The sequence below is a fragment of the Bradyrhizobium sp. I1.14.4 genome, from assembly GCF_050435825.1.
GTDB lineage: Bacteria > Pseudomonadota > Alphaproteobacteria > Rhizobiales > Xanthobacteraceae > Bradyrhizobium.
The window spans coordinates 152,501-209,526 of record NZ_JBNDLA010000001.1; the positions used below are offsets into that span (position 1 = coordinate 152,501).

50 protein-coding genes, 1 tRNA gene and 1 pseudogene (2 of these 52 running past the window's edge) are annotated in these 57,026 nt (G+C 64.5%); 27 read left to right on the plus strand and 25 right to left on the minus strand.

The window, feature by feature from the left end; all coding sequences use genetic code 11:
- Positions 1–280: the final stretch of a hypothetical protein gene (locus ABIB78_RS00690; RefSeq protein WP_429020311.1), read on the plus strand. 356 nt of this gene lie to the left of the window's left edge; only the last 280 of its 636 coding nucleotides appear in the window; the start codon falls outside the window, past its left edge; its stop codon occupies positions 278–280.
- A gap of 84 nt (positions 281–364) precedes the next feature.
- On the opposite strand, the gene ABIB78_RS00695 is transcribed toward ABIB78_RS00690, so the two are convergent.
- The gene (locus ABIB78_RS00695) at positions 365–1,453 is read right to left on the minus strand and encodes a TRAP transporter substrate-binding protein (RefSeq protein ID WP_429020313.1); all 1,089 of its coding nucleotides are present in this window, start codon (positions 1,451–1,453) and stop codon (positions 365–367) included.
- Positions 1,454–1,667: 214 nt separating this feature from the next.
- Here ABIB78_RS00695 and ABIB78_RS00700 point away from each other — a divergent pair, with 214 nt between their 5' ends.
- Complete coding sequence (locus ABIB78_RS00700; RefSeq protein WP_429020315.1) at positions 1,668–2,849, plus strand: NAD-dependent epimerase/dehydratase family protein; 1,182 nt, start codon at positions 1,668–1,670, stop codon at positions 2,847–2,849.
- An 85-nt stretch (positions 2,850–2,934) separates the two neighbouring features.
- Here the strand turns inward: ABIB78_RS00700 and ABIB78_RS00705 are convergent, their stop codons facing one another.
- The 6 genes from ABIB78_RS00705 to ABIB78_RS00730 all read right to left on the minus strand — a co-directional run bounded on the left by ABIB78_RS00705 (position 2,935) and on the right by ABIB78_RS00730 (position 9,990).
- Positions 2,935–4,263 (minus strand): hypothetical protein, encoded by a 1,329-nt coding sequence (locus ABIB78_RS00705; protein WP_429020317.1) that lies wholly within the window; start codon positions 4,261–4,263, stop codon positions 2,935–2,937.
- A 199-nt stretch (positions 4,264–4,462) separates the two neighbouring features.
- Complete coding sequence (locus ABIB78_RS00710) at positions 4,463–5,770, minus strand: NAD(P)H-dependent oxidoreductase (protein WP_429020319.1); 1,308 nt, start codon at positions 5,768–5,770, stop codon at positions 4,463–4,465.
- A gap of 147 nt (positions 5,771–5,917) precedes the next feature.
- On the minus strand, positions 5,918–6,718 hold the full coding sequence (locus ABIB78_RS00715; RefSeq protein ID WP_429020321.1) for a phytanoyl-CoA dioxygenase family protein: 801 nt from the start codon (positions 6,716–6,718) through the stop codon (positions 5,918–5,920).
- A gap of 105 nt (positions 6,719–6,823) precedes the next feature.
- The gene (locus ABIB78_RS00720) at positions 6,824–7,498 is read right to left on the minus strand and encodes a GntR family transcriptional regulator (protein WP_429020322.1); all 675 of its coding nucleotides are present in this window, start codon (positions 7,496–7,498) and stop codon (positions 6,824–6,826) included.
- Positions 7,499–7,807: 309 nt separating this feature from the next.
- Entirely contained in the window at positions 7,808–9,058 is a 1,251-nt protein-coding gene (locus ABIB78_RS00725; protein ID WP_429020324.1) for a M20/M25/M40 family metallo-hydrolase, read from the minus strand.
- 65 nt (positions 9,059–9,123) lie between these two features.
- Positions 9,124–9,990 (minus strand): sigma-70 family RNA polymerase sigma factor, encoded by an 867-nt coding sequence (locus tag ABIB78_RS00730; protein WP_429020326.1) that lies wholly within the window; start codon positions 9,988–9,990, stop codon positions 9,124–9,126.
- A 110-nt stretch (positions 9,991–10,100) separates the two neighbouring features.
- Here ABIB78_RS00730 and ABIB78_RS00735 point away from each other — a divergent pair, with 110 nt between their 5' ends.
- A complete protein-coding gene (locus ABIB78_RS00735; protein ID WP_429021487.1) occupies positions 10,101–10,556 on the plus strand; it encodes a carboxymuconolactone decarboxylase family protein in 456 nt (151 codons plus the stop codon).
- A gap of 41 nt (positions 10,557–10,597) precedes the next feature.
- Here the strand turns inward: ABIB78_RS00735 and ABIB78_RS00740 are convergent, their stop codons facing one another.
- Entirely contained in the window at positions 10,598–11,407 is an 810-nt protein-coding gene (locus ABIB78_RS00740; RefSeq protein ID WP_429020327.1) for an alpha/beta fold hydrolase, read from the minus strand.
- Positions 11,408–11,551: 144 nt separating this feature from the next.
- On the opposite strand from ABIB78_RS00740, the gene ABIB78_RS00745 reads away from it, so the two are divergent.
- Entirely contained in the window at positions 11,552–12,094 is a 543-nt protein-coding gene (locus ABIB78_RS00745) for a methylated-DNA--[protein]-cysteine S-methyltransferase (RefSeq protein WP_429020329.1), read from the plus strand.
- 205 nt (positions 12,095–12,299) lie between these two features.
- Here ABIB78_RS00745 and ABIB78_RS00750 read toward each other — a convergent pair whose 3' ends face one another.
- The 5 genes from ABIB78_RS00750 to ABIB78_RS00770 form a co-directional block, all read right to left on the minus strand.
- Positions 12,300–13,169: an MBL fold metallo-hydrolase gene (locus tag ABIB78_RS00750; RefSeq protein ID WP_429020330.1), complete on the minus strand. Its 870-nt coding sequence runs from the start codon at positions 13,167–13,169 to the stop codon at positions 12,300–12,302.
- A gap of 19 nt (positions 13,170–13,188) precedes the next feature.
- Positions 13,189–14,382 carry a serine hydrolase domain-containing protein gene (locus ABIB78_RS00755; RefSeq protein WP_429020332.1) on the minus strand — a complete coding sequence of 398 codons (1,194 nt, stop codon included), beginning with the start codon at positions 14,380–14,382 and terminating at the stop codon, positions 13,189–13,191.
- Between the two features lie 20 nt (positions 14,383–14,402).
- Positions 14,403–15,017: a glutathione S-transferase family protein gene (locus ABIB78_RS00760; protein WP_429020334.1), complete on the minus strand. Its 615-nt coding sequence runs from the start codon at positions 15,015–15,017 to the stop codon at positions 14,403–14,405.
- 147 nt (positions 15,018–15,164) lie between these two features.
- Positions 15,165–16,007 carry a fumarylacetoacetate hydrolase family protein gene (locus ABIB78_RS00765; RefSeq protein WP_429020336.1) on the minus strand — a complete coding sequence of 281 codons (843 nt, stop codon included), beginning with the start codon at positions 16,005–16,007 and terminating at the stop codon, positions 15,165–15,167.
- Between the two features lie 140 nt (positions 16,008–16,147).
- Complete coding sequence (locus ABIB78_RS00770) at positions 16,148–16,996, minus strand: MBL fold metallo-hydrolase (protein ID WP_429020338.1); 849 nt, start codon at positions 16,994–16,996, stop codon at positions 16,148–16,150.
- 118 nt (positions 16,997–17,114) lie between these two features.
- On the opposite strand from ABIB78_RS00770, the gene ABIB78_RS00775 reads away from it, so the two are divergent.
- Positions 17,115–17,528 (plus strand): DUF3775 domain-containing protein, encoded by a 414-nt coding sequence (locus tag ABIB78_RS00775; RefSeq protein WP_429020340.1) that lies wholly within the window; start codon positions 17,115–17,117, stop codon positions 17,526–17,528.
- A gap of 37 nt (positions 17,529–17,565) precedes the next feature.
- Here the strand turns inward: ABIB78_RS00775 and ABIB78_RS00780 are convergent, their stop codons facing one another.
- The 5 genes from ABIB78_RS00780 to ABIB78_RS00800 form a co-directional block, all read right to left on the minus strand.
- Positions 17,566–18,555, minus strand: a complete 990-nt coding sequence (locus tag ABIB78_RS00780; RefSeq protein WP_429020341.1) for an NADPH:quinone reductase — start codon at positions 18,553–18,555, stop codon at positions 17,566–17,568.
- Between the two features lie 145 nt (positions 18,556–18,700).
- Complete coding sequence (locus ABIB78_RS00785; protein ID WP_429020343.1) at positions 18,701–19,483, minus strand: SDR family oxidoreductase; 783 nt, start codon at positions 19,481–19,483, stop codon at positions 18,701–18,703.
- A gap of 136 nt (positions 19,484–19,619) precedes the next feature.
- Positions 19,620–20,135, minus strand: coding sequence for a CvpA family protein (locus ABIB78_RS00790; RefSeq protein WP_429020345.1), 516 nt, complete (start codon positions 20,133–20,135; stop codon positions 19,620–19,622).
- Positions 20,136–20,428: 293 nt separating this feature from the next.
- The gene (locus tag ABIB78_RS00795; RefSeq protein WP_429020347.1) at positions 20,429–22,036 is read right to left on the minus strand and encodes a GMC family oxidoreductase; all 1,608 of its coding nucleotides are present in this window, start codon (positions 22,034–22,036) and stop codon (positions 20,429–20,431) included.
- Positions 22,037–22,195: 159 nt separating this feature from the next.
- Positions 22,196–23,629 (minus strand): coniferyl aldehyde dehydrogenase, encoded by a 1,434-nt coding sequence (locus tag ABIB78_RS00800; RefSeq protein WP_429020349.1) that lies wholly within the window; start codon positions 23,627–23,629, stop codon positions 22,196–22,198.
- A 315-nt stretch (positions 23,630–23,944) separates the two neighbouring features.
- On the opposite strand from ABIB78_RS00800, the gene ABIB78_RS00805 reads away from it, so the two are divergent.
- Positions 23,945–24,021: transfer RNA gene (locus ABIB78_RS00805), tRNA-Met, on the plus strand.
- Between the two features lie 100 nt (positions 24,022–24,121).
- On the opposite strand, the gene ABIB78_RS00810 is transcribed toward ABIB78_RS00805, so the two are convergent.
- Positions 24,122–25,636: a helicase HerA domain-containing protein gene (locus ABIB78_RS00810; RefSeq protein WP_429020351.1), complete on the minus strand. Its 1,515-nt coding sequence runs from the start codon at positions 25,634–25,636 to the stop codon at positions 24,122–24,124.
- A 251-nt stretch (positions 25,637–25,887) separates the two neighbouring features.
- On the opposite strand from ABIB78_RS00810, the gene ABIB78_RS00815 reads away from it, so the two are divergent.
- Positions 25,888–27,177 carry an MFS transporter gene (locus tag ABIB78_RS00815; protein ID WP_429020353.1) on the plus strand — a complete coding sequence of 430 codons (1,290 nt, stop codon included), beginning with the start codon at positions 25,888–25,890 and terminating at the stop codon, positions 27,175–27,177.
- A 52-nt stretch (positions 27,178–27,229) separates the two neighbouring features.
- Here the strand turns inward: ABIB78_RS00815 and ABIB78_RS00820 are convergent, their stop codons facing one another.
- The 3 genes from ABIB78_RS00820 to ABIB78_RS00830 form a co-directional block, all read right to left on the minus strand.
- Positions 27,230–28,384, minus strand: coding sequence for an OpgC domain-containing protein (locus ABIB78_RS00820; RefSeq protein WP_429020355.1), 1,155 nt, complete (start codon positions 28,382–28,384; stop codon positions 27,230–27,232).
- 267 nt (positions 28,385–28,651) lie between these two features.
- Positions 28,652–29,266 (minus strand): TetR/AcrR family transcriptional regulator, encoded by a 615-nt coding sequence (locus ABIB78_RS00825; RefSeq protein WP_429020356.1) that lies wholly within the window; start codon positions 29,264–29,266, stop codon positions 28,652–28,654.
- Between the two features lie 89 nt (positions 29,267–29,355).
- Positions 29,356–30,528, minus strand: coding sequence for an acyl-CoA dehydrogenase family protein (locus tag ABIB78_RS00830; RefSeq protein ID WP_429020358.1), 1,173 nt, complete (start codon positions 30,526–30,528; stop codon positions 29,356–29,358).
- 227 nt (positions 30,529–30,755) lie between these two features.
- Between ABIB78_RS00830 and ABIB78_RS00835 the strand changes: the two genes are divergently transcribed.
- The 10 genes from ABIB78_RS00835 to ABIB78_RS00880 all read left to right on the plus strand — a co-directional run bounded on the left by ABIB78_RS00835 (position 30,756) and on the right by ABIB78_RS00880 (position 42,977).
- Positions 30,756–31,859: an asparaginase gene (locus ABIB78_RS00835; protein ID WP_429020360.1), complete on the plus strand. Its 1,104-nt coding sequence runs from the start codon at positions 30,756–30,758 to the stop codon at positions 31,857–31,859.
- Positions 31,860–32,038: 179 nt separating this feature from the next.
- The gene (xylB, locus tag ABIB78_RS00840; protein ID WP_429020362.1) at positions 32,039–33,484 is read left to right on the plus strand and encodes a xylulokinase; all 1,446 of its coding nucleotides are present in this window, start codon (positions 32,039–32,041) and stop codon (positions 33,482–33,484) included.
- A gap of 182 nt (positions 33,485–33,666) precedes the next feature.
- A complete protein-coding gene (locus ABIB78_RS00845; RefSeq protein WP_429020364.1) occupies positions 33,667–35,202 on the plus strand; it encodes a sugar ABC transporter ATP-binding protein in 1,536 nt (511 codons plus the stop codon).
- Positions 35,195–36,232: an ABC transporter permease subunit gene (locus ABIB78_RS00850; protein ID WP_429020365.1), complete on the plus strand. Its 1,038-nt coding sequence runs from the start codon at positions 35,195–35,197 to the stop codon at positions 36,230–36,232. Before ABIB78_RS00845 ends, ABIB78_RS00850 begins: the two co-directional genes overlap by 8 nt.
- Before the next feature lie 119 nt (positions 36,233–36,351).
- On the plus strand, positions 36,352–37,296 hold the full coding sequence (locus tag ABIB78_RS00855) for an ABC transporter substrate-binding protein (RefSeq protein ID WP_429020367.1): 945 nt from the start codon (positions 36,352–36,354) through the stop codon (positions 37,294–37,296).
- An 80-nt stretch (positions 37,297–37,376) separates the two neighbouring features.
- On the plus strand, positions 37,377–37,508 hold the full coding sequence (locus ABIB78_RS00860; RefSeq protein ID WP_429021488.1) for an AraC family transcriptional regulator: 132 nt from the start codon (positions 37,377–37,379) through the stop codon (positions 37,506–37,508).
- A 38-nt stretch (positions 37,509–37,546) separates the two neighbouring features.
- Positions 37,547–38,353, plus strand: a complete 807-nt coding sequence (locus ABIB78_RS00865) for an MBL fold metallo-hydrolase (protein WP_429020369.1) — start codon at positions 37,547–37,549, stop codon at positions 38,351–38,353.
- 86 nt (positions 38,354–38,439) lie between these two features.
- The gene (gene htpG, locus ABIB78_RS00870; protein WP_429020371.1) at positions 38,440–40,302 is read left to right on the plus strand and encodes a molecular chaperone HtpG; all 1,863 of its coding nucleotides are present in this window, start codon (positions 38,440–38,442) and stop codon (positions 40,300–40,302) included.
- A 241-nt stretch (positions 40,303–40,543) separates the two neighbouring features.
- A complete protein-coding gene (gene zigA / locus ABIB78_RS00875; RefSeq protein WP_429020373.1) occupies positions 40,544–41,749 on the plus strand; it encodes a zinc metallochaperone GTPase ZigA in 1,206 nt (401 codons plus the stop codon).
- 76 nt (positions 41,750–41,825) lie between these two features.
- Positions 41,826–42,977, plus strand: a complete 1,152-nt coding sequence (locus ABIB78_RS00880) for a DUF3095 domain-containing protein (RefSeq protein ID WP_429020375.1) — start codon at positions 41,826–41,828, stop codon at positions 42,975–42,977.
- Between the two features lie 168 nt (positions 42,978–43,145).
- Here the strand turns inward: ABIB78_RS00880 and ABIB78_RS00885 are convergent.
- The 3 genes and pseudogenes from ABIB78_RS00885 to ABIB78_RS00895 form a co-directional block, all read right to left on the minus strand.
- Positions 43,146–43,581: pseudogene (locus ABIB78_RS00885) on the minus strand (DUF2147 domain-containing protein).
- Positions 43,582–43,738: 157 nt separating this feature from the next.
- Positions 43,739–45,124: an MATE family efflux transporter gene (locus ABIB78_RS00890; RefSeq protein ID WP_429020377.1), complete on the minus strand. Its 1,386-nt coding sequence runs from the start codon at positions 45,122–45,124 to the stop codon at positions 43,739–43,741.
- A gap of 293 nt (positions 45,125–45,417) precedes the next feature.
- Positions 45,418–45,960 carry a GNAT family N-acetyltransferase gene (locus ABIB78_RS00895; protein WP_429020379.1) on the minus strand — a complete coding sequence of 181 codons (543 nt, stop codon included), beginning with the start codon at positions 45,958–45,960 and terminating at the stop codon, positions 45,418–45,420.
- Positions 45,961–46,125: 165 nt separating this feature from the next.
- Between ABIB78_RS00895 and ABIB78_RS00900 the strand changes: the two genes are divergently transcribed.
- From ABIB78_RS00900 to ybgF, 10 genes are all read left to right on the plus strand, one after another.
- A complete protein-coding gene (locus ABIB78_RS00900) occupies positions 46,126–46,725 on the plus strand; it encodes a superoxide dismutase (RefSeq protein WP_021078629.1) in 600 nt (199 codons plus the stop codon).
- A 96-nt stretch (positions 46,726–46,821) separates the two neighbouring features.
- Positions 46,822–47,208: a fluoride efflux transporter CrcB gene (gene crcB, locus ABIB78_RS00905; RefSeq protein ID WP_429021491.1), complete on the plus strand. Its 387-nt coding sequence runs from the start codon at positions 46,822–46,824 to the stop codon at positions 47,206–47,208.
- Between the two features lie 1,050 nt (positions 47,209–48,258).
- Positions 48,259–48,972 (plus strand): protein TolQ, encoded by a 714-nt coding sequence (gene tolQ, locus ABIB78_RS00910; protein WP_353702349.1) that lies wholly within the window; start codon positions 48,259–48,261, stop codon positions 48,970–48,972.
- 43 nt (positions 48,973–49,015) lie between these two features.
- Positions 49,016–49,483 carry a biopolymer transporter ExbD gene (locus ABIB78_RS00915; protein ID WP_429020382.1) on the plus strand — a complete coding sequence of 156 codons (468 nt, stop codon included), beginning with the start codon at positions 49,016–49,018 and terminating at the stop codon, positions 49,481–49,483.
- A gap of 34 nt (positions 49,484–49,517) precedes the next feature.
- The gene (locus ABIB78_RS00920; RefSeq protein ID WP_429020384.1) at positions 49,518–50,453 is read left to right on the plus strand and encodes a cell envelope integrity protein TolA; all 936 of its coding nucleotides are present in this window, start codon (positions 49,518–49,520) and stop codon (positions 50,451–50,453) included.
- A 72-nt stretch (positions 50,454–50,525) separates the two neighbouring features.
- A complete protein-coding gene (gene tolB, locus ABIB78_RS00925) occupies positions 50,526–51,869 on the plus strand; it encodes a Tol-Pal system beta propeller repeat protein TolB (protein WP_429021493.1) in 1,344 nt (447 codons plus the stop codon).
- Between the two features lie 186 nt (positions 51,870–52,055).
- Entirely contained in the window at positions 52,056–54,380 is a 2,325-nt protein-coding gene (locus ABIB78_RS00930) for a putative bifunctional diguanylate cyclase/phosphodiesterase (RefSeq protein ID WP_429020386.1), read from the plus strand.
- Between the two features lie 168 nt (positions 54,381–54,548).
- Positions 54,549–55,283 (plus strand): N-acyl amino acid synthase FeeM domain-containing protein, encoded by a 735-nt coding sequence (locus tag ABIB78_RS00935; RefSeq protein WP_429020388.1) that lies wholly within the window; start codon positions 54,549–54,551, stop codon positions 55,281–55,283.
- Positions 55,284–55,553: 270 nt separating this feature from the next.
- Complete coding sequence (pal, locus tag ABIB78_RS00940; RefSeq protein ID WP_429020390.1) at positions 55,554–56,048, plus strand: peptidoglycan-associated lipoprotein Pal; 495 nt, start codon at positions 55,554–55,556, stop codon at positions 56,046–56,048.
- Between the two features lie 253 nt (positions 56,049–56,301).
- Positions 56,302–57,026, plus strand: partial view of a tol-pal system protein YbgF gene (gene ybgF / locus ABIB78_RS00945; RefSeq protein WP_429020391.1) — the 5' portion only. The gene runs 301 nt beyond the window's last position; 725 of the gene's 1,026 nt are visible here — the first part of the coding sequence; the start codon lies at positions 56,302–56,304; its stop codon lies beyond the right edge, outside the window.

The window sequence follows — 57,026 nt, forward strand, 5'->3', positions numbered from 1 at the left end:
CGAGTACAACAGCGTCGTCGACAACATCTCGCTGGTGCTCGGCGGCTTCGATCCGCAGACCAAGAAGTATGTCGGTCCCGAGGCGGTGCTGAAGGCGCAGATCGCCGAGGTGCAGGCCGACAAGAAGATGTCGGCCAAGGACAAGAAGGACGCGCTCGCCGAGCTCAACGAAGCCCTGAAGTCGCCGCCGCCGGCGGTCGAGAACAAGGGCAATATCGATCTCGTGACCAAGAGCTACGACAAGCTGATGGAAGAGTTCGGCGGCAGCGACGACAACTGATCCGTCAGCCGAATCAGAGCCGAGTAAAAAATGAGCCCCGGAGAATTTCTCCGGGGCTTTTTTGCGCCTGACCTCGCGTTGGGCTCAGGTGCGCGTGCGCATCCGCATCATGAAGCTGTCGAACGAGAGCTCGGCGACCTGCATCCAGGCCAGCGATTCGTTGCGATAGGCGGCAAGGCTCGCATACATCTTGCCGAAATGCGGGTTGGTCTTGGCGAGATCGGCATAGATCTCGTTGGCAGCGCCGTAACAGGCTTCCAGCACTTCCTGCGGGAACGGGCGTAGCTGCGCGCCGGCCACGATCAGGCGTTTCAGCGCCGGCGGATTGACCGCGTCATATTTGCCGGTCACCCAGGTGAAGGTGTCTTCGGACGCGGCCTGGATTGCCGCCTGATAGTGCTTCGGCAGCGTGCTCCACTTGTCCTTGTTCATCACATTGTGGCCCTGGCCGGTGCCTTCCCACCAGCCGGGGTAGTAGTAGAACTTCGCAACCTTGACGAAGCCGAGCTTCTCATCGTCATACGGCCCGACCCATTCGGCGGCGTCGATCGTACCTTTTTCCAGCGCCGGATAGATGTCGCCGCCGGCGATCTGCTGCGGCACGCCGCCAACCTTGGCGATGATGGTGCCGGCGAAGCCGCCGACCCGGAATTTCAGCCCCTGGAAATCCGCCATCGACTTGATCTCTTTCCGGAACCAGCCGCCCATCTGGGCGCCGGTCGAGCCGGTTGGAATGCCGACGCAGTTGTATTCCTTGAGCAGGTCGTTGAGCAGATCGGTGCCGCCGCCCCATTGCAGCCAGGAAATATGCTGGCGGGTGTTGAGGCCGAACGGCAGCGCCGTTCCGAAGGTGAAGGCGGGATTCTTGCCCCAGTAGTAATACAGCGCGGTGTTGCCCATCTCCACCGTGCCGTTGGCGACGGCGTCGAGCACCTGCAGGCCGGGCACGATCTCGCCCGCGGCGAACGACTGGATCTGGAAGCGGTTGTCGGTGATCTCGGCGACGCGCTTGCAGAAGAATTCACAACCGCCATAGAGCGTATCGAGTGCCTTCGGCCAGCTTGCCGCGAGCCGCCATTTGACCTCGGGCATCGACTGCGCGACGGCGGGGGCAGCGACCGCTGTCGCCGCCAGCCCGACGCCGCCTGCTTTCAAGAAATCACGCCGCTTCATGCGTATCCCTCCTGTTTGCCGATACCTCGACAAGGGAACGGTCTTGGTGCCGTCTTTCTTCGCCGATCGATCGACGTTGCTGTGGTGATGCGTCCGGTGGCCCTCGACGGGCTCTTGTCAGTGGAAATCCGAGCTTTTGGTTCCATCGTCAGGATGATCGTTTGCCGGAGGAAATCAAGCGCCTGCCTTCATTGCAGGTGCGAAGGAAAATTGGGTGCAGCTGGATTTCGTCGGGCGCGCCGACACGGACGCTGCCGGCTCCGCCGCGATCTGCTACGCAGGGCGGTGGGTGCGACGGGAGTTCAACGATATGGCCAGCAAGAAAATCGTGGTCGCCGGCGCGACCGGCCTCGTGGGCAACGCCGCCTTGCGACACTTCGGTGTATCCGACGATTGCGATCGCATCGCGCTGTCGCGCCGCAAGCCGCGCGATCTCTACGGTGCGCGGCATGTGCCGATCGACCTCGCGAATGCCGAGGATTGCCGCCGCGCCGTGGCCGAGCTCGGCGGCGCAACGCACCTGATCTATGCCGCGCTCTACGAAGCACCCAGCCTGGTCGCTGGCTGGCGCGATGCCGGGCAGATCGAAACCAACGACCGGATGCTGCGCAACCTGATGGGCGTGCTCGAACCCGTCGCGCCTGACCTCAGGCATGTCGCACTGTTGCAGGGCACCAAGGCCTATGGCGTGCATGTCCGGCCGCTCACGGTGCCGGCGCGCGAGGGCCGCTCCGAAATGTACGAGCAGCCGAATTTCTATTGGGCGCAGGAGAATTTCCTGCGCGAGCTGCAGCGCGGCAAAGGCTGGCACTGGAGCATCTTGCGTCCGGTGCTGATCATCGGCGAGGCCATGGGCGGCGCGATGGATCTTATCCCGCCGCTCGGCGTCTATGCGGCGGTGCTGCGCGAGCAGGGAAGGCCGCTCGACTACCCTGGCGGCGCACCGCGCGTCGCGCAGGCGGTCGACGTCGATCTCCTGGCGCGCGCGATCGCCTGGTCGGGCGACGCCGAGGCCGCGCGCAACGAAGCGTTCAATGTCACCAATGGCGACGTCTTCACCTGGGAGAATATCTGGCCAGCGGTGTCAGATGCGCTCGAGATGGTGCCGGGCCGGCACGTGCCGCTGTCGCTGGCGCAGGAGTATCCGAAATGGATCGCGCCGTGGGACGAGCTGCGCAAGAAGCACGATCTGATCGCGCCCGGCCTGGCAGAGTTCGTCGGCCTGTCCTTCCAATATGCCGACTACAGCATGCGCTACGGCCAGACAGAGCCCGGGCCGCCTTCGATCGTCTCGACGGTGAAGATCAACCAGGCCGGCTTCACCGAGATGATGGATACGGAAGCTATGTTCCGCAAATGGTTCGGGCTGGCGAAGGCACGTCGGTTGTTGCCGTGACTGCCCGGGCATCGCTCTGACCGCTCCCTCTCCCTGCTCTTGCAGGGAGAGGGCTGGGGGCCTGCATCCGCCGAGCCGGCGGTTGCTAGGGATGGGGCACGGGCACGTAGTCGACGGAATAGAGCCCCCTGATCTCGTAGGCGAACTCGTTGTTGTCGTCGTCGGGATTTACGTTTTCGGCAGGTATCGTGAAGCGCACACCTTCGAAGGTCTCTACGTCCGCGCCGATTCGAAATTCAAGGAAGGCCTGAAGCGAGAGCACGTCCGGCGCTGCTGTTCCAACCGCGCCTAGCTCAGCATCGATGTTTCCGGATTTGCCGTCGATGTCCGTGGCGTGCTTGACGATGGCCCGGGTCAGGATGCAGCAGCGATTATATTTGTTCTCTGTGACGCTATACGGTCCGAGCACAAGTGGCGTGTCTTGTTCGGGGATGTAGGTGCTGAGCGCAACGTGCTCCTTCCATTCCTCGCCGGGACTTGGTCGATCACTGATTGGAATGGTGCCGGTCCGATAGAATCTCGCAATCAGGTCTTGATCGACGACCCACCAGTGGAAATACGCACGTCCGTCTCCATCGCACCCGTCATCCGTGATCGAGATTTCCCTGAAGGTAATCTCGACCCTTCGATGGTGCATGGTAAGCTGCTTCTTCTTGACCTGCCACTCGCCATCCTCGGTGTAGACGAGCAGAAGGGCCCAATAGGGCTGGCCGGGCAGAAAGTAGCGCGATGCGATGGCGATCGGAAGGTGGTCGAGCGCCAGGGCGTCGTAAGCCGTAGGCTGAGGCGGCGTCAGCGGAACAACGTAGTCCGGAGAATTTGGGTCGAGTGCCACGAAATCCGACCAGCCTGGCGGATATGGTTGACCGTCCAACAGATCATCCGGATGTTGCGGCTCCCATGTATCGACCCGAAGAACCGCATAGGTCTGTTTCCCGCCGCCTGGGATCGGGTGCCCGTCCGAGTTCTGGGCGGGGATGCCGTGCGCAAACGCATCGATCTGGGTGCCGGTATTACCCCAGTCTTCCAGATCTTGAAGCAGGGTTGCACTGTCCCGAAGAACGGCCAGTTCGGCTCGGACCAGAGGTTCGGGATCTGTCAGCGTCGGGTCGCTGTTAGGGTTCATGGTTGCGTCCAAATACCCCAGAAAAACATAGCGGCCGACGCCTAGGTCCCGACCCTCCGTTGTGCCGTGTATACCGAGGTAGGATGAGCCTGTGGCATTACTGAATGTACGTGGGGTATTGGGGTCATCGGTATCAAAGATGGCGGGACGCCACTTCCCCTTGTTGTTCGCCTTGTACCAGAAGCAAACAGAGCCTTGACCTCTAACATCCCATTCCAAGACGGGCTGAATGGTGTTTTGACGTGAGGAGAGAAAAGCGATCGGAGGAGTAATCTTTAATGAAAGCATTTGCGCGCTCCGTGAAATATCAACTGGTGCCGCCGTTGAGTTCTGTTTCAACCACCTCCGATTGTAATTCTTTGTTTCTTGGACCGCTGTTAACTAGGTCACAACTCGGCGCTCGCTCGCGGCTTCTGAGGAAGCGCGGCAAGCTGGCTGTGCTGGGATTGGAAAGACGCCGCCTGATTCGAGCAAACAGCAAGGCGCACTAGCGCGAGAACGCCTGCTCCATCGCCTTGCGCGTCTTGATCGTGTCGTTGCTCTCGTCGACTTCGACATCGCTCCAGCGCACCACGGCGCCATGGGCGACGTCGTTCTTCAGCTTGACGCGATGTGCAAGCCCGATCGGCAGCGCGCCGGCGGCGAGGCTGGTGGAGGCCGGCATCAGTCTGCCCCACACCGTGTAGCCGCCTTCGCCGTCGAGCGTCTCGCCGGCGCGTAGATTGCGTTTTGCCACCGCTGCGACGTCGCCGCGGAAGCCGCGCGGCTGCCCGGTTGGTTCGTTGCGCAGTGCCGCCGACAGGACCGAAATGTTCAGTTCGAGCCCGATCAGGTGATAGGGCTTGTACATCGCCGCATAGCGGCCGGACGCGTCGGTCTTGAGGCCATACTGCTTGAAGCAATCGGCGGCATAATCGTTCGGCGCCTCCAGCACGACATAGACGCCCCAGCGCAAATCGCGAAACACCGGACGGCCGTCGCGCTCCAGCGACGACACCACCTCGACGATGCCGGATTTCTCCAGCACGCCGCCGGCCTCGCGCGGGCGCATCACATGCGGCAGGTCGTCGACGCCGCAGGGCGGAAACAGCAAGCCCTCCGACGGCACGTCGAGCGCGCAGGCGTTGGCGATCGCCGCCATCTCGATCGCGGATTTGGTGCCGTCGAGGAAGGAGTTGAACATCTGCGGGTTCATGCCGGCGCATTGCGCCTCGCCGGCGGTGAGCCCGTAATGCTGCCACACGCCCTCCGGCGTCACGTCGTGATAGGCCGGCAGGTATTTCGTGCCCTTGCCGGCGGCGACGACGCGAAAGCCTGTCGCGCGCGCCCAGTCGACCATCTCCGCGGTCAGCGCCGGCTGGTCGCCATAGGCGAGCGAATAGACCACGCCGGCCTTGCGCGCCTCTTCGGCGAGCAGCGGCCCCGCCAGCACATCGGCCTCGACATTGACCATCACCACATGCCTGCCGGCGGCGATTGCCGCGCGAGCATGGCGGATGCCGACGGCTGGATTGCCGGTCGCTTCCACCACGACATCGAACGCGCCGCCGGCGATCGCGCGTGCGCCATCATCGGTGAAACTGGTTGCGCCGATCCGTGCGTCGTCCCAGCCGACCGTCCGGCACGCCTCGCGCGCGCGGTCGCGATCGAGGTCGACGATCACTGGTACCTCAAGCCCCGGCGTGTGCGGCACCTGCGACAGGAACATCGAGCCGAATTTGCCGGCGCCGATCAGGGCGACGCGAACCGGCTTGCCGGCGGCGGTGCGGGTTGTGAGGAGGTGATGCAGGTTCATGATGGGTGTCCGACGTGTAGCGCTGCTGCTTGGATTCCGTCATGGCCGGGCTTGTCCCGGCCATCCACGTCTTCGGTGCAGCGAGCGTGTGAGACATGGATGCCCGGGACAAGCCCGGCCATGACGACGTTGAGGGTAGGCGTCAGTCTACTCCGCCGCCTGCCGCGGCGCACGCGCGAGCCGCAGCAGCGCGTCGTCGGCCACCCTCTCGATCGGTGTGAAGTCGCGGTGCGCGATGTAGTCGGGCCGCGTCGGGGTGCGGATATGGTTCGAGACCGCGTTCAGCGTCAGGTAGACGATCTTGCGCGGGTAGGGCGTGATGTTGCCGCTCGATCCGTGCACCAGATTGCCGTGGAACATCAGCATGCCGCCGGGCTTGCCGGTCGGCGCGACGATGCCGCCCTGCTTGACGAGGCGGGTCACCGTGTCTTCGTCCAGCGTCCATAGCGGATAGGACGTGGTTTCGAGGTCGTGCGAGGCCTTGAGGTCGCCCGCGGTCTGGCTCTGCGGCACCAGCATCAGCGGGCCGTTGATCGGCATCACTTCGTCGAGGAAGATCGCGATGTTCATCGCGCGCGGCTCCGGCATGCCGTCGTCGCGCTTCCAGGTGCCGTAATCCTGGTGCCACTGCCAGACGTCGCCGGTGAAGGCCGCCTTCGCGTTGATCTTGAACTGATGCATGTAGACCTTTTCACCGAACAACTGCTCGACGGGGTCGATCATGCGCGGATGAGCGCCGAGGACACCGAACGCTTCGTTGTAGAGGTGTGCGGCAAAGGCGGTGCGCGGGGCGCCGCTCTTCTCGCGCCACACCTCGGGGCGGTTGGCGTCATAGATCGAGACCGCCTCGCGGGCGAGAAAGTCGACCTCTTCCTGGCTGAACAGCTCGGGCAGGAACAGCCAGCCTTCGCGATGGAAAAATTCGACCTGCTCTGGGGTCAGTTTCATGGTGCTTTCCTCCTGTTGTTTTCTTCTGTTCTCGCTTCGTCATGGCCGGGCATAGCCGTCAAAAGGACGGCGTCGCTTCCGCTCGCCTATGACGGCTTTGTTCGCTCACGCCGCCTTGTCGATTGCCTTCAGCTTCTGTTCCGTCATCCGCCCCGCCGTCTGCGCATGCGCCAGCGCTGCAGCCTCCGCGGCGGCGGCGTTGCCGGAGAAAATGTGCGCAGCGATGGTTTCGTGTTCGGTCCAGGCGCTGCCGCGGTAATCGAGCTCGGCGAGCACGGTCGCCATCGAGCGGCGCATATGCGGCCATTGCGGCGCGATCAATTCCTCGATCGCGGAATTGCCGGCGAGCCGATAGATCGCGCTGTGGTAGTCGACATCGAGCGCGATCAGACGCGCCAGCGGCGCGCCATCGTCGATCGCACGTCCGGCGTCGAGCGCGGCCTCGAGCTGCGCACGGGCCGAGGAATCTTGCTTTACACGACCGGCCGCGAGACGCGCCGCCAGCGCATCGATTGCGCCGCGCACTTCATAGAGCTCGCGGATGCGCTGTGGATCGAGCTGCGTCACCTCGAAGCCGCGCTTGCCGCTTTCCGCGACGAGGCCCTGGCGATGCAAAAGATGCAGCGCGTGCGAGATCGGCTGGCGCGAGACGCCGAGCCGTTCGGCAAGCTCGTTCTGGGTGATGCGCTGGCCGGGCAGCAGCGAGCGGTCGATGATCGCCTCGAGCAATCGCCCATAAACCTGGTCGATGAGGTTCGGAAGCGGGTCCAACGGGATCATGCCGACTATCCAATTTGGAATACGGAATTCCGTGTTCAGACATGAAGCTACTGCGGGTTGCATGGGCGGTCAAGGCTCCAATTCGATGTGAAACTAAGCAATTGATATTATGTAAGTTACGTCAGAGGCCCAGCGTGGCTGTGATCGCGTCGGTTGTGGCGCTCCGTCCGTCTCAATCGCTCGGCGGAGCAGCTGCCGATCCCTCATCTTGGGGAAGCTGAGGAGAGGGATGGCTCCGCGTGCCGGCGCGACGATGAGGCCGGTGTGTCAACAGAAGCAGCAGTCGCGTCTGCTGATCCCGGCTCCCCGCTACTTCGCCTTGCCCAGCTCCATCAGCGTCCGCGTCATCAGATAGAGCCGCGGCACGATTGAGTTGGTGTCGATATATTCGTCGCGCGCATGGTAGCCCCAGCCGGCGAGGCCGAAGCTTTCGACCACGATCGCCTTGCCGCTGCGCGCGGCGTAGCCGGCATCGGTCGCGCCGCCGGTCATTTCCGCGATATCCAGCGTGCGGCCGAGCTCGGCATAGATCGCCTGTCCCTGCTTGGCGAGCGCGCGGCCGCGATCGTTCGCGACGAAGGGCGGACGGCCCGCGACGACCTTCACACTCACTTCGGTGTCGGGGATCAGCTTGTTCTTCACCTTCTCGTCGAGCGCCGCTTGCAGCTTTTGCACGCCGTCCGGAATGGTGAGGCGGATGTCGGCGCCGGCCGTGGCGTGATCGGGGATCTGGTTGCGCACGGTGCCGGCCTTCGCGGTGGTCCAGTTCAGCTGCGTGCCCGGAATGGATTTCGCGACGTCCTGGGTCTGCAGCAATTGATGCGCGAGCTCGAGCAGCGCGTTGCGGCCGAGCTGCGGCGCCGCGCCGGCATGTGAGGCCTTGCCCTTCACCTCCAGCGTGCCGGTGGCGGTGCCGCTGGCCCCGAGCAGCAGGCTTTCGTTCTTGGCCACCGGCGGCGCAACCGTCGGCTCGCAGGACAGCACCACATCGTGCTGATCGGCAAGCTCGGCGATGATCTCGCCGGAGCCGATCGAGCCGACCTCTTCATCCGGATTGAACGACACGGTGAGCTTTGCGTAGTCGCGCCAGCCCGCATCGCTCAGGATCTTGAGCGAATGCAGGATGACGGCGATGCCGCCCTTGTCGTCAGCAATGCCGGGTCCATAGATCCTGGTGCCGTCGATCTTGTAGGGCTGGGTGTCGAGGATGCCGTGCTCATAGACCGTATCCATATGCGCGATCAGCATCAGCTTCTTGCTGCCGGTGCCTTCGAAGGTGCTGATCACCATGTCGGCGCCGGCGCCGCGCGTGGTCTTGTGGCGTTCGGTCCGGGCGCCGAGCGCCTTCAGCCGCGCTTCGGTGTAGTCGGCCATCTTCTTCAGGCCTTCGACATCGCTGGAGCCTGACTCGATCAGCACCATGTCGTGCAGGCTTTCGATCACGGCCGGCTGGGCCTGCTCGGCAGCCGTGCGCAGCTTTTCATCGGCGGCGGCAAATGCGGAGGACGAGGCGAGAGCGAACAGGCCGGCCGACGCGATCAATTTGATGGATAATTTCATCATTGTCCTCCCTGCACGAGCGCAGCGAAACACTAGCATCGCGATCCAGCCGCCTCCAGCCGCGATCAATTTCGATCGAGCACCTCGACATCGAATGTTTCGATCTGCGCGGGCTCGGCGGTCGCCTCGATCGCCGCGATCCTGTCGCCTGAAATCGTTACCCGCAGCACGATGCGCAGCGCGCCGCCGAAGATGACGGCAACACCAATCTCGCCGTCGACCAGCGCCGGCTTCGCCGCTTGCGCGCGTCCCTTGAAGCTTTCGGCGACCGCCGCGGCGCCACGGATGACCGGCAGCGAGCCGAGCCGCTGCGCCGCCTGATCGGCGCGCACCACCACGTCGGGCGCGAGCACGGCAAGCAAGCCTTCGAAATCGCCATTGCGGGAGGCGGCGAGGAACGCCTCGACGATGCCGCGCTGCCGGCTGAGATCGGCATCCGGTGCGGGCGGCGTGCCATGCACGCGGCGCCTGGCGCGGCTTGCCAGTTGGCGTGTGGCAGCCGGCGTGCGTCCGACGATCGGCGCGATCTCCTCGAACGGCACCGCGAACATGTCGTGCAGCACGAAAGCCAGCCGCTCGGCCGGCGCCAGCGTTTCCAGCACCACGAGCAGCGCCGCGCCGACGGAATCCGCCATCTCGATCTCGCGCTCGGACGGATTGTCCGCGATCGGTTCCGGCACGTGCGGGCCGATCGGCTCCTCGCGGCGCGATCTGCGCGAGCGGAGCATGTCGAGGCAGATGCGCGCGATCACCGTGGTCAGCCATCCCCCGAGATTGTCGACCGCGGTTGCATCGGTGCGGCCGAGCCGCAGCCAGGCTTCCTGCACGGCGTCGTCGACCTCGGCGGTCGAGCCCAGCATGCGGTAGGCCACGGCCCGCAAGCGCGGCCGGTTGGCCTCGAACTGTTCGGCCAGAAACTTTTTCTCGTCCATCGGTCACATTCCCTTTGTCCGCTCCGTCATGGCCTTGACGAACGAAAGTGGGCCGATGTGACAACAGATCGGCACGGCGGCGTCAAAAGACAAATCAGGAGAGTGACATGATGAAAGCCCGCATGAACCACCCGGTGATGGTTGTTCCCGATGCCATGAAGGCGCTGCAGGCGCTCAGCGAGAGCACGAAGCCGGCCCTGCCGGAAAAGCTGCTCGAGCTGGTCCATCTGCGCGCCAGCCAGATCAATGGCTGCAGCGTCTGCGTCGACATGCACCCAAAACTCGCCAGGCGTGCCGGCGAGACCGACGAGCGCCTGTTCGCCGTCGGCGCCTGGCGCGACGCACCCTATTTCACCGAAGCCGAACGCGCCGCCCTGGCGCTGACCGAGGCGGTAACCCGGCTCAGCGACCGCGAGGATCCGGTGACGGACGCAATGTGGGACGAGGCGGCGAAGCATTTCAACGAGCAGCAGCTCGCGTCTCTCGTGCTCGGCATCGCGGCGATCAACGTCTGGAACCGGCTGAATGTCGCCGTGCGCCAGCCGGTCGGTGCCTGGAAGGTGTGATCTTCTCCCTCTCCTCGCCGTTGCGGGGAGAGGGGTACCACCTATGCCGCCAAAAACTCCAGCACGATCTCGCAATAGCGCTGCGGCGCCTGCTCGAACATCGGATGCGTGGTGCCCGGGATCATCTCGGCGCGCGCGCCCGTTACATTGGCGGCGAGGGCATGCAGCACCTTCGGCAGCATGCCCTTGGTGTTCGCCCCACCGATGAACAGTGTCGGCGTCTTGATCGCCTCCGCATCGGCCTTCGAGAATGGCGGCCGCTGGTCGCGGGTCTGGCCGAGCAGGGTGGTCGCATTGTCGCGCAAAAGCTGTTTGGAGGTTGCTGGAATTCGCTTCCAGGCGCCGGGGCCTTCGAGCGCGTCGATGAAGATCTGCAAGCCGCCGTCGACGTCGCCTTTGGCGATCTCCGCGGCACACGCCGCGAAGCGTGCTGCCAGCGGCGAAGGGCCGGGCTTGAAATCGGGATCAAGGGTCTCGTCGAGCTCGCCGCCCGGCTCGGCGAGGATCAGCTTGCGCAGCAGGTCCGGCCGGCGCTGCGCGGCACGGAAGCAGATATGGCCGCCACGGGAATGCCCCATCAGGTCGACCGGCCTGGTGTCGAATGTCTCGATGAAGGCGATCACGTCGTCGACATGCTGCGCGATCGAATAGGTATCGCCGACGCCGTCCCAATGCGCCGGGAAGAAATGCCGAAGGCTGACCGCGATCACGCGATGCGCCCGCGTCAGCGGGCCGAGTACCGCCGACCAGATCCGGAAGTCGCACAGCGAGCCGTGCACGCAGACCAGCGGCGGGCCGTCTCCGATATCGAGATAGGGCATGTCGAAACCGTTGACGTGGAGGCTGTGCATTTGGGGGCTCGCGAAGGGCAGGAGAAGTTGTTGATTTAGCCCAAGTTCCCACGGAATTCGGGTGGATAGCAACATTCTCCAAGCCTAGATTTCAGATCAACAGCAGGCTCACGTGTGAGCTGAAGAGAACATCTGGAGCGAGCCATGACCAGCCAGCATTTTGCAATCTTCGAGACCGTGATCGGTGCCTGCGGCGTCGTCTGGGGCGAGCACGGCGTCACCGGCGTGCAACTGCCGATGGGTACCGAGGAGAAGACCCGCAAGCGGATTGTCCAGCGCAATGGCGACGTCACCGAGGCGGCGCCGCCGGCCGAGGTGCAGCACGCGATAGACGGCATGATCGAGCTGTTGGCCGGCAAGCCAAACGACCTTGCCGACATCGTGCTCGATCTCGATGGCGTTCCCGAATTCAATCGCGGCGTCTACGACATCGCGCGGAAGATCCCGCCGGGCAAGACCATGACCTATGGCGATATCGCCAAGCAGCTCGGTGGCGTCGAGCTGTCGCGTGACGTCGGCCAGGCGCTTGGCCACAACCCGTGCCCGATCGTCGTGCCCTGCCACCGCGTGCTGGCGGCCGGCAACAAGCCGGGCGGCTTCTCGGCCAATGGCGGCGCGGTGACCAAGCTGAAGATGCTTGAGATCGAAGGCGCGGTCGTGAACCACACGCCGAGTTTGTTCGATTGAGAAGTTGGTCTCTCCACTCCCTCTCCCCGTTCTTCACGGGGTCGAGACGAGCGAAGCTCGCTCTTAGAGGGTTGGGGTGAGGGGCTCCATCCGCGAGGTGGTATAGGCCGAGAGACCTGTACTCCCTCACCCGGATCGCATCTTGCGATGCAATCCGACCTCTCCCCGCAAGCGGGGCGAGGTGAGTCGAGCAAGCAGCTGTAGCCTACGCTACCTCACACACAAACCCAGTCCCCTTCCGCCTGATCCTGCCAACCGATGGCGAGGGGAAGTGCGCGGGGCAGCACAGCGTGTCGGTGTCGCAATAGCGCTCCAGGAAGCCGCGTCGCGTCTTTACGGCGTACGCCGGGTCGACATCGAACTTCGGCGACAGCTCCGGATAAAGCGTCTGGATCGGCGAGTGCATCAGGTCGCCGGCAAACACCGCATCATCCTTGCCGCGGCCGAAGGTGAAAGCGACATGGCCCGGCGTGTGGCCGGGCGTCGGCAGGATGCGCATGTGATCGCCGACGGCAAAATCATTGCCGACAATCTCGGCCCGCTTGGCTTCCACCACCGGCAGCACGCTGTCGACGAATGGCGGGACCTCCGCCTTGGCGCTGGTCTCGGTCCAGTAGTCGAACTCGGTCTTGTCGAACACGTAGCGCGCGTTCGGGAAGGTCGGAACCCAGCGGCCGTTCTCCAGCCGCGTATTCCAGCCGACATGGTCGACATGCAGATGCGTGCACATCACATAGTCGATGTCGCCGACCGAAAAGCCAGCCGCCGCGAGGCCGCGCAGGTAACTGTCGTCGGTCTTCATGTTCCAGGTCGGCCGCGCCGGCCGGGGCTTGTCATTGCCGATGCAGCTGTCGATCAGGATGGTGTGGTGCGGCGTCTTCACGATGTAGGACTGGAACGCCAGGATCAGCGTATCGCTGTCATCGAGCGCACCCGCGGCCTTCATCCAGCCGCGGTTCTCGGCCAGCACTTCGGGTGTCAGCCCAGGCAGCATATCGTGCGCGGGCAGGAACTTGCCTTCTTCCTCGACGATGCGATGAATGGTGAGATCGCCGGCGGCAAATTTCAGGCTCATGGGTGACTCCTTGGAAAGATCAGTGCGCGTCACGCACGGCGGGAATGATGATGTTGGCGAGGATATCCATCGCCGCAAGGCCTTCTTTCGGTTGGCCGTACTGGGCCGCCGTCGTCATGATCACAAGGTCGAGATCGGGAACGATGATGATGCGCTGGCCGCCCCAGCCGAACGCCCCGACCCATTTCACCTCTCTGCCCTCTGCAAGCGAACGCCCCAGCCACCATTGATAGCCGTAGAACAGCGTGCCGCCGAAATAGCCGACGGCCTGGAAGCGCGGCGTGATCGATTGCGCAATCCACTCGGCCGAAACGATCTGTTGCTCCTTCCATCGTCCGCGGTCGAGCACGAGCTGGCCGATCTTCGCGGCGTCGCGCGGGCGGAGCCGGAGGCCGGCAGCCGCGGCAATCTTGCCGTTCTTCGGATAGGTCTTCCACTCGAGATCGGTGATGCCGAGCGGCTGGAACAGCATTTCGCGCGCGAACGCTTCGAGCGGTTTGCCGGAGACCTGCTGGAGGATGTTGCCGAGCAGGTCCGTGCCGCCGCCATTGTAATTCCACAGCTTGTCGGGCGGCGCAGCGATCGGCTTGCCGAGAACGTAGCCGATCGGATCGGCATCGAAGGCGAGATGCGGCTCATCGTTATCGGGATGGGTCCAGGGCAGTGTCTCGTCCCATTTGATGCCTGACGACATCGTCAGCAGATGGCGCAGCGTGATCGCGTCCCATCCGGCTGACTTCACCGACCGACGTTCGGGAAAGAATTTCACGACGGGCTCGTCGGCGCTCGCGATCAGCTTGCGGTCGATGGCGATGCCCACCAGCAGCGACGTCACGCTTTTCGATGCCGAGCGCATGTCGTGCCTGGTCGTCGCGGTGAATTCGATGCGGCCCTCCGGATCGCCCCACGGCTGGTCGATGCCGGCAAAATATTGCTCAAACACCAGCTTGCCGCGGCGTGCCACGACCATGGAATGCACCTCGCTGCCGCGCAAGCCGAGCCGCGCGCCGATGCCGCAGAGCTTTGCGCCATCGATGCCGACGCTGTCGGGCGCGGCGATCGTCCAGCCGTCGTCGAGCGCGGCCGGCGATCCGCAGGGCTGGACTTGTTGTGGAGGTGTCACGCCGTCGGCCCTTACGTCAGTGCCCGAGACGGTCAACGCGAGCACAAGGCTCGCGCCGAAGAGATGCAAGAGGGAGAGGCGATCGCGCATGTTGTCTCCCCCTGCCTTGGTTACGCCGCAGGCGGCGCCGAGATCTTCACCGACGGCCGCTCCAGCATTCTCCGGTAGAAGGCGTCGAGCTTGGGATAGGCCTTGCGCCAGCCGCTATCGGCGAAGCGGAAGTCGGCGTAACCGAGCACGCAAACGAGGCCGATCTGCGCGATGTCGAAGGACGAGCCGTTCAGGACGTCCGGCCGGTTCTCGAACCGCGCCATGCCGGCCCAGGCCCTGTTCCAGTGATCGTCATGCCAGGCCTGCCACAGCGAGCCCTGCGGCCGCAGCATCTTTTCGTAGCGGCACAACAGCATGGAATCGAGCATGCCGTTGATCAGCGAGTGATCGGTCTTCAGCTTCCAGCGCCGCGGGCCGTAGTCCGGGATCAGCCGGCCGCCGCCGATCTCGTTGAGATATTCGACGATGACGTAGGAATCGAGAATGACGTCGCCATGGTCGAGAATCAGCACCGGCAGTTTCTTCAGCGGCGAGATCCTGGAATATTCGTCGTTGGCCGTGCCCGGCGCGACGGTGGCCGGCACCAGCTCGATCTTGTCGATCAGGCCGAGCTCGATTGCCGCGATGCGCACCTTGCGGGCGAACGGGGAGGCGGGAGAGAAGGTGAGTTTCATGGAGAACTCCTTGCGAAGATTCTTTCCGCCGTCATGCCCGGGCTTGTCCCGGGCATCCACGTCTTGGGTGTTTCGAGGCGATTGAGACGTGGATGGCCGGGTCAAGCCCGGCCATGACGCATCGATGATGCGGCTTACCGCCCCAAATTACGCCCCGACGATTTCCTGGCGCTGCTCGCCGAGGCCTTCGATGCCGAGCGTCACGACGTCGCCGACATTGAGATATTGCGGCGGCTTCATGCCGGTGCCGACGCCGGGCGGGGTGCCCGTCGTGACGATGTCGCCGGGCAGCAGCGTCATGAACTGCGAGACGTAGGAGATGCACTTCGCCATCGTGAAGATCATGGTCGAGGTCGAGCCGGTCTGGCGGCGCTGGCCGTTGACGTCGAGCCACATCGACAGCTTCTGCACGTCGGGGATCTCGTCCTTGGTGGCGAGCCACGGGCCGACCGGGCCGAACGTGTCGTGCGACTTGCCCTTGGTCCACTGTCCGAGGCGCTCGATCTGGAAGTTGCGCTCGGAGACGTCGTTGCAGATGCAGTAACCGGCGACATGGTTCAGCGCGTCGGCTTCCGAGACATATTTGGCGCGGGTGCCGATGATGGCGGCGATCTCGACCTCCCAGTCGAGCTTGGTCGAACCGCGCGGCTTCTCGACCGCGTCATTGGGGCCGGACAGCGCGGTGTTGGCCTTGAGGAAGAAGATCGGCTCGGAGGGGATCGGGTTGCCGGTTTCCTTGGCATGGTCGGAATAGTTGAGGCCGATCGCGACGAACTTGGAGATGCCGGTGACGGGGGCGCCGAACCGCGGCTTGCCGGAGACGGCGGGCAGGGAGGCGGGATCGAGGGCGGAAAGCTTCTTCAGCGATTCCGGCGTGTAGGCGTCGCCGGTCAGGTCCTTCAGATGGGCCGACAGGTCGCGGAGCTGGCCGGATTTATCGATCAGACCGGGCTTTTCCGCACCCTTTTCGCCATAACGAACAAGCTTCATGTTGATCACTCCCTACGATGTCTTGAGGATTGTTACTGCTATACCTCGACACGCTTCATGGAACAGCGCGCCGCGAAATTCAACCGCCATGAGCGCGCTGCATTGCTGCCAAGCCTTATTTCAAGGCCATTTCGGTACAATCACCCCAGCGCGACGAACCTGAAGGCGTCGCCGTCGCGCTCGATGTGGCCGGCATTGAAATGCCCGCCGATCACCAGCGTCGGCGTGTCGGCAAAGCGCGAGAACAATTCGCGCCGCGTCGCGGCCGATTGCTTCTGGTCGGAGTCTGCGGTTGACGACCAGTCGAGGTGATACATCTGGCAGGGATGATGCGCGACGTCGCCGGTCAACAATCCTTCCTCGCCGCTGGACTTGATGTGGATGCTCATATGACCGGGGCTGTGGCCCGGCGTCGGGATCAGCGTGATCTCCTCGGTCAGGCGGTGATCGCTCGGCACCAGCTCGGCCTTGCCGGCATCCGCGATCGGCTTCACCGAATCGGCGAACACGGCGGCATGCGCGGGATCGTCGCTGTGATCGCGCCAGTGCTCGTACTCGGTCCTGCCGAACACGTAACGCGCATTGGTGAAAGTCGGCACCCATTTGCCGCCGACGAGTTTCGTGTTCCAGCCGACATGGTCGACATGCAGATGTGTACACAGCACGGTGTCGATGCTTTCAGGGGCAAAGCCGGCCGCGGTCAGCTTTTCCAGGAACGGATCGGAGCGGTTGTTCCAGGTCGGCACATTGCGGCCCTGCTTGTCGTTGCCGAGCCCGGTGTCGACGATCATGCGGTGCTCCGGCGTCTCGACCAGCAGTGAATGGATCGACATTTTCAGCCGGCCATCCTCATTGGCGAAATGCGGGATCAGCCAGGGCAGGCTCTGGATCTCTTCCCGGCCGGCCAGCGGCAGGATGAAGCGTGTGCTGCCGACGGTCTCGAGCTCGACGACTTTTGTGATTTTGACCCTGCCGATCGTCCATTGCATGCGGCGCGCCCTCAGTTTTTTTGTTTGTGGCCGGACCATGCGGGTTTCCGCGCGCCGGCGCAATGGATCAACTCGGCGCCTCCTGCGTTACCGCCTCGTTGGATGAAGGGAGTGTGCAATGCCGGAACTCGCAATTTCCCCTGAGAAGGTCGGCTTCTTGATCGAGAAGGCGCGGGAATTCGACGTCAAGGAGGGGATCGTCGATCCGGACTCCGGCTCGAACAGCACCGATGATGAGATGATCGATGTGCTGGAGGATAATGGCAGGGATCCTGTGGCACGCGAGATCACCGGCTTCATCGACGCACTGAGCGAGGACGAGCAGGTCGACCTCGTCGCGCTGATGCGGCTCGGCCGCGGCGACGGCACGATCGAGGAATGGGCCGATCTCCGCCGGGAAGCCGCGCGCGGACGCACCGGCCATGTCGCCAACTATCTGTTGGGCGAGCCGATGCTCGGCGATCTCCTGGCCGAAGGACTGGACGAGTTTGGCCTGGGGCCGAGCGACGAGCGCATCACGCCGATCCAGTAGGTTCGAAAGCTCTCTCCGCAGTAGCAGGAGAGCAAAATCATCGCGCGCAGTCGACGATCACGGTACCGATCTTGTCGCCCTTCTCGACGGCGAGGTGGGCGTCGGCTGTCTCCGTCAGCGCGAATTGCCCGGCAATGTTGTGCACGCGGGTGCCCGACGTGAGCCATTGCGTGATATCGGCCTGCGCGGCCGCGAGCAGCGGCGGCGGCAGCGCGAACAGCACCAGCGAGCGCACCGTGATGCACTTTTCCATCAATTCGCGCACCGGCAGCGTCGGCGTGCGGTTGCCGTTGGTGGCGTAGACCGCAATCGTCGAGTTCAACGCCATGATCTTCAGTGTGGTCGCAAGGTTGCCGCCGAAATCGACATCGATCACGCGGTCGACGCCGCGGTTCTCCGTGAAGGCCATCACCTTGGAGACGACGTCCTCGGTCCGGTAGTTGACGACCGTGTCCGCACCGGCGAGCCGCGCTTCCACGTCCTTGACCTGTGAGCTGACGGTCGCAATCACGCGCGCGCCGCCCCATTTGGCGAGTTGCACGGCATAGTGACCGACTGCGCCGGCGCCGCCGGTGACCAGCACGGTTTGGCCGGAGATCGGACCGTCGGCGAACAGCGCGCACCACGCGGTCATGCAGGGGATGCCGAGCGTAGCTCCGGCGGCGAACGACACGTCCTGCGGCAGCGGCGTTACCAGATAATCGGCAAGCGTGATGTATTCGGCCGCGGTGCCGAAGGCGCGGCCATTGCGTTGGCCGTTGAACAGCCAGACGCGGTCGCCGACGGCAAAGCGGGTGACGCCTTCACCGATCTGGTCGATGACCCCGGCGCCATCGCTGTTCGGGATCACACGTGGAAATTCCATCGCGCGATAGTTGCCGCTGCGGCGGCCGACATCGGCCGGATTGACGCCGGACGCCGCTAGGCGAATCCGGACCTCGCCCGGGCCGGCGTCGGGCGTCGGCATCTCGCCGACGGTGAGCACCGTCGGCGCCGCGCCGGTTCGTTCGTACCAGACGGCCCTCATCTAGCGCCCCTTTCCGAAGTTCGTGAACTCGTCCAGCGACCTCTTGCGCGAACTTCGGAAAGCAAGAGGGCGCTAGAAGACTCATGAATCTCAAGTTCCAAATTGGCCTCGCCGCATAGAGTGCAGGAACTTCAAATCGGCGGCACTAGAGCGTGCCCGGGAAGGCGCCGCCATCGAGCAAAAGGTTCTGCCCGGTGATGAAGCCCGCCCTGGCGCCGCACAGGAACGCGCAGGCGTAACCGAATTCGTCGGGATGGCCGAAGCGGCCGGCGGGGTTCAGCTTGGCGCGCTCGGCTAGCACCTGCTCGGCCGAGATGCCGCGCTTCTCGGCCTCGGGCTTTGCGGTGCCGCGCAGGCGATCGGTCTCGAACGGGCCCGGCAGCAGGCCGTTGATGGTGACGTTGTTGATCACAGTCTTGCGCGACAGGCCGGCGACGAAGCCGGTGAGGCCGGCGCGGGCGCCGTTGGACAGGCCGAGAATCTCGATCGGCGCCTTCACCGCGGCCGAGGTGATGTTGACGATGCGGCCGAACTTGCGCGCCATCATGCCGTCGACGGTCGCCTTGATCAGTTCGATCGGGGTCAGCATGTTGGCGTCGATCGCCTTGATCCAGTCGTCGCGGGTCCAGTTGCGGAAGTCGCCGGGCGGCGGGCCGCCGGCATTGTTGATCAGGATATCCGGATCGGGGCAGGCCTTGAGCGCGGCTTCGCGTCCCGCCGCCGTCGTGATGTCGCCGACGATTTCGGTGACGGTGACGGTGGGGTGCGCCTTGCGGATCTCGTCGGCGGTCTGCTTCAGCGCCTCGGCGCCGCGGGCCGTCAGAGTGACATGCACGCCTTCATTGGCGAGCGCGATCGCGCAGGCGCGGCCCAGTCCCTTGCTCGATGCGCAGACGATGGCGCGGCGGCCTTTGATTCCAAGATCCACGAGTTCACTCCCTGTGATGTCGGGTAGGTTTGTAAAGGTTCGATGGCGCCAGTCTAGCCAAGCCCGGCGGCGCCGGTAAGGGACGTGCAATGCATAAGTGCATGCCGGGTCGGAACGGGCGGGTGAGCACGATCGGCTAAATGCGCTGTTCGCGCCGAAGCCGCTCGATCGCCATCGTGGCTTCGGGCGGCAGCGAGCGGAATCCGGCTTGTCCGGCCGCGGAGAACAACGGCCGCAATTGCGATCCGTTGAGGAATTGTGGCTGCCTGGCCAGCGGCACCAGCTGATCGAACACCAGCACCAGCGTGGTCACGACGAGGCCGACCCTGATGGCGCCGAGCAGCGCGCCGCCGAGACGGTCGCCGATCCCGATTTCCGAGCCGACGGTGTCGTCGAGCATCATCCGCGCCATTTTTCCGAGAATGACGCCGATCAGAAGGAAGAGGCCGAACAACAGCACCCCGTTGGGCGGAAACGGCGATGATGGCAGCGTCGCGATGTGGGGCCCGATCATCGCCAGCACGGCGACCGCGAGCGGCATGGCGGCGAGATAGGCCAGGATGGTGACCGCACTGCGCAACAGGCCAGTCGTGAAGCCGGTGACGATCGCGAACAGCGCCCCGAGGATGACGACAATGTCGAAGAGGTTCATGGAAGGGAATTCCTGCCCAATCTCCTGCGATCCCCTGGTTGATGAAACGGGCTTACATTCGGGACAATTGTAGCGATCAATTGGCCAGTTTGATCCGGGAACCTGTCGATGTCCGACCTATTCGATGTCAGTAAAGAAATCATCCATTACCTGTGCCTCGCCGGGGCTCGGCCGGCGGTTCGCCCCATGTTGCCGCCCACGGCGCGGCCGTGGCGCTGACGACGCTCGTCGGCAGCAACACCCGCGTGGATTCCGGGCTCGCAACTCCGTCGCGCCCGAATTGATGAGACAAGTTACCCTGCCCGCATCTCTGCTCTGATCATCTCGGCGGCCTTCTCGCCGATCATGATGGTCGGCGCATTGGTATTGCCGCCGACCAACGTCGGCATGATCGAGGCATCGACCACGCGCAGGCCTTCGAGCCCATGCACGCGCAGTTTCGGATCGACCACCGCAAGCGGATCGCCGGTGCCCATCTTGCAGGTGCCGACCGGGTGATAGACGGTGTCGACGCGCTCGCGCAGGATATTGCGGATGTCGTCGTCGGTGCGCACGTTGGATGTGAAGACATCCTTCTGCTGCAGTGCGCGCAACGCGGGCGTCGCCATCAGCCGCCGCGTGGTCTTGTAGCCCGCGACCATCGATTCGAGATCGGCCTCCTCGCCCAGGAAGTTCGGGTCGATCAGCGGTGCCTGCATCGGGTCACGGCCTGCCAGCGCGACGGTGCCGCGGCTCTTCGGCCGGAGCAGGCAGACATGGCACGAAAAACCAGTGCCGCCGTGCCGCTTGCGGCCGTGATCGTCGACCATCGCCATGCCGAAATGCAGCTGGATGTCGGGGATGTCGAGATCGGGCCGCGTCTTCAGGAAGCCGCCGCATTCGGCGAAGTTCGAGGTGAGGGGGCCGCGACGTTCCCGTCGATATTGCATGATGGCGCGGAGCAGCCGCGGCATGCCCTTGAGCGAGATGCCGGCGAAGTTCGGATTGTCGGACATGTAGCCGAAGATGAAGTCCGGATGGTCCTGCAGATTCTGTCCGACGCCGGGCAGATGGTGCACGCTGGCAAGGCCGTGCTTGCCTAGCGCTGCAGCATCGCCGACGCCCGACAGCATCAACAGCTGCGGTGACTGGAATGCGCCGGCGGCAAGGATGACTTCGCGCCGGGCGCGAAGCTGCTTTACTTCCTTGCCCTGGCGGTACTCGACGCCGACAGCGCGCTTGCCCTCAAACAGGATGCGCGTTGCCTGCGCGCCGGTCTCGACGCGCAGATTGGCGCGCTTGTTCATATGCGGATGCACGTAGGCGCGCGCCGCGCTCCAGCGTTCGCCGTTCTTCTGCGTCACCTGGTAGATGCCGAGGCCCTCATGGTCTTCTCCGTTGAAATCCTCGCGGATGCGGAATTGCGCCTCCTGCGCCGCCTGCAGGAAGGTCTGCTGGATCGGATTGCCGGAGCGGAGCTTGTTGACGGCGAGCGGGCCGTCCTTGCCGTGATACTCACCGTCGAAATCGGAATTGTTCTCGGAACGCTTGAAGTAGGGCAACACGTCGGCGAACGCCCAGCCGGTGTTGCCGAGCGAGGCCCAGTGGTCGTAGTCGGCGCGATGGCCGCGTATATAGACCATGGCGTTGATCGCCGAGGAGCCGCCGAGCCCCTTGCCGCGCGGCTGGTAGCCGATGCGGCCGTTCAGCCCTTTCTGCGGCACGGTGTTGAAGGCCCAGTTATTGATGGTGCCCGCGACCATCAGCACCAGCGCGCCGGGCGTGGTGACGACCCAATTGTCGTTGGTGCCGCCGGCATCGAGCAGCGCCACCGACGTCGTCGCATCCTCCGACAATCGTCCCGCCACCGCGCAACCGCCGGAGCCTGCACCCACCACCACGAAATCGAATGTATCAGTCACGAATGTTTCCCCCTGCCTTTGTTATTTTCCGTCATTGCGAGCCACCCGGTCGGCGTGAAGCGCCGCCGGATGACAGGCTCCGCGAAGCAATCCACCTCTCCGCCAGCGGAAGCATGGATTTGCTTCGTCGCTTCGCTCCTCGCAATGACGCCTTGAATTCTACGACAACAGCCGCATCAGCTTCTCAAGCCGCGCGATCTTCGCGCCATAGGGCGGATAGAGATCGGCGAGCCGGTTGAAGCGCGAGCGGTAGAACACCGGCTTCAGCTTGGTCAGCGTCTTGAATCCCCATTCGCCGTGATAGGCGCCGGTGCCGGACGCGCCGACGCCACCCATCGGCTGATAGGCCTGCGCGAAATGGAACAGGCAGTCATTGACCGTGACGCCGCCGGACACCGTACGCGCCAGCACCGCGTCGCGGGCGGCGTTGTCGGTGCCGAACCAGTACAGCGCCAGCGGGCGGTCGCGCCGATTGACGAAGGCGATCGCCTCCGTTGCGTCGCGGGTGCCCATGACCGGCAACAGCGGCCCGAAGATCTCTTCCTGCATCACCGTCATGTCAGGCGTCGCATCGACAATGACGGTCGGCGGGAATTTGCGCCGTCCCTTCCACTCGGGATCGTTCGGCACAGCCGGCTGCATGATGGTCGCGCCCTTGGCGGCGGCGTCGGCGACCAGGGCCTCGAGCCGCGTGTAGTGCCGGTCCGAGACGATCGAGGTGTAGTCGGCGTTCTTGGGATCAGTGCCGAACATCTGCTGCATGTGGCCCTGCAGCCGCATCGCGAAGGGCTGCACTGCGGCCTGCGGCGCCAGCACAAAATCGGGCGCGATGCAGGTCTGCCCGGCATTGAGCAGCTTGCCGTAGGCGATGCGTTGCGCGGCTTCATCGATGTCGGCGGAGCCGTCGATGATTACCGGCGACTTGCCGCCGAGCTCGAGCGTCACCGGCGTCAGGTTGCGGCCGGCGGCTTCCGCGACCAGCCGGCCGACGCGGGTCGAGCCGGTGAAGATCAAATGATCGAACGGCAGCGCGGCAAAGCCTCTTGCAATGTCGTCGTCGATATCGGTGACCGCGAGCTCGGTGGTGTCGAATTTTTTTGCGATCGCCTCCATCAGCAACTCGGCGAAGCGCGGCACCAGCTCGCTCGGCTTGACGATGGCGCGGTTGCCGGCTGCGATCGCGGCCACGGCGGGCGCCAGCGTCAGCTGCAGCGGATAATTCCAGGGCGCGATGATGCCGACCACGCCGAGCGGCTGCGGCATCAGCCGGTTCTTGGCCGGCGCGAACTGCACCGTGGTCGGAACCTTTTGCGGTGCCATCCAGCCCTTGAGGTGCTTGGCCGCATGCTTGATCTCGCCGAGTACCAGCATGGTCTCGGCGATCGCGGTCTCGACGGTGGAGCGGTGGCCGAAATCGGCCGAGATCGCCGCTGCGAAGCGAGCCTCATTCTCGGTCAGTGCGGCGCGCAGGCGGCGCAGCCGGTCGAGCCGCGCCTGCAAACCCGGCGCCGGCTCGATGCGCGACAGCTCAAACTGGCGGTGAAAGGCCTCCTCAAGCGCGTACAGCCCCGGGCTCTTCAATGGCCGGTCCATGGCGTTTCCCCTCGTATGACATTTCCTTGACGGATTTTGTTGGGCGCCAAGCTCGGCTTTTGCAGGCAATCTGGCAAGAGCCGGTTCCCGGCGGTAAATTTGCAAGGAAAATCGGTGATTTCGACGTCACAAAATCCTCAAAAAGCCGCTCGCGGGGCTTTCCAAACCGGGCTCACGTTGATACATACGCCTCGCACCCGATGGCTTCGGCCCGGGTCGCCTTCTCAGGAAGCCTCCGGACGGATCGATCGGCGCCATTTGCTGCGTTGGCCGGCCGCTTCGGGCTCTCTTTCAGCAAGGCACGCAACGGTTTAACGCGGGGTGGAGCAGCCCGGTAGCTCGTCAGGCTCATAACCTGAAGGTCATAGGTTCAAATCCTATCCCCGCAACCAAATCTCTCAACCGGCAGAGATGAAAAGGCCCGCCTCTCGGCGGGCCTTTTTCGTGTTGGGCTGAACTTTGGGATTGTGCGCCTCGCGGCTCAACGTCCGATCAGAGAGTTGAGCTACGGCAATCCGCCTCCGCAGACACATCGTCCGCATTCGGATCAGCTGCGGCCGTGGCCCAGGCCAGTTCGACCAGCGTCACGATCCGCCGGCCGGCGCCGTCGAGCTGGCAGACGATCAAGCCTTGTTCCTCGATGTAAGTCAAAAGATGCCGCGCGCGGCGCAATGAGTGCGTGCCGTAGGCGCGGGCGATCGCTGCATCGCTTGGGCAGGGCCAGCCCTCCTTCGCCGCGCGGGCGATCATCATGAAAACGCCCTGCATGTCCTCGGGCAGCAGAGCGGCACGCAACGAGACGTCCTGCCACGAATCGTCCTCCGCCATGTCGGTGCCGAGCCCGGCGCGGGCGCGCGTCAGCATGCGGCGAAAATCGGTCAGCTCGGGCACAACGGCGCCGAGTCCCTCGATCCGGCAGCGCACCACGAACTCCTGATAGAGCACGCCGATGGCACGGAAGCCCGCGTCGGGCTCGGCGAGGATGGCGCGCAGGATGCGGTCCAGCCGCTCGCGCCGTTCGGCCAATTGTTCGGCGCTCGGCGGCGGCTCGGCGGCTTCGGAATCTTGCTCCGGTGCCGCTGGCTTCGCGGCCATCAACTGGCTGAGCAGGTCCGGCGACGGCGCCCGGCGCGGCGGCCGCACTGTTTCGGGCGGCGGGGCTGCGAGGATGATGGCGCGTGCGTCCTCCAGTGCCGCCTCAGGCAGCGGCATCAGCCGCGGTGCCGCGTTGCGCGGCTGCGTGTCCGTTGGACCGATGCGCAAGCCGAGCGGACGACGCGAGAGCGCGGGTCCCAGCGCCATGAATTGGCCGCGCTCGAGGTCGCGGAAAGCCTCCGCCTGGCGCCGCTCCATGCCGAGAAGGTCGGCGGCGCGCGCCATGTCGATATCCAGGAAAGTCCGGCCCATCAGGAAGTTGGACGCTTCGGCCGCAACGTTCTTGGCGAGCTTCGCCAGCCGCTGGGTTGCGATGATCCCGGCAAGCCCGCGCTTGCGGCCGCGGCACATCAGGTTGGTCATCGCGCCGAGCGAGAGCTTGCGCGCCTCGTCGGAAACTTCGCCTGCGACCGCCGGCGCGAACAGTTGCGCCTCGTCCACCACCACCAGCATCGGATACCAGTGGTCGCGGGCGACGTCGAACAGCCCGCCGAGAAAAGCTGCGGCGCGCCGCATCTGGTTCTCGGCGTCGAGCCCTTCGAGATTGAGCACGGTCGAGACGCGGTGGATGCGCACGCGCTCCCCGGCGACCTGCAGGCTGCGCTCGGTATGGTCCTCGGCATCGATGACGAGGTGGCAGAATCGTTCGGCCAGGGTCACGAAGTCGCCTTCAGGGTCGATGATGGTCTGCTGCACCCAGGGGGCGCTCTGCTCCAGCAGCCGGCGCAGCAGATGGGATTTGCCGGACCCCGAATTGCCTTGCACCAGGAGGCGCGTCGCCAATAGCTCCTCGAGGTCGATGGCCGCCGAAGCGCCGGCCGTCGTCTGTCCCATCTCGATCGCTACGGTCATGTGCCCCGACTCAAATTGTCCTTGCGGAGGCGCGGCTTAACAAGCCGATCGCGCCCCGTCGAGCGGACCGCGGCATCATCCCCAGGCACGAGCCGATCCCGCCGTGACGCCTTTGGGCTGGTCGCGGCGGTGACGACGATGTGAACGGCGCCGCTATTCTCATGCCGGATACCTCCGTCCCGTTTGCCGGTGGTGTCTGCTCGCACAAACCTCGCCATAGTCATCAGCACAAAAGAAACGTGCGAGGAAACATGACCGAGAGCATCGTCGATGCCCTTGCAGCGTCGGTCGCGGCGCCTGGAGCGGTGTCGCCGCGAAAAGTGTTTTGGGCGACCTGGTTCGGCTGGATGCTCGATGGCTTCGATTCCTCGATGTACAGCTACATCCTGGTCGGCGCGTTGAACGATCTGCTGCCCGCCAGCGGCATCGAGCCGAGCAAGGCCAATATCGGCATCTATGGCGGGCTGTTGTTCTCGATCTTCATGCTGGGCTGGGCCTGCTCGATGGTCTGGGGCTGGGCCGCGGACCGTTACGGGCGCGTCCGAATCATGTGCTGGACGGTGCTGGTCTACTCGCTGTTCACGGCGTTGTGCGGGCTTGCGACCGGCATCGTGATGTTCGCATTGTTTCGCTTCGTTGCCGGCTTCGGCATCGGCGGTGAATGGGCCGCGGGCACGCCCCTGCTGCAGGAGTCCGTGCCCGAGAACACGCGGGTGCGGCTCGCCGGATGGCTGCACACGGCAACGCCGACCGGGCTGTTCCTCGCCGCCGCCGTGACGCTTGCGATCGGCAGCACGCTCGGCTGGCGTGGCATGTTCCTGCTCGGCATCCTGCCGGCGCTGCTGATTGCCTATCTGCGCAGCAACATCCCGGAGCCCGCGCACAGTGCCACGCGCGAGCGGCCCACGGTCTCGGCATTGTTTACGGGGGATCAGGCGCGCACCACCTGGGCCGCCGCGCTGATGATGGCCTGTATCATCTTCGGCCTGTGGTCGTCGAACTTCTGGGCGCCGACCGTGATTGCGACCAAGCTGGTCGCGGCGGGTGCGACGCCGGCGCATGCGCAGGAGATGGGGGCGGTGGCCGGCCTGATCACCAATGTCGGCACGCTGATCGGCTGCCTGCTGGTGCCGTGGTTGACGGGATGGCTCGGCAGCCGGCGCCGCACCGCAGTGCTGTTCTTCATCGGCGGGCTGATTTCCGTCGTGGTCTGCTATGAAATCGCGATCGAATGGCTCGGCAGCCTGACGCTGTTCATGGTGCTGCTGCCGGTGCTCGGCTTCTTCACCAATGGGGTGTTCGGCCTGTTCACGATCTGGCTGCCGGAGATGTTTCCATCAGCGCTGCGCGGCTCGGGTTCCGGTTTCGCCTTCAGCATGGGCCGCGTACTCGGCGCCGCCGGTCCGTCCCTGATCGGCGCGCTTGCCGCCCGCACCGGGAGTTTTCCGCTGGCGATTTCGATGCTGTCGCTGATCTATGTGGTCGGCTTGCCGCTGATTCGGCTGGCGCCGGAGACGGCCGGAAAGCCGCTCGCGAAATAGCAAGCGTGCTGCGCGCGGCTTTGGCCGCGCGCCGTCACGCATCAAGAGGCGCTCATTCCGTCGACTTCGCGGCCGCCGGTGCCTTCGCCGGCGCCTTGTCGACCTTCTTCGACCAGGAGCGGTAGTAGGCCAGCGCAGTCATCAGCGCGATGCCGATCGCGCTGACCACGATCTGCATCCAGATGCTGCCGGAGACCTCGACCAGCACCAGATGCGCGATGACCGCGAGGAACACGCCGGTGCAGAACACCTCGAGCGATTGCTGGCCGCATTTGAGCATCGGCTGGAAGACCGGCCATTCGTATCCAGGCCAGTCGCGCGGCAGGAAACGCGTGACGAAGAAAGCCAGGATCACGAAGTGCAGCACGCGATAGGGCGCGAGGTTGGTCTTGTCGTTCGGATTGAACGCATCATAGAGCCAGGTCGGCATCGCCTGTCCCAGTTCCGGGAAGCGGCCCGCCAGCGTCATGACCAGCGCAAACAGCATATAGGCAGCACCGAGCACCAGGAAGCCGCGCGAGCGGATGAACGAGATCGACTCACGCGCGCCGCCGAGCGCAAACCATCCGCCGAACACGAACAGGAACTGCCAGCAGAACGGATTGAAATACCACGAGCCGGACGGGTAGGCCGGCAGATTCCAGCCGAAATGTCGTGCGGCGAGATAGAGCAGGAACGAGGCTGCCAGCGTCAGATTGAGCTTGCGCAACATCGCCCACAGCACCAGCGGATAGAACAGCATCAGCGCGATATAGAGCGGCAACACATCCATGTTGACCGGCTTGAACGCCAGGATCAGACCCTGATAGAGCGTCTCCGCCGGGTTCTGCATGAAGCCCGCGACGTTGAATTCATTCTGCAGATTGGGGTCGTGGTAGCGCTGGGAGAGGTACCCGATCTCGGCGATATAGATCACGAACAGCAGGACATGCGCGACATAGATCTGCCACGCCCGCTTGATCAGGCGGGTTGCGCCGATCACGGTGCCGCGCTCGAGCATCATGCGCGCATAGACGAAGGATGCGGTGTAACCGGAGATGAACACGAACAGATCGGCCGCGTCGCTGAAGCCGAAATTCTTCTGCGTGATCCAGTTCACGGCGTTGTTCGGGATATGATCGAGATAGATCGCCCAGTTGGCGAAGCCACGCAGCAGATCGAGGCGATAGTCGCGGCCACGCGGCGGCAGAACAGCCTTGACGTCCATCGGTTCGCTCCATCCCCAGTGCCCGCGAGTCCGACCGCGGGTCGTCCACGGCGTTATTCTAGAACATGATTTCGACGGCTGTGTATTGGTTTTCCGAAAGGGATCGTTTCAACAGCCGGCCAAACAACGATGAATTTGGATCAAATCGTTCGAGCTCAAAACCGGGACTCGTCATGGCCGGGCTCGTCCCGGCCATCCACGTCTTTCTCTGGCGGCAGCAAAGACGTGGATGCCCGGCCCAAGGCCGGGCATGACGAGCCGATGGAGCTAGCGCTGAACGAACCCGTTATGCAGCGTGGTGAACAGCGCCTTGCCCTTTTTCACCAGGTCGTATTTGCGGCCGTAGAGCAGCCAGACCGCGGTGAGGTGGCACATCCCGCCCATCATCAGCGACATCGCGGTGTAGGGATCGAGACTCCGGCGATAGATGCCGGCGCGGCTCGCCTGCTTGATCAGCTGCACATAGCGCAGCGCATATTTGTCGACCGCCTTTTTCACCCGCGGCTCGGCGGCAAGGACGCTCGGCCATATCTCCAGGAAGAACACGCGGCCCCAGCTCGGGTTGTCCTTGATGTATTGGAAGTTGGTCAGGAAGATGATGCGGAGCTGCGCGACGGGGTCGCCACCCCTGACCAGCAGCGGCTCGGTCTTCTGATACAGCGCTTCGAAATTGCCCTCAGGCACATCGAGCACCAGCGCGCGCTTGTCCTCGAAATAGTCGTAGATGCTGGAGATCGGTACTTTTGCCGCGGCAGCGACGTCGGTGAGCGAAGTGCCGTCGATGCCTCTCTCGCCGAACAGCTTGGTCGCCGCCGAGAGAATCCGCTCGCGCCGGTCGCGGCTGCGTTGTTGCTTGAGCTTGAGCGTCGTCCCCGAAGCCACTTTCGTCTCCTCGCGTCCCGCAAAAACAGTAAGGCAGCGGGATCGGAACACAAGTGCTATTGCGGCGACATGCAGCGTAAGATTGCCGATCAGACCGGGGCGTTCCGCCGCTCACGGCTGCGGAACGCGTTGCGGGCGATGATCTGGCGCATGATCTCGGATGTGCCATCCAGAATGCGGACTACCCGCGTTTCCCGCCAGATCCGTTCGATCGGCAGGTCCCTGGAATAGCCGGCACCACCGAACAGCTGCATGGTCATGTCGGCGACGCGCTGCACCATGTCGGCGCCGGCATATTTGGAGTGCGCCGCCGCGGCGGTGCGGGCGGCGGCGTCGCCCTGGTCGTAGCGCCAGGCCGCCTCATAGGCGACCAGGCGCGCGGCATGCAGCGCGCTCGCCATGTCGGCGATCTGCCACTCGATGCCTTGATGCTCGCGCAGCTTGCGTCCGAACGTCTCGCGCTCCGAGACATGATCGAGCGCGTAGTCCAGCAGCTGGCTCGCCGCGCCGACGCAATAGGCGCCCCAGTGTGTGCGCCCGGCATCCAGGCACCGCATCGCGATCGCGAATCCGTCGCCCTCCTGGCCAAGCAGGTTCTCGCGCCGAACGCGGCAGTTCTCGAAGATCACCTCGGCGTGCTCCGAGCCGCGGCCGGCGGCCATCTCGAGCGCGCGGCCGATGCTCAGGCCCGGCGTCGTCGCGTCCACGACGAACGCCGCGATGCCCTTCGCGCCGGCGGACGGATCGGGTGTGGCGAACACGGTGAAGACGCCCGCGGTTGGCGCATTGGTGATGTAGGTCTTGCGGCCGTCGAGCACATAATGATCGCCGTCCCTCCGCGCCCGGGTCTGGATGCGCGCCGCATCCGATCCCGCGTTCGGTTCGGTCAGCGCGAAGGCGCCGATCATCCGTCCGCTGGCAAGCTCGGGCAGATATCGGTCGCGAACCGCGGGCTGCGCGAAGAACTCGATTGCCCTCGATCCGATATGAACGTTCACCCCGCTCAGATAGTAGAAGGCGATGTGCGCCTTCGCGAGCTCCTCGATCGCGATGCAGCTGCCGAGCATCGAGAGGCCGAGCCCGCCGAACTGTTTCGGCGTGTTGGTGCCGAACAATCCCATCCGCCGCAGGCCGGCCATGGCGCTGTCCGGCACCACTCCAGTTGCCTCGATCGCGGCATCGTGGGGCTGAAGCTCGCCGCGCACGAATTCGCGCACCCGGCTTTGCAGAACGCGGAGATCGTCGGGAAGCTCGAACTGCATGGCCCACCAAAATTCGAATAATCTTCGAAAAAAATGTGCGCCGTCATTGCGGCGGTGTCAAGATTTTGCAGGAACTCCGGAGAACAAGACGTTATTCGCTGGGTCCCGGGTGAGACCGGCCGGGAAGGTCGGAATCTTTGCCTCGATGTCTTCCGCCGCAAGTTTGTCCATTTCTTGCGCGACAAAACCACGAGTTGTGAATAGGCAATTTGTCACTGGGGGAAGAAATGACGCTACACTCGCTTCTATCGGCTCGATCGGCGCGCACGATCATCGTCCTTGCCGCAGCCCTCGTGATCGGGCTTGCGTCGCCGGCCATTGCACAGCAGTCGCCCGCCGGCACTACGCTGGCCCGGGTCCTCGTGCTTGGCACCGGCGGCACGATCGCGGGTCAGGCCAGCGCACGCGCCGGCAATGCCTACGATTCGGGCAAGGTCAGTGCGGCCAACCTGATCGCCGCCATTCCGGGGATCGACAAGCTTGCCCAGATCTCGGCCGAGCAGATTTCGTCGATCGGCTCGCAGGACATGAACGACAAGGTGTGGTTCGACCTCGTCAAGCGCATTCGCGCGGCTGTTGACAACAAGGAGGTCGACGGCGTCGTCATCACCCACGGCACCGATACGATGGAGGAGACCGCGTTCTTCCTGCAAAACGTGCTGGACACCGATATGCCGGTCGTGCTGGTCGGATCGATGCGGCCCTCGACTGCGATCGGCGCCGATGGTCCGGCCAATCTCTACGAGGCGATGCGGGTCGCCTCGGCGCCGGAATCCCGCGGCCGCGGCGTGCTCGTGGTGCTCAACGACACCATCCATGCCGCGCGCTGGGTGCAGAAGACCAATACCACCAGCGTCGAGACGTTCCGCTCGCCCGATGCCGGTCCGGTCGGCTATGTCGACACTGGCTCGCTGCGCTTCCTGCAGCCGGCCGTTCCAGTCAAACGTGCCGGGTTGAAGTTGCCGGATGCGCCGCCACTGCCGCGGGTCGACATCATCTATTCGCACGCCAACATGGACGCCGCGCCGATCGAGGATGCGGTCAAGCGCGGCGCCAGGGGCATCGTGCTGGCCGGTGTCGGCGACGGCAATTCGTCGAAGGGTGCGATCGACGCGCTGGCCGCCGCGGCGAAGCAGGGCGTCGTGGTGGTGCGTTCGACCCGCGTCGGCTCGGGCTATGTGAACCGGAACGTCGAGGTCGAGGATGACAAGCTCGGCTTGGCGGTTTCGCTCGATCTCAACCCGCAGAAGGCGCGCGTGTTGCTTGAGCTCCTGATCGCCAACGGCGTCACCGATCCGTCGGCGGTTCAGCAGGCGTTCGCGCGGCCGTGATCGACCCACGTGAGGTGAGCACAGGCGGTACCACATTCGTCATGGCCGGGCTCGTCCCGGCCATCCACGTCTTTCTTGACGCAGAAACCAAAACGTGGATGCCCGGGACAAGCCCGGGCATGACGACGTGGAAACGTCAGCTCGAAAGCCGCAAGCCGGCCGCATAACCGTGAGGCACCATGTATCTCGGGATCGATCTCGGCACCTCGGCGGTCAAGACCGTTCTCGTCGACGCGGCGCAGCGCGTGGTGGCGAGCCGCAGCCAGTCGCTGACGGTGGCCTCGCCGCTATCAGGCTATAGCGAACAGGATCCGGCGCAGTGGATCGACGCCACGTTCACGACGCTGGACGCGCTGAAGGCGGATCATCCGGCCGAATTGGCTGCTGTCGACGGCATCGGCCTATCCGGCCAGATGCACGGCGCGACGCTGCTCGATGCCGATTGGAAGCCGTTGCGGCCCTGCATTCTCTGGAACGACGGACGCTCTGCAGCTGAATGCGGCGAGCTGGAGCAGCGCTGGCCGGGCCTGCGGGCGACGACCGGCAACAAGGCGATGCCGGGCTTTACGGCGCCCAAGCTGCTGTGGGTCGCCAAACACGAACCGGAGATTTTCGCGGCCACCAGGCTGGTGTTGCTGCCGAAAGCCTATCTGCGCCTGGTGTTGACGGGCGAGGCGATCGAGGACATCTCGGACGCCTCGGGATCGCTGTGGCTTGACGTGGCACGACGGGACTGGTCCGACGCGGCGTTGGCCGCGACCGGCCTGTCGCGCCGCCAGATGCCGCGTCTCGTCGAGGGTTGCGCGCCGTCGGCCCGGCTCCTGAACGAGCTCGCGCAGCGTTGGGGCATGAGCAAGCGGCCGATGATCGCGGGCGGCGCCGGCGACAATCCCGCGGGCGCCGTCGGCATCGGCGCGATCGGGAACGGCGCAGCCTTCGTTTCACTCGGAACCTCCGGCGCGCTGCTGGTGCCGACCCGCGCGATCGCTGCTGATCCGGCGCGTGCCGTGCACACATTCTGTCATGCCGTCCCCGGAATGTGGATCCAGGCCGGCGCGATCCTCTCGGCGGCGTCGTGCCTTGCCTGGATCGCGCGGCTGTTGCGGACTCCCGAGACCGAATTGCTCGCTCCGCTCGGAATGCGGCCGAAGGCACCGTCGCATGTCAGCTTTCTGCCCTATCTGTCCGGCGAGCGGACGCCGCACGACGATCCCGATGTGCGCGGCATGCTCGACGGCCTCGGCCACGGTACCGATCGCGACGCCATCGTGCAGGCCGTGCTCGAAGGCGTCGCCTTCGCGCTGGCGGATTGCCGCGACGTGCTTGCCGATAGCGGAATGGCGATCACCGCCGTGGATGCCATCGGCGGCGGCTCGCGTTCGCGATTCTGGCTTTCGGTGCTGGCCAACGTCCTCAACATCCCGGTGTATCGCTTTGCCGATGGCGAAACCGGGGCCGCGTTCGGCGCCGCGCGGCTCGGGCGCCTTGCGGTCAGCGGCGAGGCGATCGAGGCTGTCTGCACGGCGCCGCAGCGGGTCGAGATGTTCGAGCCCGACCGCGCGCTCGTGGAAGCTTATGCCGAACGGCTCCCAAAATGGCGCAGCCTGTACCGGCCGCGGCGCTGATGAAAGTCAGCGCGTCTCTAGAATGGCGGCCAGTTCCGCAACACGAATCCGGTTCCCGACTTGTGATCGCTTGAGGCTATTGCCCTGCGCTGCGGCCTTTTGTTTAATGTGCGCACGCGCGCGAGAAACCGAAAACAACTTGCGGGTGCGACGCAACGCCGTCGGCGCAGTGGGGAGGCAAGATGAACGACCCGATCCTCGAGATGCGCCGGGTCTCCAAGTCCTTCTTCAGCATCAAGGCATTGCGCGGCGTCGACCTCACGGTCTATCCCGGCGAAATCCACGCGCTGATGGGAGAGAACGGCGCCGGCAAATCGACGCTGATGAAGATCTTGTCGGGCGCCTACCGGCCTGACCCGGGCGGCGAAATCCGCATCGAGGGCAGGGCCGTTAATTTCAACGGCCCGCACGCCGGCCGTGCGGCGGGCATCTCGATCATCTACCAGGAGCTGTCGCTCGCCCCCAATCTCAGCGTCGCGCAGAACATCTATCTGGGTCGCGAGGTCTCGCGCTTCGGGATGCTGGCGCGCGAGGTGATGGAGGCCGGCGTCGGCCCGATCCTCGAACGGCTGGGCGCGGATTTCGCCGCGTCGACGTTGGTCGCCAGTTTGTCGATGGGCCAGCGCCAGCTGGTTGAGATCGCCCGCGCGCTGCACGTCCGCTCAAAGATACTGATCATGGACGAACCGACCACCGCATTGTCGGCCGGCGAGAGTGAGCGGTTGTTCGGCCTGATCCGCCGGCTCCGCGCCGAGGGCCTCGCCATCATCTACATCTCGCATCGCATGAATGAGGTTTACGCGCTCGGCGACCGCGTCACGGTGCTGCGTGATGGCACGCTGGTCGGCTCACTCGACAAGCCCGAGATCCGCGCCGACACCATCGTCCGCCTGATGGTGGGGCGCGATGTCTCGTCCTTCTACAAGAAGGAGCACGATCCCAAGAACGACGCCAGGGCGCCGCATGGCGCCCCCGTACTCGCGGCGGTCGACATTGCCGACGGCCGCCGCGTCAAGGGTTGCTCGCTGACCGTGCATGCGGGCGAGGTCGTCGGTCTCGCCGGGCTGGTCGGCGCCGGCCGCACCGAGCTCGCACAGCTGATCATTGGCGCCGCGCAAAAGATCGCCGGCCATGTCGAGATCGAAGGACGCACAGTCGATATCCGCGCGCCGGGCGAGGCGCTCGATGCGGGCATTGCCTATTTGACCGAGGACAGGAAGGCGCTCGGCCTGTTCCTCGATATGTCCTGCCTCGACAACATCAATCTCGCAATGCTGGGCCGCGATGCCAGGCTGGGCGGCATCCTCGACCGGGACAAGGCACGAGACCGGGCCAGCAAGGCATTTGCGGCTTTGGGCATCCGCGCCGCAGATGTCCGCGTTGCGGCCGGTAGCCTCTCCGGTGGCAATCAGCAAAAGGTGCTGCTGTCGCGCTTGCTTGCGACCACGCCAAAGATACTGATCCTCGACGAGCCGACGCGTGGCGTCGATGTCGGCGCCAAGTCCGAGATCTATTCGATCATCGACAACCTCGCGAAGTCGGGCACGGCGGTGCTGGTGATCTCGTCCGACCTGCCCGAGATCATCGGCATCTGCGACCGCGTCGTCGTGATGCGCGCCGGACAGATCGCCGGCGAAATAAAGCGGACGGCGACCGCGCCGCTCGACCAGGAGCAGATCATGGCGCTCGCAACCGGAATGGAGCAGCTCGATGCCTGATGACGGTGCTTCTGCGAAAGCCGCCACTGCGCCCGGTCTCGTCGCTGCGCAGGAGAGCAGGCGTCAGCGCACGCGGCTGTTGATCCGCTCGGCCGGCATGCTGCCGGTATTGGTGCTGTTGTGCGCCGGCTTTCATATGTTGTCGGACGGCCGTTTCTTCACCGCGCAGAATCTCGGCATCGTGGTGCAGCAGGCCGCCGTCAACACCGTGCTGGCGGCCGGCATGACCTTTGTCATCCTTACCGGCGGCATCGATCTCTCGGTCGGCTCGATTCTGGCGGCCTCGGCGATGGCGGGGCTGATCATCTCCAAATATCCCGACTTCGGAGCGTTGTGGTTGCCGGCCGCGGTGCTCACGGGCGCAGTCTTCGGCATCCTCAATGGCGGCTTCATTGCGCTGCTGCGCCTGCCGCCTTTCATCGTGACGCTGGGGTCGCTCACCGCCGTGCGCGGAGTGGCGCGCCTGCTGGGCGCCGACACCACGGTGTTCAATTCGGAGATCCCCTATGCCTTCATCGGCAACGGATCACTGACGCTCATTCCTGGCGTGCTGTCGATTCCCTGGCTCTGGGTGATCGCGCTGCTCGTGATCTTGGCTTCATGGCTGGTGCTGCGGCGGACCGTGCTCGGCGTGCATATTTACGCGGTCGGCGGCAATGAGAGCGCGGCGCGGCTCGCCGGCATCAAGGTCCGGGCGGTGCTGATCTTCGTCTATTGCGTGTCGGGCCTGCTCGCAGGTCTTGGCGGCGCCATGCAGGCGGCGCGGCTCTATGCCGCCAATGGCCTGCAGCTTGGCCAGTCCTACGAACTCGATGCGATCACCGCCGTGATCCTCGGCGGCACCTCGTTTGTCGGCGGCATCGGCTCGATCTGGGGAACACTGGTTGGCGCCCTGATCATCGCCGTGCTGTCGAACGGCCTGATCCTCACCGGCGTGTCCGACGTCTGGCAGTATGTGATCAAGGGTCTTGTGATCATCGGCGCGGTGGCGCTCGACCGCTACCGGCTGCAGGGTTCGGCGCGCACCTAGAGCATGATCCGGAAAAGTGTGAAGCGGTTATCCGAAGAGCTCATGCTCAAGCAAGTAACACAATCCGGCGCGGTCACTGGTCGCCGCGCCAGAGCTTCAACAGACCAGGGAGGAAGCCAATGAAGACGATCTCATTTGCCGGCGTCGCCATCGCGCTCGCCCTCGGCTCAGCGCCGTGCTTCGCCAAGGAGCTGAAGTCGATCGGCATCTCGCTGGGCTCGCTGGGTAACCCGTTCTTCGTCGCCCTGTCGAAGGGGGCCGAGTTTGAGGCGAAGAAATCCAACCCCAACGTCAAGATCACGACCGTCGGCTTTGAATACGACCTCGGCAAGCAGGTGACCCAGATCGACAATTTCATCGCCGCCGGCGTCGATCTGATCCTGCTCAATCCGGGCGATCCCAAGGCCGTCGGGCCAGCGATCAAGAAGGCGCAGGCTGCCGGCATCATCGTCGTTGCCGTCGACACCGCGGCCGAAGGCGCCGATGCCACAGTGACCACCAACAATGTCCAGGCCGGCGAGATCTCCTGCCAGTACATCGTCGACAGACTGGGCGGCAAAGGCGATGTGATCATCGAGAACGGGCCGCAGGTTTCCGCGGTCATCGACCGCGTGACCGGCTGCAAGAACGTGCTCGCCAAGAACCCCGGCATCAAGGTGCTGTCCAGCGACCAGGATGGCAAGGGCTCGCGCGAAGGCGGCCTCACCGTGGCGCAGGGTTACCTGACCCGCTTCGCCAAGATCGATGCCATCTTCGCCATCAATGATCCGCAGGCGATCGGCACGGATCTCGCCGCGCGCCAGCAGAACCGCAGCGGCATTGTCATCACCGCGGTCGACGGCGCGCCCGACATCGAGGCCGCACTCAAGGATCGCGGTTCGCCGCAAATCCAGGCTTCCTCCTCGCAGGATCCGTTCTTCATGGCGCGCCGCGCGGTGCAGATCGGCGTCGGCCTGCTCAACGGCCAGAAGCCAGCCTCGACCGTCGAGCTGTTGCCGTCAAAACTCGTGACGCGGGACAACATCGCCGACTACAAGGGCTGGACGTCGAACCGCTCACAATAGCACGGCCGACACGGGCGCGAGGGCGCTTCAACAGGCTGCTGCTGCCGCACGCGCAGGGCGCCGGCCGCAAGGTCAGCGACATCGCCCATACGGTCGGCTTCAACGACCTGTCCTATTTCCATCGCGCGTTCCGCCGGAAGTTCGGCATCGTTCCGGCGGGATGCAGATGGAACTGGGACGCCGGCATTGAACGCCCGCTGCCGCTGACGTAGATCAAGGGACCAGCTTTATCCCAACGCGTGTGGTCTCAATGCCCCTCTGGACCTGCGAACAATGTGGCGCCCAATTTCCTGAAACCGCGGCGTCGCCGTCGTCCTGCCCGATCTGCGAGGACGAGCGGCAGTATGTGAACTGGAACGGGCAGGCGTGGCTGACGCGCGAGGAACTCGCCGGGCGGCATCGGCTGGTCTGGCGCGACGATCTCGGCCTCGTTGGATTGGCGCTCGAGCCGTCATTTGCGATCGGGCAGCGCGCGCTGCTGGTGCCGGATCGCGGCGGCTGCGTGATGTGGGACTGCGTGCCGCTGGCGACCGCGGAGGCGATTGCCCATGTCAGGTCGCTTGGCGGGCTGAAGGCGATCGCGATCTCGCATCCGCATTATTATGGCGCGGTCGCCGACTGGAGCACGGCGTTCGACGACGCGCCGGTCTATCTGCATGGCGACGACGCGCAATGGGTGACGCGGCCCTATCCGTCGATCGTGCTGTGGCAGGGCGACGGCCATCGCATCTCCGAGGACATCCTGCTGGTGCGGACAGGCGGCCATTTCGCCGGCGCCGCCATGTTGCATTGGCGCAACGGCGCCGACGGGCGCGGCGCGCTGTTGACCGGCGACATCGCGATGGTGGCGATGGACCGCCGCTCGGTCAGTTTCATGTATTCCTACCCGAACTACATCCCGCTCAATGCATCAGCGGTCCGCCGTATCGCGCGCACGGTCGAGCCGCTGGCGTTCGAGCGGATCTACGGCGCCTGGTGGGGCAAGAACATCGCCTCCGATGCCAGGGCGGCGTTCGATCGTTCGGTCGAGCGCTATATCGCGGCGATCTCGGACTGACGGGTTCCGGCCGCTCGTCTTGCCACACGGCGCGATCGCGCTATATCAGGGCTTTCCCGCCACTTCCGGATTGTCCGAGTTTCCGCATGACCACCACTGCCGCCGCCGAATCCCAGCCGTTCCAGGCCGAGGTCGCCCAATTGCTGCACCTGATGGTGCATTCGGTCTATTCCGAGACCGATATCTTCCTGCGCGAGCTGATCTCGAACGCATCGGATGCCTGCGACAAGCTGCGCTACGAGGCGATCGCCGATCCCGGCCTGATCACCGACGGCACGCCGCCGGAAATCAGGATCGTCCCGAACAAGACGGCCAACACGCTTTCCGTGGTCGATACCGGCATCGGCATGGAGCGGGCGGAGCTGATCGACAATCTCGGCACCATCGCGCGCTCCGGCACAAAGTCTTTCCTGTCGAAGCTGACCGAGGCCAAGGACGGCGCCAATCTGATCGGCCAGTTCGGCGTCGGCTTCTATGCCGCCTTCATGGTCGCCGAGAAGATCGTCGTCACCAGCCGCCGTGCCGGCTCGGACGAGGTCTGGGTGTGGTCGTCGGAAGGCGGCAGCGGTTTCGAGATCGCGCCGGCAAGCGAGGAGGCCGCCCGGCGCGTCGCGCGCGGCACCGAGATCGTGCTGCATCTGAAAAAGGACGCCGCCAAATATCTCGAGAGCTACGAGATCGAACGCATCGTCCGCGAATATTCCGACAACATCCAGTTTCCGATCGTCCTGGTGCCGGAGGAGGGCGAGCCGCGCCAGATCAACTCGGCGAGCGCGCTGTGGCAGCGCTCGAAATCCGAGCTTAAGCCGGAGGACTATGCGCAGGCCTACAAGCAGATCGCCGGCGCTTTCGACGAGCCGGCGATGACGCTGCACTACCGCGCCGAGGGCCGGCAGTCCTATGCGGTGCTGTTGTTCGCGCCGTCGGCCAAGCCGTTCGACCTGTTCCAGGTCGAGCGCAAGGGCAAGGTGAAGCTATATGTCCGTCGCGTCTTCATCGCCGACGACGCCGAGCTGTTGCCCGCCTATCTCCGCTTCATCCGCGGCGTGATCGACAGCGAGGACCTGCCGCTCAACATCTCGCGCGAGATGCTGCAGAACAATCCGCAGCTCGCGCAGATCCGCAAGGCCGTCACCGGCCGCGTGATCGGCGAGCTGGAGCAGCTCGGCGAGAAGGAGCCGGAGACTTTTGCAAAAATCTGGGACGCGTTCGGTCCGGTCATCAAGGAAGGCCTGTGGGAAGACTTCGAACGCCGCGAGAAGCTGCTGGCGCTGGCGCGCTTCACCACCACGTCGGGCGAGAACCGCTCGCTGAAGCAATATGTCGACGACTTCAAGCCGAACCAGACCGAGATCTATTATCTGGTCGGCGACAGCGTCGAGCGGCTGAAGTCGAACCCGAAGCTGGAATCGGCGCGCGCCCGCGGCATCGAGGTGCTGCTCTTGACCGATCCGGTCGATGCGTTCTGGACTTCGGCGCCGCTCGATTTCGGCGGCAAGCCGCTGAAGTCGCTGAGCCAGGGCGATGTCGATTTCGGCCTGATCCCGCTGGCCGACGACAAGCAAGACAAGAAGGACGAGCCCGAGGCCGATGCCGCGACCACGATCGCCGTGATCAAGGACGCGCTCGGCGAGCGCGTCTCCGATGTCCGCGCCTCGCAGCGGCTGACCTCGAGCGCATCGTGCCTGGTCGCCGGCGGTGATGCGCGCGACCGCGCGCTGGAGCGGCTGCTTGCCCAGCAGAATCGCGCCGCGGTGACCAAGCCGATCCTCGAGATCAATCTGCGCCACCCTCTGGTCGCGGCGCTCGCGACTGACGCCGCGCAGGCCAGCGACCTCTCGCTATTGCTGTTCGAACAGGCGCAGATCCTCGACGGCGAGATGCCCGACGACCCCGCCGCATTCGCAAGCCGCATGAACCAGCTCGTGCTGCGGGGAATGGGGAAGTAGGCGAGGTCGTTCGTAGCCTCCACGAAGCGCAGCGTAATCCGGGTCATCTCGTCGGCTGAGACAGACCCCGGATATCGCTCCGCTCATCCCGGCTACGCACTTATGAGAATGGCAAAGCTGACGGCGCCGCATACCGGCGCTTGACAGGTCGCTGCCGTAATGATGTTATGTTATAACATTACACAAAGCCGATACCTCATGTCCCGCCGCCGGCCGTCCCTCCAGCAACTGTTTGATCTCGATGCAAAAACTCCCCGTCACCATCTTGTCCGGCTTCCTCGGGGCTGGAAAGACCACTTTGCTGAACCACGTGCTGAACAACCGCCACGGCCTGAAGGTTGCGGTGATTGTGAACGACATGAGCGAGGTGAACATCGACGCCGACCTCGTTCGTGATGGCGGTGCGAACCTCTCCCGGACTGACGAAAAGCTGGTCGAGATGAGCAATGGCTGCATCTGCTGCACCCTGCGCGACGATCTCCTGAAGGAGGTGCGCGCGCTCGCCGAGAGCGGCCGCTTCGATTATCTCCTGATCGAATCCACCGGCATTTCCGAGCCGCTGCCGGTCGCCGCGACCTTCGAGTTTCGCGATCAAGATGGCCAGAGCCTCTCCGACCTCGCGCGGCTCGACACAATGGTCACGGTGGTCGATGCCGCCAATCTCCTGAAGGACTATGCCTCGACCGATTTCCTCAGCCAGCGCGGCGAGGCGCTCGACGGCGACAAGCGCACGCTGGTCGATCTCTTGGTCGAGCAGATCGAGTTCGCCGATGTCGTCGTGCTGAACAAGGTCGATGCCGCGACACCGGCCGAGCGCGACGCCGCCCGCACCATCGTACGCGCGCTCAATCCGGAGGCCGACCTCGTCGAGACGAGCTTTGCGCAAGTCCCGTTCGACCGCGTGCTCGACACCGGCCGTTTCGCCTATGAGCGCGCGCAGCAGCATCCGCTCTGGCACAAGGAGCTCTACGGTTTTGCCGAGCATGTGCCGGAGACCGAGGCGTACGGCATCACGAGCTTCGTCTATCGCGCGCGGCGCCCGTTTGATCCGGTGCGGTTTCACGGCTTCCTGCGCGAGAGCTGGCAAGGCGTGATCCGCGCCAAGGGCCATTTCTGGATCGCGACGCGTCCGGATTGGTGCGGCGAGATGAGCCAGGCCGGCGCGATCGTCCGGACCGAAGGCCTCGGCTCGTGGTGGGCGGCGATCCCGCGCGAGCGCTGGCCGGATCATCCGGACTGGCAGCTGATGATGCAGCGGAGCTGGAATGATCTGTATGGCGATCGCCGGCAGGAGCTGGTCTTCATCGGCTCCGACATGAACGAGGACGATATTCGCGGTCGTCTCGATGCCTGCCTCGTCACCGGCAGGCCGGGCATGGACCCGCAAGCCTGGGAAAAACTTCGCGACCCGTTTCCGCCGTGGAGAAGAGCGGGCGAGGCGGCGTAACTCGGCAAAACCCGTCCCAATCCGCTGCGTATCTGCTAGAGAGTTTCGTGTCAGGCGGAAACGGTACGGCGTTGCGATGGCTGATGGCAGCGAGATCTTCTACGGCGGCATCCCGGTGTTTCGCGGTTTCGCGCGCCTGATGGATCCGGCGCTGTATGAGCCGTTGCCCGATGACTGGACGGTCGGCGTCGCCGATATCGTAGAGTCGACCAAGGCGATCGCGGCGCAGCGTTACAAGGCGGTCAACATGGCCGGCGCCGCGGTGGTCGCCGCGGTCACCAATGCGCTGGATGGACGCGAATTCCCCTTCGTGTTCGGCGGCGACGGCGCGAGCTTTGCGGTCGCGCCTGCCGATCTCGACCGCGCGCGCGAAGCGCTGGCGGCGACCGCGCGCTGGGTGCGCGATGATCTCGATCTGGTGCTGCGGGTGGCGCTGGTGCCGGTGGCCGCGATCCGTGCAGCGGGTGCCGATGTGCGCGTCGCGCGTTTCGGACCGTCGGCCAATCTCTCCTATGCGATGTTCTCCGGCGGCGGTTTGGCTTACGCCGATGCCGCGATGAAGCGCGGCGCGTTCGCGGTCGATCCGGCGCCGCCGGGCACGCAGCCCGATCTGTCCGGCCTGTCCTGTCGCTTCGAGGTGATGCCGTCGGCGCGCGGCGTCATCCTCTCGGTGCTGGTGCTGCCGGCAAAGGACGCCGATCCCGCTTCCTTCCGCAAGGTGATCGAAGACCTCGTCGTGCGGATCGAGAAAAGCCCCGATGCCGGCAGGCCGGTGCCGCCGGGCGGTCCGCCGCTGCGCTTTCCGCCGCAGGGGATTGAATATGAAGCGCGCGCCAAGCGGTTCGGCGGTCCGCTTGCGATGCGGCGTGCTGCGGTGCTGGGTTTTGCGTTCTGGGCCTTTGTCGTGTTTCGGCTCGGCCTCAAGGTCGGCACGTTCGCGCCAAAACTCTATCTGCAGCAGGTGGTCGAGAATTCCGACTTCCGCAAGTTCGACGACGGCCTGCGCATGATCCTGGATTGCACGCCGGAGCTCGCCGCCGAACTCGAGCAGCGCCTCGTCGCCGCAGCCGCGCAGGGCATCGTGCGCTACGGTCTGCACGAGCAGGATGCCGCGATGATGACCTGCTTCACGCCGTCGGTGATGCGCGCCGACCACGTCCACTTCATCGACGGCGCCCGCGGCGGCTACGCGTCGGCGGCGACGGTGTTGAAGATGCGCGCGGTGTAGAGCAGCTCGCGGCGACCTCCCTGCACCTCTCCCGCTTGTGGGGGAGGTCGGATCGCATCGGAGACGCGATCCGGGTGGGGGCTCTCTCCACAGTGGGACTCGTGGACCCCAACCCTCCCCCGCAAGCGGGAGAGGGGGGCACAGCTCTTCCGTGGTTGCTGCTAACGCTTACTTCCCAATCCGCGTCCAGGTCTCGCCGCCGCACAGGGCGCCGACGCAGCCTTCGACGCGCAGCGTGCTCTCGCCGGTGACCGTGATGCTGCTCGCATAGCTGCCGCCGTCGTCAGCATTGTAGATCTGGCCCGACCATTTGCCTGACGCGACCGGATGCATGCCGGAGAACAGCGGCAGCCCGACGATCGGCCGGTTGGCCAGCGACGGATTCGGATTCTTGTTGTCGACCTGCGGTCATCGGATCAATCGGGTCGCGCAGGCTCACGACCACGCCGCAGATGCCGCCGCCGCATTTGCTGATCTTGACGCGGGCATCGCCCGCCTGGGTCTGCCAGACGCCGAGCGGCTCAGGCGCGCCTTGCGCGTGCGCGGCGGGCACGCCAAGAGCCGTCGCAATGACTGCGATCACGAATCCTATTCTGCACGCCATGATTTATTCCCCAACCAGCTGGCCTGCATCACAAGTCGAAAAATTTCTGCAATGTCATATTCGCGCGATCAGGCGAGCGTGATGCGGAAAACTTTATCGCTTGCTGCCGAACCGGTCATGCTCGGGTAACGATCCGGTGCACGGCGGTCTGTCGTGCTTATCCCCAGCGGGTCAGCTTGATCGTCACGATCGTGGCGAGGCCGAATGCCACCATCGCGCCGCCGACCAGCGCAAACAGCGTCCAGGCCGGGGCGCTCACGGTAGCGAGCCACCAGCCGCCGATGCCGACCAGCAGCAGGCGGATGGTCCCGGCCAGCACCGGCCCGCCGACCTTGGCCGCCCCCTGCGAGGAGAAATAGAGGCAGACGCCGACGCCGAAGAAGCCGAAGCCCGGGCCGGCCAGCGCGAAATAGGACGAGGCCGCGGCAGTCACGCCGGGATCGGTGGTGAACAGCGCAATCCACAGCGTCGGCTTGAGTGCGACCACGAGTCCGACCAGCCCGACGACAAGTCCGGCGACCGTGCCGGCGGTCCACGCCACCTTGCGGGCCCGCGTGACCAGTCCCGCGCCAATTGCCATGCCGACCATCGGCACGGAGGCGACCCCGACCGCGAACGCGATCGGGATCAGCAAGAATTCGAGCCGCGAGCCCATGCCGTATCCGGCCAGCGTCTCGGTCCCGAAGCCCGACAGGATCTTGGTGAAGATCAGGATGGTCAGCACGCTCTGTAGCGGCGACAGGCAGGAGATCGCGCCGACCTTGAGGATGTCCAGGAACATCGCGCGCTGGAAACTGAACGCCGCGAAGTCGAGCTTCAACCGGCTGCGGCCGCTGGCGAGATACCAGGCGAGGAAGATCGCGCCGAGCGTGAAGGCCGTGAGCTGGCCCGCGGCGACGCCGCGCATACCGAGACTGGGCATACCGAACAGCCCGAGACCCAGCACGCCGCCGACCGCGATCTGGACTATCGAAACGGCGATCAGCGTCATCGAGGGAATTCGCATGTCGCCGGTGCCGCGCACCACGGAGGCGAGCGTGTTGACCAGCCAGATCGAGATCGCGCCGGAAAACAGCACCTGCGAGTAATGCACGGACTGCTCGAGCACGCCGCCGTGGCCGCCGAGCGACGCGTAGAAGCTGCGGCCGAAGCCCAGCATCATCACGGTGAAGAACAATCCGGCGCAGGCGCCTATGATCGCCGCATGCAGCGCCAGATCGGCGGCGCGGTCGCGGTCGCCGGCGCCGAGCGCGCGGCTGATCGCCGACGAGACGCCGCCGCCCATCGCGCCGGCTGACATCATCTGCGTCAGCATCGCGAACGGAAACACCAGCGCAATGCCCGCCAGCGGCTCGGTGCCGAGCCGGCCGATATAGGAGGTCTCGGCAACCGCGACCAGCGTCGAGCCGAACATCGCGATGGTGTTGGGGACCGCGAGCTTGAGCAGCGTCGGCAGGATCGGCGCGGTGAGCAGGTCATTGACCGGCGTGGCGTGCGCGGCTGTGGCAGGCTGCACGTCGTCGATCGAGGCATCAATGGTCATGCGTCAGCGGCTCGCTTTATCCTGGATCGTCATGGCCGGGCTTGTCCCGGCCATCCACGTCTTTCTTCGCGTGGAAACGAAGACGTGGATGCCCGGGACAAGCTCGGGCATGACGAGTTTGTGGAGACATTGACCGCGTCGATCACCCGCATGCGATTGCCTCGCAAGCGGGAGAGGGGCGCGCTGCCGATGCGGCTTGAATTCAGTGCCCAATGATCAGGCTCACAGCAATAAATGATGCTCAACATCCTAAGGGCAGTGAGAAGCGCAGGCCACCCGCGCTCGCGCGGGGGTCACCACGGCAGGCCGCATAGGTCGATCTTGCCCTGGCGCGGCGCGCGGACGATGTCGTTGACGAACGGTGCCATCGCCTCGAAGCGGATCTGCCCGGAGGGCTGTTCACAAGTGACTTCGCCGGTGAAAGGATGCCAGCCGCGCGCCTGGTAGAATGCGAAATTGTGCGGCTCGCAGAATAAGATTGCAAATTTTACCGCGTCATTGGCACGAATGGTGTGCACGGCGGCGTCAAGCGCGAGGGACGCATAGCCGCGCCGCCGGCAGTCCTCGCGGGTCGAGACCCCGCCGATGCCGCCGACATGCACCTTGTGGCCATTCCAGGTGATCGTCCGGAAATAGATACCGGCGTGACAAGCCAGCCCGCCGTCGTCTGGCGCGTCGAGCAGCACGCGCAAATCCGCGTGGGCCCATTTGATATCGGCCCAAGCTTGTTTCTCGGGTTGTTTTTCGACGGCATCCTGGCTCCAAACCGCCCGGAGCAACGGCTCGGCACGCCGCCATGACGCATCTCCGTTGAGAATATCGATTTCGATGCTCATCGTCTTCGGTCCTTGGTCTCGTTCTTGGCCTTGTTCTTGGCCTTGGGTTCTCGGCTGTGCCGATCTGTCATACGCGATCCGAAAATGCGGTATTTCTCAGCCGTGGAACCTTCTATAAGGGGGACCCGTTAAGTGTAGTCTTCCACCCTCTGTTGGACATCACCCATGACCTTCACGCTACCCGATCTGCCCTACGCCCACGACGCCCTTGCTCCCTACATGTCCAAGGAAACGCTGGAGTTTCACCACGACAAGCATCACCAGGCCTACGTCACGAACGGCAACAACGCGATCAAGGGGACCGAATTCGAAGGCAAGTCCCTCGAGGAGATCGTAAAGGGTTCGTTCGGCAAGAACGCGGCCGTCTTCAACAATGCCGGCCAGCACTACAACCACATCCACTTCTGGAAGTGGATGAAGCCGAACGGCGGCGGCAGCAAGCTGCCCGGCAGGCTCGAGAAGAAGATCAACGAAGACCTCGGTGGCTTCGAGAAGTTCAAGACCGATTTCGCCGCTGCCGGCGTCGGCCAGTTCGGCTCCGGCTGGGCCTGGCTGCAGGTCAAGGGCGGCAAGCTCGAGATCGCCAAGACGCCGAACGGCGAGAACCCGCTGGTCCACGGCGCGGTGCCGATCCTCGGCGTCGACGTCTGGGAGCACTCCTACTACATCGACTACCGCAACCGCCGTCCTGACTATCTGAAGGCGTTCGTCGACAGCCTCGTCAACTGGGATTACGTCGACGAGCTGTTCGGCAAGGCCGGCTAAGCCTCGGATGACGATTTTCTGGGCGGCGGCTTCGGCTGCCGCCCTTTTCTATTGGTGCTCCTTGCGGCGGCCGCGGCCATGCGGCACAAAGCGCGGATGGGGCAGGCGGCAAGCTATCTTCTGGTGTTCTTCGGCGGCGGTCTCGGCGCAACGCTCCGCCAGCTGATCAACGTCACCTGCGCGCGCAGCATCGGCACCGCGTTTCCCTACGGCACCCTCATCATCAACATCACGGGCTCGACCGTGATGGGCCTGATCGCCGGCTACCTCGCCTTCAAGGGCGAGGCCTCGCAGCCGTGGCGGCTGTTCCTGATGACCGGCATCCTCGGCGGCTACACCACCTTCTCCGCTTTCTCGCTCGACACCGCGCTGCTCTATGAGCGCGGCGAGCTCGGCCTTGCCGCGCTGTATGTGGTGGGCTCGGTGGCACTGTCGATCGCGGGTCTGTTCGCCGGACTTGCGATCGTGCGGCATCTGACTTGAGAGCGCGGGCCTCCGTCATTCCGGGGCGAGCGCAGTATGTGCTGGAAGTGACGGTGAGGCGAGCACGCCTCCGAGGCTCCCTCACGCGCGCGTGCCACTGAGTTGCCCGACGGCGCAAGCCCCCGCGGCGAAAATATTTCGCTTTATCAGAAGTTCAACTCAGTGTATGGTCTCCCCGTCTCACCCGATCGAGGGGCGCTTCGCGGTCGTCACGAACGTGGGTCGAGATGCGGTGGACGCCGATAGCGCAACTGACGAGTGCGCATGAAGCGGACGGTGAAGTCGTGTGGTCCCGACGCCCTAGTGGCAGGTGTCTCCCGCGAGATGCGAAGCATCTTCGCGAGACGGTGACAAAAAAGCCAAGTCTCGCCGGGGAGAGCACGAAGTAAGCCGTAAGCCATCGCGCAGGGAAAGCCGGATTGCTCCGGTTACACCTGTGGTCCTACCCCCGAGCTTTCTACCTTTTGCTCGGGGCCCATGGGTGCGATCGGCACCCGGCTTTCCCTGCGCCCTCTGTTCTAGAGAGGGCGGAACGAAGAGCAAAGCTCGGGCAATTCATGTCGCGAGAATGCGAATTTGCGTCCCAACCTACACCTGTCATCGCCCGGCTCGACCGGCCGCCCAGTACGCCGCGGCTTCTCAGTTCAAGCACTGCTGTCTCTGGAATACTGGATCACCCGCATGCGCGGGTGATGACACCGAGAAGCCGGTCTCTCCGGGCGTGTCGCCGCCCACCCTCCATCCGGTCGAAGCCATTCATCTCCGGAACCCGCCAACCGTCTCCTCCGGCGGCATTTCCCGCCTCCAAATTTCCCTTTGGTAACCTCGCCTTAACCATGATTAGCGTTTGGTTAGGGTCGGAATGCCGCGTGAAAAGCCCTCGTTTTGACATGTTGGCAGGGGAAGCAGGGCCCGGCTTTGGACGGGCCCCCCATGCGACAGATGTAAGAGGCTCTCGCGCAGTTTTGCCGCGCCGGGCGCGCGGCCGCGGAACCGGTGCCGATTGGCGGCCCGCCGAATTGGGACACTTGCGTTGAGAGGATATTGCCGATGAATCCCGCCGACGTGGCTCAGTCAACTCTGCCACTGGCATCGAGCGATGTGTCGCTGATCGCGTTGTTTTGGCAGGCCCATTGGGTCGTCAAATGCGTGATGTTGGGACTTCTGTCCTGCTCGGTGTGGGTCTGGGCGATCGCGATCGACAAGGTCCTGCTCTACGCCCGCACCAAGCGGGCGATGGACAAGTTCGAGCAGGCATTCTGGTCCGGTCAGTCGATCGAGGAACTCTATCGGGCCCTGTCCGCCAAGCCGACCCAGTCGATGGCGGCCTGTTTCGTGGCGGCGATGCGGGAGTGGAAGCGCTCCTTCGAGAGCCAGTCGCGGTCCTTTGCCGGCCTGCAAGCCCGGATCGAGAAGGTCATGAACGTCTCGATCGCCCGGGAAGTGGAGCGGCTGGAACGGCGGCTGCTGGTGCTCGCGACCGTGGGCTCGGCCGGCCCCTTTGTCGGCCTGTTCGGCACCGTCTGGGGCATCATGTCGAGCTTCCAGTCGATCGCGGCATCGAAAAATACCTCCCTGGCGGTGGTCGCGCCCGGTATCGCGGAAGCGCTGTTTGCCACCGCAATCGGCCTGATTGCCGCAATTCCGGCGACTATTTTCTACAATAAGTTCACCTCGGAGGTGAACCGGCAGGCCGCGCGCCTGGAGGGGTTCGCCGACGAGTTCTCCGCCATCCTGTCGCGTCAGATCGACGAGCGGGGCTGAGATCAATGATGGTCACGATGGTCACTCTTGTGAGCGCACGATCATGGCGATGAGCATGGCAGGGTCCGGCGGTAGTGGCAGACGCCGCCGCGGGCGCAAGCCGGTCATGGCCGAGATCAACGTCACGCCGATGGTCGACGTGATGCTGGTGCTGCTGATCATCTTCATGGTGGCGGCGCCGCTGATGACGTCGAACATCGACATCGACCTGCCGGTCGCGAGCGGCGGCAAGTCGATCTCGTCGAACCAGCCGCCGCTGACGCTGTCGGTCAAGCGCACCGGCGGCGGCTGCAACTCGAATGTCGAGCTCTATCTGGGCGACGCACCGATCACGGCCGCCGATTTTCCGTCCAAGATCAAGGCGATCGGGGACGCCCGGTCGGATGCCGAGAAAGTGGTCTATCTCCGTGGCGACAAGGACGTCTGTTACACGGATATGATGAAATTGCTCGGGGAGGTCCGGGCCGCGGGATTTAAGGCGAATATCGTCATCATTCCGGAAGGCGGATAACCACCATGTGCGGCAAGGCACGGGGAAGCCTGATTTGAAGGTCAAAGTCGACAAGACTCTGGCGGCGTCGATTGCCCTGCACGTCCTCGTGATCGGGTGGGGCCTCGTGTCGTTTTCCACCAGGGCGTTCGTGATGCCCGAAGAAGAGTCCGTCGCGGTCGACGTGATCTCCGCCGATCAGCTCTCCCATGTCATGACCGGCCAGAAGGACGGCAAGAAGGAAAATCCCAAGCCGCTGGTCGACAAGGTCGCCGAAGCCAAGCCGGTCGACGACATGGTCGGCAAGGTCGAGGAAAAGAAACCGCCGGTGGTGACCGAAACCGCGCCCGCGCCGACGCCGAAGGTGGAGAAGCCCGAAGACAAGAAGCCGGATCCGCCGAAGAAAGTCGAGAACAAGCCGAAGGAAGAGCCGACGCCGGTCGAGAAGAAGCCCGATCTGGAGAAGCCCGACCCGATCGCCGAAGCGATCAAGAAGGAAGAGAAGAAGCCGCCGCCGAAGCCTGTCCAGCAGGCCGCCAAGCCGCCGCCGGAACAGAAGCCGAAGGAGCGCACCTTCGACCAGAGCAAGATCGCAGCGCTGCTCGACAAGCGCGATCCGACGCGCACTGCGGCGACCGGCGATACGCTCAACGCCAATGCCGCGCTCGGCACGGCAAAGGGCAAGGCCGCCGACAACTCCGCGAGCTGGGGCGCGATGTTCAGGCAGCAGGTCGAACGCTGTTGGAAAAACAAGCCCTACGGCAGCCTTGAGGAGCAGCGGACCCAAGTGGTGATCGATGTCGATCTGAAGCGCGACGGCACGCTCGCGCGCATGCCGGTGGCAGAAGGCGCTCCGGCTACGCCCTACATGCGCGTCTATCAGGAAAGCGCCCTCCGCGCGATCATCGCATGTCAGCCGTACAATCTGCCTGCGGGCTGGTTCGACGAATGGAAAGCATTCGCACCAGTGTTCAAAGAGAATAATACGTAAGATCAGCTGCGACGCTTGACCTATAGCTAACAAAGTCTACGGACAATGACCGACAACAATAATTTGCGTGCAATGATGTTTCGCCTCGACCGCCGACAGATGATTTCCGGCATGGCCGCCTTTTCCGCGCTCGCGGCTGCGCCCTTCCGTCAAGCCATCGGACAGGAAGGCGGGCGCAAGCAGGTTCCCATCCCGGGGGGCGAGTTCGCGCCGGTGCCGATTGCGATCCCGAATTTTGCGGCCGGCACGCCCGGCGACGCTGAAGTCGGCGTTGGCGTGACGCAGGTGATCACCAACAATCTGAAGCGCAGCGGATTGTTCGCGCCGATCGATCAGGCCGCCTATCTCGAGAAGCAGATCAACATCGACGCGGCGCCGAACTTCAACAACTGGAAGAGCATCAACGCGCAGGCGCTGGTGACCGGCCGGATGACGCGCCAGGGCAACGGGCGCGTCAAGGCGGAGTTCCGGCTCTGGGACGTCAACACCGGCCAGCAACTCGCCGGTCAGCAGTATGACACTTCGGCCGAGTACTGGCGGCGCATCGCGCACATCATCTCCGACCAGATCTACGAGCGCATGACCGGCGAGAAGGGCTATTTCGACACCCGCATCGTGTTCGTCGACGAGAGCGGCTCGGCGGATCGCCGCGTCAAGCGACTCGCGCTGATGGACCAGGATGGCGCCAATGTGCGCTATCTGACCCGCGGCTCGGACCTCGTGCTGACGCCGCGCTTCTCGCCGTCGACCCAGGAGATCACCTATATGGAGTTCGGGCAGGGCGACCCGCGCGTCTATCTGCTCAACATCGAGACCGGCCAGCGCGAGATCGTCGGCAACTTCCCGGGCATGTCGTTCTCGCCGCGCTTCTCGCCCGACGGCCAGCGCGTGATCATGAGCCTGCAGCAGGGCGGCAATTCCAATCTGTTCGTGATGGACCTGCGTTCGAAGTCGATGACCCGGCTGACCGACACGCCTGCGATCGACACGTCGCCATCTTACGCGCCCGACGGCACGCGGCTCTGCTTCGAATCCGATCGCGGCGGCAAGCCGCAGATCTATGTGATGCCGGCAACCGGCGGCGCGGCCCAGCGCATCTCGTTCGGCGACGGCACCTATTCGACGCCGGTGTGGTCGCCGCGCGGCGACTACATCGCCTTCACCAAGCAGGGCGGCGGACAGTTTGCGATCGGCATCATGAAACCGGACGGCTCGGGCGAGCGCATCCTGACCTCGGGCTTCCACAATGAAGGCCCGACCTTTGCGCCGAACGGGCGCGTCGTGATGTTCTTCCGCGATCCCGGCGGCAACAGCGGTCCGTCGCTGTTCACCATCGACGTCTCCGGGCGCAACGAGCTGCGGGTGCCGACCCCGGGTTTTGCCTCCGATCCCGCCTGGTCGCCGCTGTTGTCGTGAGCTTACGCCGACCTCCTCCGGGGAACCCCGGAGGCGGTCCGGCAGCTCTTGCCTAGCGCACTGAATCTTATGGTGAATTTCGGCCGTCAATCGTCCGCGGCAAGGACTCGCTAACGATGTTCCCTCAGAAAGACTTCACCTGCGATCAGTAAGAGTGCGAGCTGCAAAAGGACGCGCGCTCTCACAATGCAGTTTGCAAGTCAGACGGGTGAACCGGACCAGTCGATGTCGCCGACGATCTCCGCGGCGCTGGTCGATTCCCTGTTCATGAACCCCGCGCCCATGATCTTCGGCGCCTTCGGCCCCGCCATCGCGGGCGCCGTGATTGCGGCTGTCACCGGCAATCTCCTGTCCTGGCTGTGCGTGCCGCTGTTCATCGTGGTGGGTCTGGCGCGCGCGCTGCAGATGTACCGCTACCAGCAGCGCAATTCCCGTCTCACGATCGAAGAGTCCGTGACCTGGGAGAAGCGCTACCGGATCGGCACCATCGCCTACGGCATTTCGCTCGGCATCTGGGGCGTCACCGTCCTGCTCACGACCAAGGATGCCGCAGCCCATATGCTCTGCGTGACCACGGTGGTCGCCTACACCTCGGCGGGGGTAGGGCGGACCTTCGGCAGGCCGCAGATCTTCCATCTGCATCTGTTGATGTCGATCGGTCCCCTGATCGCCGCGCTGATGTATGTCGGCGGTCCCTATCACATCGCCCTGGCGCTGCTCAGCCTGGTGTTCTTCAGCGCCATCCGGCACCTCACCTCCAGCCTGCAGCGCATCTATGTCAACGCCTGGATCGCGAAGGAGCGCGAGGCGGCGCTGGCCGGCCAGTTCGATACCGCGCTTAACAACATGCCGCACGGCCTGTGCATGTTCAACGCCGACGGCCGCCTTGCGGTGATGAATCACCGCTTCATCGAGATGATGCAGCTGTCGGACGATTTCGTGCAGCGCGGCGCCAGCGCGACCGACATCTGCAATGCCTGTGTCCTGTCCGGCGCGATCTCGGCCGCCGCCGCGCAACAGATTCTCTACGAGATCGAGAGTTCGCAGCGCGGCGACATCGTCACCAGCGATCCCGATCCGGCCCAGAACCGTTCGCTAGACTGGACATTCCAGCCAATGGCCGGCGGCGGCACGGTCGTGCTGGTCGAGGACATCACCGAGCGCAAGGACGCCGAGGCCAGGATCAGCCACCTCGCGCGCTACGACGAGCTGACCGCGCTGCCCAATCGCGTCAATTTCCGCGACGAGATCGGCCGGCTGCTCGCCATGCAGCACGGCGACCATCGCTCCGCATTGCTGTTCGTCGACCTCGACCAGTTCAAGCAGGTCAACGATACGCTCGGCCATCCCTGCGGCGACCAGCTGCTCTGCGCGGTCGCCGAGCGGCTGCGCGAGATGCTGCGTCCGGAAGATTTCGTGGCGCGGTTCGGCGGCGACGAGTTCGTCGTGTTCCAGCAGAACATCCACTCGCATGAGGACGCCGCCGCGCTGGCACGGCGCATCGTCGACCGCCTCAGCGAGCGCTACAAGATCGACAACCATCTGGTCGAGATCGGCGCCAGCGTCGGCATCGCGATGACGGCGCCCGGTGTCGGTGCCGATACGCTGCTGAAGAACGCCGACATGGCCCTCTACCGCGCCAAGGCCGACGGCCGCGGCACCTTCTGCTTCTTCCGCGACGAGATGGCGCAAACCGTCGAGGCCCGCCGTATCCTCGAGCTCGATCTGCGCAAGGCGCTCGCCAACGAGGAATTCGAGCTGTTCTACCAGCCGCTGATCAACCTGAAGTCCGGCAAGGTATCGACCTGCGAAGCGCTGTTGCGCTGGAACCATCCGGTGCGCGGCACGGTGTCTCCGGTCGACATCATTCCGGTCGCAGAGGACATGGGCCTGATCGTCGACCTCGGCCGCTGGATCCTGCGCAAGGCCTGCATGGAATGCATGAAGTGGCCGGAAGCGGTCAGCGTCGCGGTCAACTTCTCGCCGCAGCAGTTCCATCAGCGCGACGTGCTGAGCGAGGTTCGCTATGCGCTTGAGGTCTCCGGTCTGCCGGCGCACCGGCTCGAGATCGAGATCACCGAATCCTCGCTGCTGCACAACACCGAGCTGACCCACGACGTGCTGTCGCAACTGCGTTCGCTTGGCGTGCGGATCTCGCTGGATGATTTCGGCACCGGCTACTCGTCGCTCAGCTACCTGCACAATTTCCCGCTGCAGAAGGTCAAGATCGACCGCTCCTTCCTCGAAGGCATCGACAGCGATCGCCCGCTGACCTTGCTGCGCGGGGTAGCGCGGCTGTCGGCGGATCTCGGCATGTCGGTCGTGGTCGAGGGCATCGAGACCAATGAGCAGCTCGAATTGATCAGCGCCGATGGCGCGGTGACCGAAGCACAGGGATATCTGTTCAGCCGGCCGGTTCCCGCGCTCCGCATCCGCCAGTTGCTCAATGCCTCGCACGGCCGGCGGACCGACGAGCAACTGCACGTAGTTCCCTCGCGCTCGATCGCGTGAGCCGACTGAATATCTTCAATCGATGGTTGTGAGGGCGTTCGGCTGCACGAAATGCGCCATTGCGGTCAGAGGTTAACTGTATTGCCGCGATTGCTTTGACGAGAATTAAGAAGCTGTTAATCTTTTGGCTCGCGCGCTGAAGTTGTTGGGTTGTTGAGGGAGTACTAAATGAGGTCCGCGGCCGAAGCCATCAAGCCCGCGACAGGAAGGCTTGCGGACCCCCTAGATCAAGTCGACTACCGCCTCGCTCAGACCCCGGAACAGAAAGACGAGATCTACCGGCTCCGCTACCGCGCCTATCTGCGCGAAGGCGCGATCCGGCCGTCAGCGGACGAGCGCGTCGCCGATCAGTTCGACGATGCGCCGAATGCGTGGATCTTCGGCGTCTACCTGCAAGGCGAACTCTGCAGCTCGATTCGCATCACCGTGGCGACGCCGGACTGGCGCTCCTCGCCGACGATCGATGTGTTCGGCGACGTGCTGCTGCCGAAACTTGATCAGGGTCTGGTTTTCATCGATTCGACGCGTTTTGTTGCGGATCCCGAGAAGGCGCGGAACAATCCGGAACTCCCCTATGTCACGGTGCGCCTCGGCTCGACCGCGGGCGTGCATTTCAATGCCGATTACGGCCTGGCGCCGGTCCGGCCCGAGCACATGGCGTTCTACCGGCGCGTGTTCCTGCACGAAACCTGGTCGGAGCCGCGGCTCTATCCCGGGCTCGTGAAGCCGGTCGGCTTGATGGCGTCGCATCTGCCGACGGTGCGGGAACGCGTGCTCGCCCGCTATCCGTTCCTGCGCTCGAGCGCCTTCGAGCGACGCATGCTGTTCGACCGGGAAGGCCAGTTGCAGCCGGACGGTATTGTCCGGCCGTTCGAGCGCGCTTCGATCGTGCCGAATCCCTGAGCAGACCGGCGTTCTGATCGATCTGACGTCGGCCGACTGTTGCGCGCAGGCCAAATTGCCCTGCAAAAGCGGCCGGTTCCGGCGAACCTTGTCTTCCCTTCACCATCGCGCCACATTTGCCACCCATTAACCATCGGGGGCGCTTTTCGCCATTGCCTGGCATTTGATGGGGTCCAGCAAGGTCTCGTCAAGGTTGACGGAACGTTCGCTTAACCATCGCCCTGTAGACCCAATGGACAGTACGAAGAGCGTGAGCGTGGAGGCTCCGGAATGAAACATCAGATGCGTATCCTCCAGGGTATGAAGCTGGCTGCGGTTCTGGCGGTGGCGTTGTCGATGGGTGCCTGCGCCAACAAGAACGGCATGGGCGCCGATGGCGCGATGGCGAGCGCCGCGACCCCGGGCAGCCAGCAGGATTTCGTGGTCAATGTCGGCGACCGCGTGTTCTTTGAGAGCGATCAGACCGATCTCAGCCCGCAGGCGACTGCGACCCTCGACAAGCAGGCGCAGTGGCTGCAGACTTACAACCGCTATTCCTTCACCATCGAAGGTCATGCCGACGAGCGCGGCACGCGCGAATACAACATCGCGCTCGGTGCCCGTCGTGCCCAGTCGGTCCGCTCCTATCTCGCCTCGCGCGGCATCGATCCGAGCCGCATGCGCACCATCTCCTACGGTAAGGAACGCCCGGTCGCGGTCTGCAACGACATCTCCTGCTGGTCGCAGAACCGCCGAGCCGTCACGGTGCTGAACGCCAGCTCCTGACGCGAGCCTGAATGTGTGTTTCCAAGCCGGCGCCTCCGGGCGCCGGTTTTGTTTTGGCCGCGCGGACGAACAACTGACGCCACGTCATCTTGATGAACGAAGCTGCGCGCAATTGGCCACTTGCTTGTTCCGGCGTCCGTACTAAACCGGTATCCGCGACGCTGTCCCGGATTTGAAGTGGCAGTCACAATTCCGGCGTACTCCGCCTTTCAATGTCGCTCGCTTTTTACGTCGATCTCGTCGTCAGGGCAAAATGTCATCCAGGCTTCACTTTCTTTCCTCCGCCGCAGCGATTGCGGCGCTGTTCGTTTTTTCTGTTCCGGCCTTTGCCCAATCCGACGATTCCGATGCCGAAATGCGGATCGAGCGGCTCGAAAACCAGCTGCGGCAGCTGACCGGCCAGAACGAGGAGCTGCAGTACCGCAACCGCCAGCTCGAGGAGCGGCTGCGCCAGCTTGGCAGCCAGCCGCCCGGCTCTGGCGGACAGGCTCCGGCGGCTCAGCCCGGTGTCGCGGCGGTGCCGCCGGCGCAGCAGCCGCAAGCCTACCCGCAAGCTCAACCCGGCTACGGCCAACCGCAGCAAGGATATGGCCGCCAGCCGCAGGGCGGCTATGATCAACAGCAGATCGCAGCGCCCGCGCCGATCGTGCAGGAGCCGGCGCCGGCGGCCGCTTCCGGCCGCCGCGGTCGCGGCGATGCCTTCGATCCGACCCAGAACCCGAACGCCCCAGGCGCCCCTCGCGTACTCGGTGGGGGCGGCCAGATGCCGATGCAGAGCGATGCCGCGGTCGGTGCGCCGGGCGGCCGTGGGGCGGGCGAGCCGCTCAATCTCGGCAACACCAGCCCGCAGCGCGCGCCCGGTGCGAGCGCGGCTCTGACCACATTGCCGCCGTCGGCCACGTCGAAGGACGAATTCGACCTCGGCATCGGCTACATGCAGCGCAAGGACTATGCGCTCGCCGAAGAGACCATGAAGAA

Bases quoted from the DNA above. Each gene is read 5' to 3' on its own strand.
- tolB (WP_429021493.1), top strand. From the start codon at position 50,526: ATGATGTTTCGCCTCGACCGCCGACAGATGATTTCCGGCATGGCCGCC.
- ABIB78_RS00935 (WP_429020388.1), top strand. From the start codon at position 54,549: ATGAGGTCCGCGGCCGAAGCCATCAAGCCCGCGACAGGAAGGCTTGCG.
- ABIB78_RS00710 (WP_429020319.1), bottom strand. From the start codon at position 5,770: ATGAACCTGCATCACCTCCTCACAACCCGCACCGCCGCCGGCAAGCCG.
- ABIB78_RS00705 (WP_429020317.1), bottom strand. From the start codon at position 4,263: ATGCTTTCATTAAAGATTACTCCTCCGATCGCTTTTCTCTCCTCACGT.
- crcB (WP_429021491.1), top strand. From the start codon at position 46,822: ATGGGGCAGGCGGCAAGCTATCTTCTGGTGTTCTTCGGCGGCGGTCTC.
- ABIB78_RS00725 (WP_429020324.1), bottom strand. From the start codon at position 9,058: ATGAAATTATCCATCAAATTGATCGCGTCGGCCGGCCTGTTCGCTCTC.
- ABIB78_RS00770 (WP_429020338.1), bottom strand. From the start codon at position 16,996: ATGCAATGGACGATCGGCAGGGTCAAAATCACAAAAGTCGTCGAGCTC.
- ABIB78_RS00830 (WP_429020358.1), bottom strand. From the start codon at position 30,528: ATGCAGTTCGAGCTTCCCGACGATCTCCGCGTTCTGCAAAGCCGGGTG.
- ABIB78_RS00760 (WP_429020334.1), bottom strand. From the start codon at position 15,017: ATGAAACTCACCTTCTCTCCCGCCTCCCCGTTCGCCCGCAAGGTGCGC.
- xylB (WP_429020362.1), top strand. From the start codon at position 32,039: ATGTATCTCGGGATCGATCTCGGCACCTCGGCGGTCAAGACCGTTCTC.
- ABIB78_RS00735 (WP_429021487.1), top strand. From the start codon at position 10,101: ATGAAAGCCCGCATGAACCACCCGGTGATGGTTGTTCCCGATGCCATG.
- ABIB78_RS00890 (WP_429020377.1), bottom strand. From the start codon at position 45,124: ATGACCATTGATGCCTCGATCGACGACGTGCAGCCTGCCACAGCCGCG.
- ABIB78_RS00715 (WP_429020321.1), bottom strand. From the start codon at position 6,718: ATGAAACTGACCCCAGAGCAGGTCGAATTTTTCCATCGCGAAGGCTGG.
- tolQ (WP_353702349.1), top strand. From the start codon at position 48,259: ATGAATCCCGCCGACGTGGCTCAGTCAACTCTGCCACTGGCATCGAGC.
- ABIB78_RS00815 (WP_429020353.1), top strand. From the start codon at position 25,888: ATGACCGAGAGCATCGTCGATGCCCTTGCAGCGTCGGTCGCGGCGCCT.
- ABIB78_RS00765 (WP_429020336.1), bottom strand. From the start codon at position 16,007: ATGAAGCTTGTTCGTTATGGCGAAAAGGGTGCGGAAAAGCCCGGTCTG.
- ABIB78_RS00820 (WP_429020355.1), bottom strand. From the start codon at position 28,384: ATGGACGTCAAGGCTGTTCTGCCGCCGCGTGGCCGCGACTATCGCCTC.
- ABIB78_RS00835 (WP_429020360.1), top strand. From the start codon at position 30,756: ATGACGCTACACTCGCTTCTATCGGCTCGATCGGCGCGCACGATCATC.
- ABIB78_RS00895 (WP_429020379.1), bottom strand. From the start codon at position 45,960: ATGAGCATCGAAATCGATATTCTCAACGGAGATGCGTCATGGCGGCGT.
- ABIB78_RS00880 (WP_429020375.1), top strand. From the start codon at position 41,826: ATGGCTGATGGCAGCGAGATCTTCTACGGCGGCATCCCGGTGTTTCGC.
- zigA (WP_429020373.1), top strand. From the start codon at position 40,544: ATGCAAAAACTCCCCGTCACCATCTTGTCCGGCTTCCTCGGGGCTGGA.
- ABIB78_RS00755 (WP_429020332.1), bottom strand. From the start codon at position 14,382: ATGCGCGATCGCCTCTCCCTCTTGCATCTCTTCGGCGCGAGCCTTGTG.
- ABIB78_RS00730 (WP_429020326.1), bottom strand. From the start codon at position 9,990: ATGGACGAGAAAAAGTTTCTGGCCGAACAGTTCGAGGCCAACCGGCCG.
- ABIB78_RS00915 (WP_429020382.1), top strand. From the start codon at position 49,016: ATGGCGATGAGCATGGCAGGGTCCGGCGGTAGTGGCAGACGCCGCCGC.
- ABIB78_RS00790 (WP_429020345.1), bottom strand. From the start codon at position 20,135: ATGAACCTCTTCGACATTGTCGTCATCCTCGGGGCGCTGTTCGCGATC.
- ABIB78_RS00720 (WP_429020322.1), bottom strand. From the start codon at position 7,498: ATGATCCCGTTGGACCCGCTTCCGAACCTCATCGACCAGGTTTATGGG.
- ABIB78_RS00930 (WP_429020386.1), top strand. From the start codon at position 52,056: ATGCAGTTTGCAAGTCAGACGGGTGAACCGGACCAGTCGATGTCGCCG.
- ABIB78_RS00740 (WP_429020327.1), bottom strand. From the start codon at position 11,407: ATGCACAGCCTCCACGTCAACGGTTTCGACATGCCCTATCTCGATATC.
- ABIB78_RS00745 (WP_429020329.1), top strand. From the start codon at position 11,552: ATGACCAGCCAGCATTTTGCAATCTTCGAGACCGTGATCGGTGCCTGC.
- ABIB78_RS00750 (WP_429020330.1), bottom strand. From the start codon at position 13,169: ATGAGCCTGAAATTTGCCGCCGGCGATCTCACCATTCATCGCATCGTC.
- ABIB78_RS00780 (WP_429020341.1), bottom strand. From the start codon at position 18,555: ATGAGGGCCGTCTGGTACGAACGAACCGGCGCGGCGCCGACGGTGCTC.
- ABIB78_RS00865 (WP_429020369.1), top strand. From the start codon at position 37,547: ATGCCCCTCTGGACCTGCGAACAATGTGGCGCCCAATTTCCTGAAACC.
- ABIB78_RS00810 (WP_429020351.1), bottom strand. From the start codon at position 25,636: ATGACCGTAGCGATCGAGATGGGACAGACGACGGCCGGCGCTTCGGCG.
- htpG (WP_429020371.1), top strand. From the start codon at position 38,440: ATGACCACCACTGCCGCCGCCGAATCCCAGCCGTTCCAGGCCGAGGTC.
- ABIB78_RS00855 (WP_429020367.1), top strand. From the start codon at position 36,352: ATGAAGACGATCTCATTTGCCGGCGTCGCCATCGCGCTCGCCCTCGGC.
- ABIB78_RS00845 (WP_429020364.1), top strand. From the start codon at position 33,667: ATGAACGACCCGATCCTCGAGATGCGCCGGGTCTCCAAGTCCTTCTTC.
- ABIB78_RS00695 (WP_429020313.1), bottom strand. From the start codon at position 1,453: ATGAAGCGGCGTGATTTCTTGAAAGCAGGCGGCGTCGGGCTGGCGGCG.
- ABIB78_RS00850 (WP_429020365.1), top strand. From the start codon at position 35,195: ATGCCTGATGACGGTGCTTCTGCGAAAGCCGCCACTGCGCCCGGTCTC.
- ABIB78_RS00775 (WP_429020340.1), top strand. From the start codon at position 17,115: ATGCCGGAACTCGCAATTTCCCCTGAGAAGGTCGGCTTCTTGATCGAG.
- ABIB78_RS00800 (WP_429020349.1), bottom strand. From the start codon at position 23,629: ATGGACCGGCCATTGAAGAGCCCGGGGCTGTACGCGCTTGAGGAGGCC.
- pal (WP_429020390.1), top strand. From the start codon at position 55,554: ATGAAACATCAGATGCGTATCCTCCAGGGTATGAAGCTGGCTGCGGTT.
- ABIB78_RS00900 (WP_021078629.1), top strand. From the start codon at position 46,126: ATGACCTTCACGCTACCCGATCTGCCCTACGCCCACGACGCCCTTGCT.